Source organism: Massilia sp. Soil_C_3 (assembly GCF_057657035.1).
On record NZ_JBDGJG010000008.1, the window covers coordinates 342735 to 387463 of the forward strand.

The following is a 44729-nucleotide window of genomic DNA, read 5'->3' on the forward strand; positions in this document are numbered from 1 at the left end:
TCCTCACGGTCGACCTGGACGCGGTGCGCGCCAACTACCGCCTGCTGCGCGAACGCGGCGCGGCCAACAAGGCGGCCTGCGGCGCGGTGCTCAAGGCCGACGCCTACGGGCTCGGCATGGACAAGGTCGCGCAAGCGCTGGTGCGCGAAGGCTGCCGCAGCTTCTTCGTGGCCCACCTCGACGAGGGCATCCGCCTGCGCCGGATCGTGCCCTCGGATTGCACCATCCACGTGATGCATGGTGCGATGCCGGGCACGGCGCGCGACTGCGTCGAGCACGACCTGGTGCCGGTGCTGAACGACCCCGGCCAGGTGGCCGAATGGCGCGCGCTGGCAAGCGAGCTTGGGCGCCAGCTGCCGGCCGCGCTCCAGGTCGACACCGGCATGTCGCGCATGGGACTGGCCACGGCCGATCTCGACCGCCTGCGCCAGGATCCGGCCTGGCTGCTGGGCGTCGACCTGCGCCTCGTGATGAGCCACCTGGCCTGCGCCGACGAACCGGCGCATCCGCTCAACGAGCGCCAGCGCCTGCGTTTCGAAGCGGTGCGCGCGCTGTTCCCCGGCGTGCCCGCCAGCCTGGCCAACTCCTCGGGCGTGTTCCTGGGCGGCGCCTGGCACGTCGACCTGCTGCGTCCGGGGTGCGCGCTGTACGGCATCAATCCCCAGCCGGGCCACGCCAATCCGCTGGCGCAGGCGGTGTCGCTGGCGGCGCGCGTGGTGCAGCTGCGCACCGTGGCCGCCGGCGACATCGTCGGCTATGGCGCGCGCTATGTCGCGCCGGGCGAGCGCCGCATCGCCACCATCGCCATCGGCTATGCCGACGGCTGGCTGCGCGCCCTCACCGGCCACTCGCAGGCTTTTGTCGACGGCGTGGCCGTGCCCTTCGCCGGCACCGTGTCGATGGACAGCATCACGCTCGACGTCACCGGCATTCCCGAACCGCGGATCGCGCCGGGCCAGACGGTCGACCTCCTGTGCCCGCAGCAGACGGTGGACGAGGTCGCGGGCCAGGCCGGCACCATCGGCTACGAGGTGCTCACACGCCTGGGGTCGCGTTTCCACCGCCAGTACATCGGCGGCTAGAACAGCTCTCCGTTCAAGGATGGCGGCGGCGTCGCGCGCTTGGGCGCCAGTGGCGCCGGCCACGCTTTCATGGCTTCGGCCGGGTAATGCCGCAGGAAACTGCGCGCGACGTCGGCATCGCGGCAAGCCAGCCAGTCCCCTACGTCTTCCTGCCCCAGCAACACCAGCGAGCGCTTCTCCTCGCCCGGCTTGTGCATGCGCCGCATCAGCGGATGGTCGTCGGCGTTGATGGTGACCTGGGTGAAGGCGGTCGACATCGTCCCGTCGGCCTCCTGCCATTCGCGCCACAGCCCCGCCACCCAGAACATCGCGTCATCGGCCATGCCGATCGCGGTGCGCTCGGCGCGTCCGCTCTCGTAGCACGGCTCGTAGAACCACAGCATCGGCACCGCGCACAGCTGCAGGCGGCGCAAGGCGGGGGCGAAAGAGCGCCGCTCGAGCAGCGATTCGGCGCGCGCATTCATGGTGTCGAAAGGCTTGACCTCGGGCGGGATGTGGCGCCGCGGCACCATGCCATAGCTGGCCACGCACGCTTCCAGCGGCAGGCCGGGCGCAGCGCGCAGGATCGGCGCCGCGTAATCCTTCCAGGTCTCCTCGGGCCAGTGCCAGTCGCGCGGCAGGATGCTGAAGGCTTTGACGCGGCCGTTGAACTGCTCGGGAGTCGGAGGGCGATAATTAACGCACATGGAAAGAGCCCAAAAAGTGTTGCTCAATGATAACAGTGGCAGCCGTCATGAGTCGTACATGGGAGCTCAAGTGTAAAATACCAGGATTCATCCCTTCGCATTCACACTCGATGCCGCCAGCCAGCCTTCCCTTCCTGCCCGCCACCGACGAGACTTCGCGACTCATTCTAGCGTTCCCCTGGAACACCACGAGCCTGGGCCCCATCGAAGACTGGCCGACCGTACTCAAGACCACGGTGGCCCTGATCATGGCCACTCCGGCGCCGATCGTCACCCTGTGGGGCGAGGACGGCTACATGATCTACAACGACGCCTACCGGGTGTTTGCCGGCGGGCGCCACCCGGTGCTGCTCGGCTCGAAGGTGCGCGAGGGCTGGCCCGAGGTGGCCGACTTCAACGACAACGTGATGAAGGTGGGCCTGGCGGGCGGCACCCTCAGCTACCAGGACCAGGAGCTCACCCTGCACCGCAGCGGGCAGCCCGAGCCGGTCTGGATGAACCTCGATTATTCGCCGATCCGCGACCAGGAAGGCGCGATCGCCGGCGTGATGTCGGTGGTGGTCGAGACCTCGGCCAAGGTCAAGGCCGAGCGCCATGTCCTGGCCGAACGCGAGCGGCTGCATACCATGTTCGAGCAGGCGCCCGGCTTCGTCTGCCTGCTCGAAGGCAGCGAGCACCGCTACGCCCTGGCCAACGATGCCTACCGCACGCTGACCGGCCACCGCCCCCTGCTCGGCCTGCCGGTGGCGCAAGCGGTGCCCGAACTGACCGCACATGGGATCGTCGAGGTGCTCGATCGCTGCTTCGCAGACGGCAGCACCTTCCGCGCTGAAGGGGTCGAGCTCACCCTGAGCAATCCCGGTCTGGAGCAACCCGTGCGCACCTTCATCGATTTCGTGTTGCAGCCGCTCAAGGACGCCAACGGCGCCGTGTTCGCCACCTTCGTGGAAGGCAATGACGTCACCGAGCGCATCACGGCCGAGCGCGCGCTACGTTCGAGCGAAATGCGGTTCCGGACCTTCGCCCAGGCCATGCCCAACCACGTGTGGGCCGCGCGCGACGACGGTAGCGTCGAATGGATCAACGACCGAGTGTACGAATACGCCGGCGTCGGTCGCGAAGCCCTGCTTGGGCACGGCTCCGACCAGCTGGTGCATCCGGACGACAAGGCCCGCTACCTCGCTCTGTGGTCCGCCAGCGTTGCCACCGGCGCCCCGCTCGACGCCGAGATCCGCGTGCGCCGCCATGACGGCGAATACCGCTGGCACCTGGTGCGCGCACGGCGCCCGCAGGGCGAGGCCGGTGGCCAGGCCCTGTGGATCGGCAGCAGCATCGACATCGAGGAACCGAAGCGCGCCAGCGAGGCTTTGGCGGCCGTCAACGCGACCCTCGAAGAACGGGTCGCGCGTCGCACGGCCGAGCGCGACCGCATGTGGCGGCTGTCGAAGGACATCATGCTGGTAGCCGACTTGCAGGGCGCGCTGTTCGCGGTGAACCCTGCCTTCACCTCCATCCTCGGCTGGACCGAGGCCGAGGTGCAGGCCACCTCGCTGCTCGAGCTGGTGCATCCGGACGACCGCGCGCCGACCGCGACCCAGATCGAGGCGCTGCGCCTAGGGGGCCAGGTGTTCCGCTTCGAGAACCGCTGGCGCCGCAAGAACGGCAGCTGGTGCCACCTGTCCTGGACCGCCTCGCCCGACGAGCAGTACATCCACGCGGTGGGCCGCGACATCAGCACCGACCTGGCTCAGATGGAGGCCATGCGGCGCACCGAGGCCGCGCTGCAACAGGCACAGAAGATGGAAACCATCGGCAAGCTGACCGGCGGCGTGGCGCACGACTTCAACAACCTGCTGCAGGTCATCGGCGGCAATCTGCAACTGATCGCGCGCCGCGCCGACGGCCTGCCCGAGATCAAAAAGCGCGTCGAGAACGCGATGAACGGCGTCGAGCGCGGCGCCAAGCTGGCCAGCTCCCTCCTGTCGTTCGCGCGCCGCCAGCCTCTCGAGCCGAAGGCGGTCAAGATCGGCCGCCTGCTGGGCAGCATGGAAGACATGATGCGGCGCTCCCTGGGCGAGGAGATCGACGTCGAGATGGTGATGTCGGGCGGCCTGTGGACCACCGAGGTCGACCCGGCCCAGCTCGAGAACGCGATCCTGAACCTGGCGATCAATGCGCGCGACGCCATGGACGGCGCCGGCAAGCTGACCATCGAGGTCGCCAACGCCGCCCTGGACGCCGGCTACTGCGCCGCCCACCCCGAGGTCGCGCCCGGCCAATACGTGCTGCTGGCCGTGTCCGACACCGGCAGCGGCATGCCGCAGGAGGTCATCGACCAGGCCTTCGAGCCCTTCTTCTCGACCAAGCCCGAGGGCAAGGGCACGGGCCTTGGGCTGTCGATGGTGTACGGCCTGGTCAAGCAGTCGGGCGGCCACGTCAAGATCTACAGCGAGGTCGGCGAAGGCACCACGGTCAAGATCTACCTGCCACGTTCGCTGCAGGCCGAGGACCTCGCCGGCGAGCAGCTGGCGCAGCCGGTGACCGGCGGCCACGAGACCGTGCTGGTGGTCGAGGACGACGAGCAGGTGCGCCTGACCGTGGTCGACCTGTTGACCGATCTGGGTTACCGGGTGCTGCGCGCCAACGACGCCGCCTCGGCCCTGACCGTGATCGACAGCGGGATCCACATCGACCTGCTGTTCACCGACGTCGTGATGCCGGGGCCCCTGCGCAGCCCGGAGCTGGCCAGGAAGGCGCGCGAGCGCCTGCCGAACGTCGCGGTGCTGTTCACCTCGGGCTACACCGAGAACGCGATCGTGCACGGCGGGCGCCTTGATCCGGGCGTCGAACTGCTCGGCAAGCCCTATACCCGCGACGCCCTGGCGCGCAAGATCCGCCACGTGCTGGCCAACCAGCAGCAGAAGAACGCAGCCCTGCAGCCGTCGCCCGGCGCCATCGCGCCGGCCGACTCGAAGGCGCGCGTGCTGCTGGTGGAGGACGACGACGACATCCGCGAGAACACCGCGGAACTGATGCGCATCATGGGCTATGAGGTGCTGGAGGCTGCCAGCGCCGAAGCGGCGCTGGCGCTGCTGGACAAGCAGCCGGATATCGTGCTGACCGACCTGCAGCTGCCGGGGATGGGCGGCGAAGCGCTGGCGCGGTTGGTGAGGGAAAAGCTGCCGCGCGCGCGGATTGTCTTCATGAGCGGGGCCAGCCACGCATCGAATGCGGCAGACGCGCTGCTGCCCAAGCCCTACGATGCGGGGCAGCTGGAGGCGCTGCTGGAAAAGCTGGCGTAGGGCCGGCGGCGCAGCCGCAAGACCCTACGCCAGGTGCTGCCTCAGTGTCGCCAGCAAGCGCTCCTTGTCGAGCAGGGTACGCACATCCTCGCGTCCGTCCTCGCCCGGCACTTCCAGCACCTCGGCGGCGTCGCGCCGCATGTCCTCGGGTCCGTTCACGCGCAGCAGCTGCGGCGATGGACGGCGCTGGCTGTCGGGCAGCGACAGGATGGTGTCCACGCGGTCGACCACCAGGCCGAAGCGCTCGCCCTCGTGCTCCAGCACCAGGATGCGGCAGCCGGAGCGGTCCTCGAGCGGCGCCATGCCGTACAGGGTGCGCAGGTCGATCACGCACACCATCTGCTGGCGCACCTGCATCATGCCGTGCACGCAGTCCGGCATGCCGGGCGGACGGGTGACGGGGCCCTCGAAATCGACGATCTCGCGCACCTGGCCGATGTCGGCCGCCCAGCCAGTGTCCAGCGAGAAGGCCAGGTAGACGCGGCGCGCGCCCACCTTCTTCTCGGCCGCGCGGGCGGCGCCGGCTTCGGCCGCATACAGGCGGCGGTGGCCGGCGCAGATCTCGGCCACCTCGGCATCCGAGAACAGCGTCTCGTGCGCCAGGAACAGGCTGTCGCCCAGCTCCGCATTGGGCAGGCAGCCACGGTACATGGCCCCGCGCGCGGTGCCCAGCATCGGGATCGGCAGGATGTCGGTGTCGAAGTAGGGACGGATGTCGTCGACCGCGTCGACCAGCAGCCCGAGCTGCTCGTCGCCGATGCGCACCACCAGCACCCGCGCATCAATCGGGTCGCCCGTGCCGGGCGCGCACTGCAGCAGCGCGCCGAAATCGACCACGCCGACCGGTGCGCCGCGCAGGTTGAGCCAGCCCTTGCACAGGCGCCCAAGCATCACCGACGGCTGCAATGCCGGCACGCGCATGATTTCCTGGATCGCCTCCATCGCCAGCGCGAAGCGCAGGCCGCCCACGGTGAACGAGATGCACTTGCGGCCTTGCGCCTGGCGCAGGAAGCGCATGCGCCAGGCTTCGCGCGCGACGCTGGCGTGGGCCCGCACCTGGGGCACGTTATCGATGCGCACCAGGCGCGCGGCGTCGAGCATCTGAACGATGCGCGCGCCGTCCTCGAGGGTGATCGCACCCGCGATTACGCCGGCGCCCGCGCGCTGGTCTGCGCTCCAGTGCAGGCCGGCGCGCTGCTCGGGACGCACGCGCAGCACTTCGCCGGTGGCGTCGAACACCAGGCCGACCTGGATGTCGTCGACATCGACGATCGTCACCCGCTGCTCGCTCGACGCGGCGGGCGCTGCCGGATCGAAGATGCGGCCCAGGTTCAAGAGCGGTATGGCGGCGCCGCGCAGGGTGAAGATGCCTTCCAGGCAGGCTGGCGACAGCGGGATCGGCGTGATCCGCCCAGGCATGCCCACCACTTCGCGCACGTGATCGGCCGGCACCGCGAATTCCTGGCCGGCCAAATAGAAGGTGCCCACCACTTCCATCCCGGCGGCCTCGCGCAGCACGCGCGCGGCCGCGGCCTGCTGCGCCTCGATGCCGGCGACCGCAGCGCGCGCATCGCCATGCATATCGTCCAGCGCGTTCATGCCGCCACCATCTGCTCGCGCCGGGCCGATTGAATACGCACCACGCTGAAAGTCTGGCGGTCGCAGTCGATCGACAGGCGCCGCCCCTGCGAGCCGCCCACGTCCTGGAACGTCACCTGCAGGCCGCGCAGCGAGATCTGCGAGCGCGCCGCCGCGATATTGCGGGTGCCCACGGCGCCGTCGTGGGTGCGCAGGTTCAGCATGCGCGCGCCGCCGGCGATCACCACGTCCACCTCGTCGTACTGCTCGCGCCGCACGCCCAGCGCCGCCAGCAGGCGCGGCACCGCGGCGCTGACATAGCGCGCCGAATCTTCGCCCGTCTCGACACCCTCGGGCAGGAAGCAGTGCGCCAGGCCGCAGCGGCGCTGGCGGCGCCAGATCATGCCGATCCCGACGCAAGAGCCCAGCAGCGCGGTCAGGACCTGCCCGCCCTGGCCGATCTGCATCTGGCCGGTCAGGACATGGGCGGTGTGGTCAAGGCGATGGTTCAGGTGCGTAGTCATGGTGGTTTAATCCCCGATACGATAGACGTGGGCCTGCTCGAACACGAAGGCCGTGTCCAGGCGGGTGATGGATTCCTGTTCGCCCAGGACCAGGCGCGCCTCGCGCTGCATCGACGCGCGGGCGCCGGCCAGCACCCGCTGCTGGGCCTGCGCATCGAAGTAGATCAGCACATTGCGCAGCATGACCAGGTCGAAGCCGGCCACGCGCGGCGGCCGCTGCAGCAGGTTGTGTTCGCCGAACTCGACGTACTGCGACACCTCGCCGGCGACCTGGTAGGCCTGGCCCACCGGGCGCAGGTATTTGCGGAACAGTTCCGGGTGGTCGCGCTCGAAACGCTCCACGCTGCGCCCGCGGTACATGGCGGCGCGCGCCGTGTCCAGGGCCTCGGTCGAAATGTCGGTGGCCAGGATCTCGAAGCGCAGGCCGGGGAAGTTGCGGCGCGCCTCGAGGCAGGTCATGGCCAGCGAATACGCTTCCTCGCCGGTGGCGGCGGCGGCCGACCAGATGCGCAGCGGCGTAGCTTCGGCGCGCGCGGCCCACTCGGGCAGGAACTCGCGCTCCAGCCAGCGCCACACGGCCGGGGTGCGGAAGAAGGCGGTGTCGTTGGTGGTCACCGAATTGATGAACGACACGACTTCCTGGCGGTCGTGGTCGAGGCGCGCGATGTAGGCGCCGTAGTTGTCGAGCCCCAGCGCGCGCAGGCGCGGCTGCAGGCGCCCCTGCAGCAGCACGCGCTTGTGCCGGCCCATGGCGATGCCGGTGTGCTGGCGCACCAGGCCGATAATGGCGTCCAGCTTGTCGTCGCTCAGTTCCATGTCGCTCAGTCCCATATCGCTCCCTTACACCACGAAGCGGGCCACGGTGGCGTTCAGGTGCCCGGCGTGCTCGTTGAGGCCCTCGGTCGAACGCGCGATGCTGTCGCAGGAACCGGCCGAACGCTCGGTTTCCTGGGCGATGTAAAGAATCGCGGCGCTGACTTCCTTGGCCGTCAGCGACTGCTCGCTGGCGCTGTCCGAGATCTCGGCGATCGCCAACGAGGTCTTGCCCACGCCGGTGGTGATGCGGTCGAACGCTTCGCTGGCCTGGCGCGAGATTTCGCTGCCCTGGGCCACGCGGCGCACCGATTCGTTGATCAGCTTCGAGATTTCCTTGGTCGCCTGCGAGGAACGCTCGGCGAGCTTCCTGACCTCGTCGGCCACGACCGAGAAGCCCAGGCCATGCTCGCCGGCGCGGGCGGCCTCGATCGCGGCGTTAAAGGCCAGCATATTGGTCTGGCCGGCGATCTCGCCGATCACCTTCACGATCTCGCCGATGTCTTCCGACGACTGGTTGATCATGGCCATCGCCTCGATCGAGCGGGCGATCGCCTTGGCGCCGATCTCGGCCTCGTCGCGGGTGTTCTGGGCCAGGGCATTGGCTTCCTGGGTGCTGCGCGCGATGGTGTTGATCGAGGCGGTCAGGCCGTCGACCGAGGCGTTCATCTGCTCCACCGTGGCGCCCAGCGCCTGGGCGCTGGCCGCCACCGTATTGGAGCGGTCGGCAATTGCGCGCGAGGAGTCGTTGAGCTTGCCGGCGGCGTTGACGGCGTCGCCGATCACGGCGCGCAGGTCGCCGATCATCTTCATGACGCCGCGCGCCAGCTGGTCGAGCGGCTCGTCGCCGCTGGTGTCGATGGAACCGGTCAGGTCGCCGCGCGAGGCGCGCGCCACCTGCTCCAGCAGCGCGTCGACCTTCAGGCGTTCGGAGTCGGCGCGCGCGACGGCGGCCTGCTCCAGCATCACCTGTTCGGTGATGTCGGTGGCGAACTTGACCACCTTTACCGGCTTGCCGTCGGCGTCGAAGATCGGGTTGTAGGTGGCCTGGATCCACACCGTCTTGCCGTGATTGCCATGGCGCTTGTAGCGGCCGGCGTCGAACTCGCCGCGATTGAGCTTGCCCCAGAAGCGGCGATAGGCCGCGCTGGCCGCGTATTCGTCGTCGCAGAACACGCGGTGGTGCTCGCCGCGCACGTCTTCCAGCGCGTAGTCGAGCAGGTCGAGGAAGTTGGCGTTGGCGTCGAGCAGCATGCCGTTCATGTCGAATTCGACCACGGCCTGGGCCTTGGCGATCGCGGCCACCAGGCCCGAGGTCTCCGCGACGCGCAGTTTTTCCAGCGTGATGTCGGTGGCGAACTTGATGATCTTGCACACCCGGCCGCTGGCGTCCTTGACCGGATTGTAGGAGGCATTGATCCAGAACTCGCGTCCGCCCTTGGCGATGCGCTTGTACTCGGCGCGGTCGGCCTTGCCGGCGGCCAGGTCTTGCCAGAAGCGGACATAGGCCGGCGAATCGATCAGGTCGCGCTCGCAGAACATCGAATGATGCCGGCCCGTCAACTCATCGTCGGTATAGCCGGTCACGGCCAGGAAGTTGTCGTTGGCGCGCAGGATGTTGCCATTCAAATCGAACTCGATGATGGCTTGGGCGCCGTCGAGCGCCGAATAGATCGCGCGCAGGTCCTGCAGGGCGTCGGGCGATTCCAGGTAGATGGTTTCCATATATCCACAGGTTAGTAGGTCGAGACGACGCAAAGCGCGGCGCCACAGCATGCGTGGAATCAATCATGCGCCAAAATACGCAAACAGTAAATTCAGCAAAGTCAGAGGGTGGAAAAACAGGCCTTATCTTGTCGTTTCCTAACAACAACATCCTCAGATCAGTCGTCGTGTAAGCGATTTATCTAGGAACGGTGGCTGTCGCTTGTTCGTGATGTTTCTCTACAACATTGAAATCTGCAAAAACGAAATATTTTTCTTGAGAAAGTCAGTAAATTCGATAGAATGCAAGACATCAACCAAACCAGTAAATTTGAAACCATGATGACCCCTCCCTCCCACCGCTTGATTCAAAGGAATTCCATGACCATTCGTATCCTGAATATCCTGCTGTTCTGGACCATCGTGCTGGCAGGCACCAAAGTATTCGCGGCCGATACCCAGGCCGTCGACGTGCGTTTGCAAGCCTTCCAGGTCGTCGCCCAGGACAAGGGTGGCGAGAAGCTGGTGCCGGCCCTCGAAGCCGAAGTCGGCGACACCATCGAATACCAGATCACCTACCAGAACAAAGGCATGAACGTGGCACAGGCGGTGGCGGCGACCCTGCCGGTGCCCGAAGGCGCGATGAGCTACCTGGCCGGCAGCGCGGCGCCGAAGGCGGTCCAGGCCAGCCTCGACGGCAAGAACTTCGCTCCCCTGCCCCTCACCCGTGAAGTCGTGCGCAAGGGCCTGCGCGTCGTCGAGCGGGTGCCGGCATCCGAATACCGCTTCCTGCGCTGGAACCTGGGCGACCTCGCGCCCGGCCAGGCCGTCACCGTCAGCTCACGCATGAAGGTGATCTCGATCGGCAGCGCGCCCAAGTTGGCAAGCAAATAAGGGAGGACCGCCCTGACGCCCGAATTCCATCGACTTAGTTGTCATTTTAATAATTTTTACTCGTTTTTACCCAGTTCAATCGCAGTACAAACCTGATTCATTTCCCGTCTGACAGAAGGAAGAAGCCATGAAAACCCGTCTCACGCTCGTCGCCGCAGCCTCGCTGCTGGCCGCCGCCAACGCCAGCGCCGCCCCGACCGCCGCCGGCACCCTGATCACCAACCAGGCCAGCGCCACCTATACCGACTCGACCGGCACCAAGACCGTCCAGTCGAACGTGGTCACCACCACCGTCCAGCAGGTGGCCAGCCTGAACATCAACAATGGCACCGCCAAGAGCGGCGCGGCCGGCACCCAGGTGGTGTTCGCCCACAGCGTGACCAATACCGGTAACGGTCCGGACACCTTCGCGCTCAGCCAGACCAACAGCGGCGCCGTGGCCCTGACCGGCGTGGTGTTCTACCTGGACGCCGACGGCAACGGCGCCGCCGACAACGCCACCCCGGTTACCTCGACCGGCCAGCTGGCCCCGGGCGCCACCTACCGCTTCGTCGCCGTGGCCACCCTGGCGGCAGGCGCCACCACCGGCAACACCAACACCATGCAAGTGAAAGCCACCAGTGGCTTCAACGGCAGCGTCAGCGCCACCAGCACCGACACCACCACCGTCGGCGCCGGCGCCCTCATGGACATCACCGCCAATGCCTTCGGCCCGACCGCGCCGGGCAATGGCCAGGGTCCGGAAGCCGCCGCCATGGAGACCAAGCTCACCACCGCCGGCACCATGACCTCGTTCGTCATCTACCTGAACAACACCGGCGGCAGCCCCGACACCTTCACGCTGGCCGCCAGCACCGACGTCAACTTCGGCGGCACCCCGCTGCCGGCCGGCTGGACCGTCGTGTTCAAGGACGCCAACGGCCAGGTGATCACCAACGCCACCGTCGCCGCCGGCGCCAACGTCAAGGTCACCGCCGAAGTCACCCCGGCTGCCGGCACCACCCCGGGCACCACCGATATCTGGTTCCGCGCCCAGTCGACCACCAACGTCGCCATCTCGGACCGCATCCACGAAGCCGTGACGGTCGTCGCCGGCGACTCGCTGCTGGAACTGGTCAAGACCCAGGCCCTGGACGCCGACTGCAACGGCACCCCGGAAGGCGAGTTCACCAAGGATCCGATCACCGCCGCCCCTGGCGCCTGCATCCGCTACCAGATCGTCGCCACCAACAAGGGCCTGACCACGATCAACGCTGTGGTCATCACCGACAACGTGCCGGCCAACACCACCTACCACGCCGGCGCCGCCGCCCAGACCCTGCTCGGCGCGGTCCTGGCGCCGCTCACTGCGGGCGTCGTCACCACCGTGTCGGCCACCGGCTTCAACCTGGGCCCGACCGAGTCGAACACGCTGAACTTCGGCGTCAAGATCAACCCGTAATCCTCCAGTAACGTCAAGCGCGGCGTCCTCCGGGACGCCGCCCCCGAATTCCTCTTTCGACTCCCGCGCGCCATGATCACTCAGCTCCGACACTTCGTCTTCTCCTGCCTGGTCACCACCCTGCTGCTGTGCAGCCACGCGGGAGCCGCCATCGTCAACAAGGCCAGCGCCAGCTTCGCCCAACCGGGCGGCGGCGCCGGCGCCGTTGAATCGAACACGGTGCGCGCGCAACAGACCGACACCATCACCTATTTCACCTCGGCCGCCTTCTCGACCGTTGCGCGCGCCACCCGCGCCAACGGCCAGCTGTTCGTGCAGATCTCGGCGGCCGACTGCAACGCCGACCCGGCCCGGGTCGACAACATCAGCGTCACCATTTCCTCGAAAAAGACCGGCGACAGCCAGGCATTCATGGCCGCCGAGACCGCGGCCGACAGCGGCCGCTTCCGCATCACCCCCATGGCCATGGACCGCTCCATGGACGCCGACGGTGACGAGAACGACATGAGCGACGGCATGCTCGAAGTCATGGCCGACGACGTCCTCACGGCCAGCATCGCCGGCTGCGGCAACGGCACGATCTCGACCGACATCCTGGTCGACCCGATCGGCGTCGTCTACGACAGCGTCAGCAACGAGCCGGTCCCGGGCGCCACCGTGACCCTGATCGACGTCACCGGCGAAGGCAACGGCGGCAACCCGGGCGCCCCGGCGGTCGTGTTCGACGTCGACGGCGCCACCCGCATGCCGAGCACCGTCGTCACCGACGGCAACGGCATGTACCACTTCCCGCTGGTCGCACCGAGCCTGTACCGCCTGAAGGTCATCGCGCCCAACAACTACGGCTTCCCGTCCAAAACCGCGCCAGGCGAGCTGCCGGGCAACCGCGAGACCAACCTGTACGGCTCGTTTGGCGGCGAGTTCACCGTCAGCGCCGCCCTCGGTGTGGTCACCATCGACGTCCCGCTCGACCCGATCCCGGGCACCCTGTACCTGCAAAAGAACGCCTCGCGCGCCGTGGTTGAAGTCGGCGAAGTGCTGGACTACACAGTGCGCGTGTTCAATACCGCCGACGAGACCCTGACCGGCGTCACCGTCATCGACGACCTGCCGGCCGGTTTCAGCTACGTGCCGGGCTCGATGCGCCTGGATAACGCCCCGTTCGACGGCAAGTTCGCCAACCGCGGCCCGCAACTGGTGATCAATGTGGGCGACGTGCCGCGCCGCTCGAACCGCGTGCTGCGCTACCGCGTGCGCATCGGCGCCGGCGCGCTGCAGGGCGACGGCATCAACCGCGCCCACGCCACCAGCGCCGCGCCCCTGGTCTTCACCAGCACCGTGGCCGCCGCCAAGGTGAAGGTCGAAGCCGGCATCTTCAGCGACAAGGGCCATATCCTGGGCACAGTGTTCGCCGACTGCAACGCCAACGGCCTGCGCGACAAGGACGAGCCGGGCGTGCCCGACGTGCGCATCTGGCTGGAAGACGGCAACTTCGTACAAACCGATGCCGAAGGCCGCTACAGCTTCGCCGGCGTCACCCCGCGAACCCACGTGGCCAAGGTCGATGCCACCAGCCTGCCGGCGGGCAGCCAGCTGGCCATCCTGTCGAACCGCAATGCGGGCGACGCCGGCAGCCGCTTCATCGACCTCAAGGACGGCGAGCTGGCGCGCGCCGATTTCGCCCTGGACGCCTGCAGCGACGAGCTGCGCGCCGCCATTGCCGGCCGCGCCGAGCGCCTGCGCGCCGAGCTGCAGGCCGCCTCCGCACTGACCGTGCCGGAAAAAACCGTCGCGATCACGAAGATCGAAGACCTCGACCTGGCGAAAATGGACAACAAGCTGGCCTTCATCGGCCTGGAAGACGGCGCCGTGCTGCCCTTTGGCCAGGCGATGGTGCGCATCAAGGGCGCCGCCGGTAACAGCTTCACCCTCACCGTCAACGGCGTGGAAGTCGACGACAGCCACGTCGGCCAGCAAAGCACCGTCGCCGACCGGCAGCTCGATGTCTACGAATACGTCGGCGTCGCCCTGCGTCCGGGCCGCAACGATCTGGAAATCGCCCAGAAGGATGCTTTCGGCAATGCCCGCGGCAGCCAGCGCATCGGCGTCGTGGTGCCCGGCAAGCTGGCGCGCCTGCGCATCAAGCCGCAGACCGAAGCCGCCCCGGCCGACGGCCAACGCCTGGTGCTGATCAACGTGACCCTTGAAGACGCCGACGGCGTGCCGGTCGTCGAGCGCACCCCGGTGACCCTGGACGCCAGCGCCGGCCAGTGGGACACGACCGACCTGGACCCGCGCGAGCCGGGCTACCAGGTGTTCGTCGAAGGCGGCAAGGCCGAATTCTCGCTGCGCGCCCCAAAAGAAGCCGGCGAAGCCCGCCTGCTGGCTGCCAGCGGCCTGCTGCAGGCCAAGGGCGCGCTGCGCTTCGTGCCCGACCTGCGTCCGCTGGTCGCGGCCGGCGTGGTCGAAGGCGCCATCAGCCTCAACCGGGTGCGCGGCAACACCGCCAACCCGCTGCGCGACTTCGACGGCTTCGAGGACAAGCTGCGCCACATGGCAGAACGTGGCAATGGCGATGGCGTAGGCGCCGGCGCCCGCGCCGCCATGTTCGCCAAGGGCCAGGTGGGCGAAGACACCCTCTTGACCATGGCCTACGATTCGGACAAGGAAACCGAGCCGAAGCTGTTCCGCGACATCGATCCGCTGGCCTACTATCCGACCTACGGCGACGAGGCGCGCCGCGGCTTCGAGGCGCAGTCGACCAGCCGCCTCTACCTGCGCGCCGACCGCGACCGCTCGTACGTGATGTACGGCGACTACGTGCCGCCAGGCGTGACCCCGGCGCGCAACCTGGGTGCCTACAGCCGCAACCTGACCGGCCTGCGCACCCATTCGGAAATCGGCAACGTGACCTTCGACTCGTTTGCCAGCTACGACACCACCCGCCAGATGGTCGAAGAGATCGCCGCCAACGGCACCTCGGGCCCATTCCTGACCGGCGGCGGCCTGATGGTCATCAACAGCGAGCGCGTCGAGATCGTCGTGCGCGATCGCAACCAGACCGGCCTGATGCTGTCGCGCCGCCTGCTGGCGCGCTACGCCGACTACGACATCGACCCGCTGACCGGCCGCATCCTGCTGCGCGCACCAGTGGCCAGCCTGGACCCGGACATGAACCCGATCAGCCTGCGCATCAGCTATGAAGTCGACCAGGGCCACCCGCGCTTCTGGGTCGGCGGCATCGCCGCCCAGTACAAGATCGGCGAGATGGTCGAAGTCGGCGGCAGCGCCGTGGAAGACCGCAACCCGGCCGCCCCGACCCGCCTGGTGAGCGTCAACGCCAGCGTGACCCCGGACGACAAGACCACGGTCATCGTCGAAGCCGCGCAAATGGAAAAGGCCGACCAGAAGGGCCGCGCCGCCCGCCTGGACGCCACCCGCACCGACGGCAAGCTGGAAAGCCGCCTGTTCGCCGGCCGCGCCGACGCCAACTTCGACAATCCATCGTCGTCGCTGCCGAAGGGCCGCACCGAAGGCGGCGCCACCGTGCGCTACCGCGTCACCGAGCGCGCCAGCGTCGGCATGGAAGCCCTGCACACCGCCGACCTGGAAACCGAGGCCGAGCGCAATGGCGTGCAGCTGTTCGGCGGCTACACCTTCGATAACGGCGTGCAGGTCGAACTGGGCGTGCGCCATGCCCGTGAATCGGCCGGCGAGAGCGTGGTGCTGGCCCAGCCGGACCTGACCAGCGTGCGCGCCAAGATCGCCACCCAGATCCCGGGCCTGCCGCAGGCCGGCGTGTTCCTGGAAGGCGAGCAGGACATCCACGACAACGGCCGCCGCATGGTGGCCCTGGGCGGCGACTACCGCTTCGCCGGCGGGAGCCGCGTCTACGGCCGTCATGAACTGATCAGCAGCCTGGGTTCGACCTATGCGCTGAACCAGGGCCAGCAGCGCAGCGCCACCGTGTTCGGCGTCGACAGCGACTACATGCAGGACGGCCGCGTGTTCACCGAATACCGCGCCGGCGGCACCTCCCCGGCCGGCACCCTCCTCGGCGAGCGCCAGGCCGAGGCAGCCCTTGGCCTGCGCAACCTGTGGACCCTGGGCGAAGGCGTGCGCGCCAACACCAGCGTCGAGCGCGTGAAAGTCATCTCGGGCGCCCGCGACAACGAAGCGATCGCCGTGACCGGCGCCATCGAAGTGAGCCGCCATCCGACCTGGACCGGCAACGCACGCCTCGAACTGCGCCACGGCGAAGACAGCGACGGCCTGCTGTCGACCCTGGGCCTGGCCTACAAGATCGACGAAAGCTGGACCTTCCTGGGCAAGAACACCCTGGCCGCGACCCGCTCGAAAGGCGCCGGCAATACCCTGCGCCTGACCGAGCTGATGCAGAGCGGCGTGGCCTACCGCGCGCTGGAATCGATCGGCGTGACCGGCCTGGCCAAGTACGAGTACAAGCTGGAACGCGACGACGGCCCGGCCAACTTGAAGCGCGCCGTGCACGCGGTGTCGATGAACGCCAACTGGCAGCTGCGCCGCGACACCGTGGTCAGCGCGCGCTACGCCGCCAAGGTCGCACTGGACCGCTCGAACGGCCTGTCGACCCGCACCATCAGCCACCTGGTGGCCGGCCGCGTAACCCACGAGATCAACGAAGACTGGGACGTCGGCGCCACCGCCCAGGTGCTGCTCGACCGCGACACCCGCGGCCGCCAATATGCGGCGGGCCTGGAAGCGGGCTACCAGCTCAAGAAGAATATGTGGGTCTCGGCCGGCTACAACTTCATGGGCTTCGCCGAGCGCGACCTGGCCGGCGCCGACGCCACCGCCAAGGGCGCCTACGTGCGGATGCGCATGAAGTTCGATGAAAACACCCTGCAGGGCCTGCTGTCCGGCGATCTGCTCAAGTAACAAGAACGAGGAAAAAGACATGACTTCGCGATTCGTGAGCTTCACCTGGCTGCGTACCCTGCTGGTAATCCTGTGCCTGGCTTGCGCCCTGCCGGCGCGCGCGGAATGCAACGCCACCGGGGCCTGCATCACCGCCGGCCCGCGCCTGGCCAGCGTCGACACCAATAAAAGCGCCCTGCTCGGCCCACTGCTGGGCGGCCTGCTCGGCACCGGCGTCGCGCTCAATGCGCTCGACTGGAACGCACTGGCCGGCGGCAACCTGAACCTGCTGAACTTCCTGAAGGTGCTGCAGACGCAACTGAACCTGTCGAGCCCCTCGCAAGCGCTGGGCGCCAACATCACGCTGGCCCAGATCGCGACCGCGCTGTCGGTCCAGGCGCAGGCCGAAGCCAAGCCGCAACTGGCGACCGCCCTCTCGGGCCTGGCCTCGCAGCTGAACGGCGCCGGCGCCACCGTGCGCCTGGGCGACCTGCTCAAGATCACGGCCGACACCGGCTCGCTCGGCACCACCACCGTCAATGCGCTCGACATGTTCACCGGTCTGATCCAGCTGTACAACCGCCGCAACGTGCTCACCACGCCGGTCCCGGTCGGCATCTCCGGAGGCGTGCTGGGCTCCCTGGGCATACTCAACAGCCTGCAGCTGTACGCCCAGGTGATCGAGCCGCCGTCCTACGTGTGCGGTCCGACCGGCTCGACCTTCTATTCGGCCGCGGTGCGCATCAAGCTCAAGCTCGACCTGATCACGCTGGCCCCGGTCACCGACACCCTGGTCGGCCTCGGCCTGCTGCAGAGCGCTTCGATCGGCATTGGCAGGTTGGACGTGTATGCCGACGTCGCGCGCGGCCAGGGTAGCCTGGCGGCGGTCAATGCCGCCGCCAAGGCCGTCACCCTGCAGGTCGCGCCAGGCGTAGCTGACCTGTATATCGGCAAGATCGACGACGGCGTCTTCTTCAGCCGCAGCCCCATCCGCGACTCGGACGTCGACTTCGGCGCCATCGGCAACCTGCAGGCGACGCTGGTGCTGGGCCTGGCCTCGGTGAATATTCCGCTCGAGGTCAAGAGCATCGTGCGCGCCCAGGCCCCGTTCTCCACCAGTGTGACGATGTCGGGCAGCTTCCCCCAGACCCGCACCGTCAGCAGCAGCACGATGTTCGTGACCAATGCCGCCAACAGTCTGGTGACCAACCTGAAGTTCCGCGACATGCCGGGCCTGGGGCTGCTGCAGGGCGTGGTCCAGCCGCTGGTGGTGACGCTGGTGACCAAGGTCGTGTCGCCGCTGCTGGCGCCGATCCTGTCTGGCGTGGCCGACCCGCTGCTCAAGCTGCTGGGCATCGGCCTGGGCGAGATGGTGGTGACCGTCGAGGGCATTTGCCAGACCTGCGACGATTTCAAGCTGACCAAGGCGGCCGACAAGTCCGCCGCCCTGCCCGGCGCCACCATCACCTATACGATCACCTTCGAGAACACCGGCACCACCACGCTGGGCAACCTGAAGGTCAGCGACCCGACCCCGGCGTATACCACCTATGTGGACAGCAACTGCGGATCGATGCCGGCGGGCCTGTCATGCATCGTGGCGAGCAAGCCGGAAGTCGGCGCCACCGGCAAAGTCGAATGGGGTGTCACGGGGACGCTGGCACCCGGCGCGACAGGCAGCGTCAGCGTGTCGGTCAAGGTCCAGTAGCGCTAATCACCGGATTCAATCGTGCTGCATAAATCAATCACCGCAAGTTACAATAAGGAAACACATATCGAGTTTCACTATCGTAAATTGTGAGAATTTGATAGATTGTTGACTTGCCCATGCGTATCTGTTGCGCATACGGGCAGCCTGTATCATGCTTCGTCGCACGCCTGTGCCAATCCGGCAAGCGTGCGACGCGCGTTTTTGCCGGCCATGCCGGCGGGCGTTTAACCCTATGCACACTTGAATCCATGAAATCGCACAGCAGTCCATCGCCGGCGCAGCCAGACCCCGCTTCCCAGGAAGTTTGCTCGACCAAGGAGGCCGCGAGCCTGCTCGGCGTCTCCCATCGCACGGTGCAATTGTGGGTAGAGGGCGGCGTGCTGCAGGCGTGGAAGACGGCCGGCGGCCACCGTCGTATCCTGCTCACCTCGGTTCACCGGCTGGTAGCGCAGCGCAATCATGCGGTGGCGGGCGGCTCGCCCCCCAACCGGGCGGCCGAACAGGCAATGCCATCTTCGGCGCGCCGCATCGTGATGGCCGACGACGACGCCACCCTGCTGCGCCTGTACGAGCTGGAAATCTCCGGCTGGGGCCTGGATGCCGAGCTGATCAAGGCACGCGACGGTTTCGACGCCCTGATCCGGATTGGCGAAGCCAGGCCCGACCTGTTGATCAGCGACTTGAACATGCCGGGGATGGATGGTTTCCGCATGGTACGCACGCTACGTGCCGATCCGCGTTATGGCAAGATGGCGATCATCGTCATCAGCGGGCTGGACCGGGCAACGATCGCATCGATGGGCTTGCCGTCCGACATACCGGTGTTCTCCAAGCCGGTGCGTTTCCCCGAACTGCGCGCCAAGGTAGAACAGATGCTGGGCGCGGGCGACGGAGCCATGGAGACTTAACCAGGACTGAGAAGAATGCGACACGAGCCGCACAAGATCGTTCGTACCGCCTTGCCCGATCCCCAGCCCGACGCCGCGCGCGTGCGGGCCCTGCACGAGCTGCTACTGCTCGACACCCCGCCCGAAGAACGCTTCGACCGCATCACCCGCCTCGCCTGCCGCCTGCTCGGCGTGCCGATCTCGCTGGTCGCCCTGGTCGACGCCGAGCGCCAGTGGTTCAAGTCGCGGGTCGGCATCGACCTGCACGAAACGGCGCGCGCGACCTCGTTCTGCACCCATACCATCCAGCACCCCGAAGGCCTGGTGATCGAAGATGCGCGGCACGACCCGCGCTTCGCCGCCAACCCCTTCGTGCTGGGCGAGCCGCGCGTGCGCTTCTATGCCGGCATTCCGCTGGCCGCGCCCGACGGCAGCCGGGTCGGCGCCCTGTGCGTGATCGACAGCCAGGTGCGCCAGTTCGACCAGGACCAGATGGCTACGCTGCGCGACCTGGCGGCGATCGCCGGCGACGAGCTGCGCGCGCGGCCGGCCGGCCGCCCCGCGCCCGAAGGCTGGGAAAAGGCCCTGGTGGCCCACCTGCCGGACGGCATCCTGATGCTCAATGTGCATGGCGTGATCGTCGCCGCCAATCCGGCCGCCGAGAAGATCTTCGGCGCCAGTGGCGCCTTGCTGGCCGGCCGCGCGCTGGCCGAGCTGCTCGACGAAGACCTGGTCGCCCGGCGCCGCGCTGGCCTGCTGGTCGAGGGGACGCCCTACGAGACGGGCGCGCGGCGCCTGGACGGCAGCCGCTTCCCGGTCGAGTTCTCGTACTGCCGCATGGCCTGGGCCGCGCGCCCGAAGTTCGCCGTCACCGTGCGCGACATCACCCAGCGCCGCGCCCAGGAAGAACGCGCGCGCGCCACCGACGAGCGGCGGCGCCACCACTTCGCTACCGCCACCCATGAGCTGCGCACGCCGATGTCGAGCGTGCTGGGCTTTTCCGAGCTGCTGCTCAAGCGCGACTTCGATCCGGCCACCCAGCGCGAGCTGGTCGAGATCATCCACCGCGAATCGGCCCGCCTGGTCGACCTGGTCAACCAGCTGCTCGATCTGGCGCGCATCGAGGCCGGCGGCGCCTCCCAACTCAGGCTCGCGGCGGTCGCGCTGCCGGCGCTGGTAGAACAAACCCTGGCAAGCCTGGAGGGCCTGGGCCAGGCCCACCGCGTGCGCACCGATCTCGCGCCCGACCTGCCGCCGCTGGCGGCCGACGCGCAAAAGATGCAGCAGGCGCTGACCAATATCGTCAGCAACAGCATCAAGTATTCGGCGCCCGGCACGCCGATCACGGTGGAGGCGCGCCTGGAACGGCGCGACGGGCGGCCCCTGGTCGCGGTCCGGGTGCGCGACCGGGGCCTGGGCATGACGCCGCAGCAGCAGGCCCAGGTGTTCGACGCCTTCTACCGCGTCGACCGCGATTCCAGCGTGCCCGGCAGCGGCCTGGGCATGACCATCCTCAAGGAAATCGTCGACCTGCACGGCGGCCAGATCACGCTCGAATCGCAGCTGGGGGTGGGCACGGAAGTCACACTTTACCTGCCCCCCGCCATCACTGACGACGGGGTGGGGTAAGGCATGCTGGCCCGTCCCGGCGGGGCCGGTGTACCGCTTGCACCACACCAGCCCCGTCCGCCATCGATTTGCTCTGCGGTAATTTGATCTACCTGTGGTTTGCCCTTGACAGGCAAATGTGAAACAGTAAAATCAGTAAATATGAAAATCGCCGATCAGCAAGTCACCGAGGGACCTTCATTCGACCGGGCCGCCTTTTGCACCACCAGGCAGGCCGCCGAGCGGATCGGCGTATCGCACCGCACGGTGCAGATGTGGGTCGAGAACGGCACACTGCAGGCCTGGAAGACGGCGGGCGGCCACCGCCGCATCGCGGTCGAGTCGGTCGAGCGCCTGCTGTCCGAACGCCGCACCGCCATGGGCGGCGCGCCCCGCCCGCTGCCCGCAGCGCGCCCGATCGCGCCGACCGCCTGCGCGCGCAGCGTCCTGATCGTCGACGACGACGCCATGCTGCTGCGCCTGTACGAGCTGGAGATCTCGACCTGGGGCCTGGACCTCGCGGTGCGCAAGGCCAGCAACGGCATCGAGGCGCTGATACGGATCGGCGAAGCGCGGCCCGACATCCTGGTCAGCGACCTGCACATGCCGGGCCTGGACGGCTTCGGCATGATCCGCACCCTGCGCAACAACCCGGCCACCGCCAGCCTGCCGCTGGTCGTCGTCAGCGGCATGGACAAGCCGATGGTGCTGGCCATGGGCCTGCCGGCGGACGTCGCCTATCTGACCAAGCCGGCCCCGCTCGCGGCCCTGCGCGCGGCGGTCACCGCGCGGCTGCCGGCGACATCCTGAGCAGGCCAGAATAGCCAACGCACGCCAAAGCACACCAATGATAATGAACGAGACACTCCACACTTCCGCTCCGCTGCCCGCCGACGAGGCGCGCCGCCTGCAGGTACTGATCGACCTCGAGCTCCTGGATTCGCCGCCGGACGAACGCTTCGACCGCATCACGCGGCTGGCGGCGCGCCTGTTCGACGTGCCGACCGCCCTGGTCAGCCTGATCGACGCCGACCGCCAGTGGTTCAAGTCGCGGGTCGGCCTGCCGCTGCCGGAAACGCCGCGCTCGGCCTCATTCTGCGCCCATGCGATCCTGCAGGACGATGTAATGGTGGTGCGCGACGCCTGCGAAGACGCCCGTTTCGCGAACAGTCCGCTGGTCCTGGGCGATGCCGGCATCCGCTTCTACGCCGGCTCGCCGATCGAGATCGGCGACGGCGCACGCATCGGCACCCTGTGCATCATCGACCGCGTCCCGCGCGAATTCGGCCCCGAAGAACGCACCCTGCTGCGCGACCTGGCCGGCATCGTCGCCAACGAGGTCGCCGCCCTCGAGCTCAAGGCCGTGGCCGAGCGCGAGCGGCGCAGCGCGGCGACCGTGCGCGCCCTGCTCGACCACCTGCCGGACGGCGTGCTGCTGTTCGACGCAGCCGGCACGATCCAGTCCTGCAACCCGGCCGCCGAGCGCATGTTCGGCGCCCCCTGCGAGGCGCTGGCCGGCCAGGCGTCGGGCGCCCTGATCGGGATCCAGCCGAAGGCGGTGGACCGCCACGAGGGCACGGGCCGGCGCGTGGATGGCAGCGCTTTCGCGGCCGAGGTCTCGATCGCAGAAATGACGCTCGACGGCCGCGCCTACCTGGTGGCGACGGTGCGCGACGTGGCCTGGCATCGCGCCGAGCAGGAACGGGTGCGCGCCGCCAACCGGCGCCGCCACGATTACTTCCGCACCGCCAGCCACGAGCTGCGCACCCCGATGGCCAGCATCCTGGGCTTTTCCGAACTGCTGCTCAAGCGCGACTTCGACGCCGCCACCGGGCGCGAGCTGATCGACATCATCCACCGCCAGGCCAATCGTTTGATCGGCCTGGTGAACCAGATGCTCGACCTGGCGCGCATCGATTCGGGCGGCTCGGACCAGCTGCATCCGGCGCCGCTCGACCTGGCCCAGGTGATGGAGAAGGTGCAGGCCGGGATCGAGGACGCGGCGCAGTCGGCCCGCATCGTGCTGCACCCGTCACCGGACCTGCCGCAGGTCCAGGCCGACCCACAGCGCGTGCAGCAGGCGCTGGCCAATATCGTGGCCAACGCCCTGGCCTATTCGGCGCCGGACAGCCAGGTCGAGATCGGCATCGCGGCCCAGGCACGCGACGGCCGGCCGGGCGCCGCCGTGACCGTCAGCGACCGCGGCGTCGGCCTGACGCCCGACCAGCAAAACCAGGTGTATGACGCCTTCTGGCGCGCCGGCGCCCTGCCCGACGTGCCGGGCAACGGCCTGGGCATGACCATCGTGCGCGAAATCGTGGACGTCCACTGCGGCCTGGTGGAGATCGCCTCGACGCCGGGCGACGGCACCCGGGTGACGATCTGGCTGCCGCGCGACGGCGCGCCCACCGATCCGGAGGCCTCTTGACGACACGCCGCATCCTCGTCGTCGACGACCAGCCCGACCTGCGCCTGCTGATCCGCCTGACCCTGCGTTCGCTGGGCGAGGTGGCCCAGGCGTCCAGCGCCGAGGCCGCGCTGGCCCAGCTGGCGCAATCCGTGCCCGACCTCCTAATCCTGGACGTCTGGCTGGGCGAAGGCATCAGCGGCCTGGAACTGTGCCGCAAGCTGAAGGACGCGCCGGCGACTGCCGGCATGAAGATCATGCTGCTGTCGGCCTGCGGCCAGCAGAGCGACGTCGCGGCCGGCCTGGCCGCCGGGGCCGATCATTACATGGTCAAGCCTTTCAGTCCCGAGGCGCTGGTGGAGGCGGCGGCGGGATTGCTGGACGGTTGACCGACGGGTTGGCGTAAGATCACGTGTCCACCTCACTTCCGGAGACGTCCATGGGCACGCAAGGCAACCACCACCAGATCGACAACATCGAATTGAACGTCGCCGACATCGCGCGCAGCAAGGCTTTCTATGGCCAGGTGTTTGGCTGGACCTTCATCGACTACGGTCCCGGCTATACCGAGTTCCGCGACGGCCGCCTGGCCGGCGGCTTCACGACCGACGGCCCGGTGCGCGCCGGCGGCCCGCTGGTGATCCTGTATTCGAACGAGCTGGAAGCGACCCTGCGCCGCGTCGTCGACGCCGGCGCCCGCATCAGCAAGGAGACTTTCTCCTTCCCCGGCGGACGGCGCTTCCATTTCGTCGATCCCGACGGCTACGAACTGGCCGTGTGGACGGCCGACCAGGAAGCCGGCTGAAACCCTGGCCGAGACGCTCAGGCCGCGAGTGCGCGCTGCGATGCCGCCGTCAGCGGCAGGTCGACGTAAAAGCAGGTGCCGCCACCCGCGCGGTCCTCGAACGACAGCTCCCCGCCATGCTCGACCATGATCTGGCGGCTGATCGCCAGCCCCAGTCCGGAACTGGTCTTGCGGTCCGCGCCCGCATCGGCCTGGGCGAAGCGCTGGAAGATGCGCGCGCGGAACGCGGGCGGGATGCCCGGCCCGCGGTCGGCCACGCTGATGCGCAGGCCGCGGCTGCTGCGCGCCAGCATTACCTCGACCGCGGCCTGCGGCGGCGAATACTTGAGCGCATTCGACAGCAGGTTCATCAGGACCTGGGTGATGCGGTCGCGGTCGACCTCGGCCGGTAGCCATTCCAGGCCCGCTGCGCAGGCGCTACGCAGCTCGACCTGCGTATCATGGGCCTGGACCCGCATCGCGCCCAGCGCGTCCTCGACGATCGGCATCAGGGGCTGCGGCTTGGGATGCGCCGACAGGCGTCCCGATTCGATCTTTTCCACGTCCAGCATATCGCTCACCAGGCGCACCAGGCGCTCGCAATGGCGATGCGCGATCTCGACCAGTTCCCCGACTTCGCCGTCGATCGGCCCGGCCGCGCCGCTCTTCAATAGCGACAGCGAGGCGCGCATCGAGGTCAGGGGCGTGCGCAGCTCGTGCGACACGGTCGCCACCAGCTCGTTCTTCATCTGGTCGACGCGCTTCCTGAGCGAGATATCGTGCAGGAAGATGGAAAAGAAGCTGCGCTCGCCAATGCCGGCGATGCCGGCCGTCATCTCGATGGCGAACTCCTCGCCCTGGCGCGTTCGCACGATACGCTCGACGCGGCGGTTCAGGGCATCGGTGTGGCCGGTGGTGCGGAACTCGACGATGGCGCGCCGCAGCGAGTCGTGGTAGCGCGGCGGCAAGGTCAGCTCGGCCAGCGGACGGCCGATCGCCTCGTGGCGGCGCCAGCCGAACATGCGCTCGGCCTGGGTATTCCAGTCGGTGACGACGCCGTCCAGGTCCATGCCGATGAAGGCGTCGTGGGCGGTCTCGATGATGGTGTTGATGTGCTGCGCGTTCTGCTGGACGATGGCCAGCGCGCTCGCCAGTTCCTGGGTGCGTTCGCTCACCCGCTGCTCCAGCGTCCGGTTGAGCTCTTCCAGCTCGTGCCCGCGCCGCACGAGGTCCTCCAGCAGCGTATTCAGGGCGCTGGCCAGGCTGCGCACCTCGTCATACGAACGCGCGTCGGGCACCAGCGGCGCCACCACGCCGCGCCGGATGCGGTCCGCGTACACCTGCAGGTTCTTGATCGGATGGGTGATCCAGTTCGCCACCAGCGCGCCGGCGATCGAGAACAGCACCGCCAGGCCCACGCCGGTCCACAGCGCATACTGGCCGAGCTTGTGCACCGGCGCATAGGCATTGCCCGCCTCCTGGCGCAGCAGCACGGTCCAGCCCAGGCCGGGATAATCGGCGTAGCCGTCGGTCTTGCGGTAGCCGACCAGGTATTCCCTGCCGTCGCTCCAGCGCTCCAGCACATAGCCGATGCCGCGCTCGCCCCGCGCGCGGCGCAGGCTGGCGGTATCGATGGTGGTGCCCTGCAGGCCGGGCGGTCCGAGCAGGACCAGGCCTTTGGTATCGACGATCAGGGCATCCACCCGGCGTCCCTCCTGGATCGGCTCGATCACCGAACGCTCGACGTCGCGCGCCCACTGCCACGACAGGTGGGCGCCCAGCACCGCGCGCGGCCGGCCGTCGGGGTCCTCGATCGGAAACGCGACGTCGACGAAGCGCTGCGGCTGGCCATTCACCGATGGCAGGAGCTTGGCCAGCAGCAGCGCTTCGTGCAAGTCGCCGATGTGGATGCCGGCCAGGGCGTTCGTGAACCACGGCCGGGCCGCCACATTGGCGCCTTCGAGCAGGCCGCGCGCCGCCACCTTGACCTCGCCGTCCACGGTCGCGATGCCCATCCAGCTGTAGTAGCCATAGCTGCGGTGGGCGTCGTCGAGCAGGCGGCGCTGCGATTCCAGGGTCGCGAGCGGACCCAGGTCGCCGATGCGGCGCGCCAGCAGATTGACTTCCCGGTAGCGTTCGTACATGCCGCGGTCGAGCTTGTCCGCGGCCTGCTGGGCCAGCTCGCCCAGGCCGAAGCCGATGCTTTCGCGCACGTGGTCGCGCGCCTGGTTCTGGACCAGGGCGACCAGGATGATGGTGAGGACGGCGCACAGGATGGAAGTTGCGAGCGCCATATAGCCTGCCAGTCCACGGGGAAGCAGGATGCGCGGCAGATTCCGGACAGTTGGCATACGCATCAATGAGCGTTCATATGAAGGACGTAACTGACCGATTTTACGTGAATAGTTGCCCTGCCGGAACTGAAGAGCGGGCTGTTCAAGATCTTGCGTGGCCTCCCCACCACAAGCGAAGCCCGTTGATTTCATTCTGGCTAGCAAAAATATATAAACCCTTCCACGCACCCTGGTTTATACTGCAAGCCCTTTTTGTCGCATCCTGTTTGCGACCACCTTTCAAGGGCTTTACGCCAAGGCTGATCCGGACCGTGCGTCGACCGCTGTCACTATTGCTGATGCTGTTCCTGCTGCTCACCCAGCAGGCGTCGCTGTCGCACGCGGTCAGCCACCTGGCGCCGGCCGCGACGATCGCGGCGACAGCAGCCCAGGAACTGAGCAGCGACACCCAGGAATTCGCGGCCCACGCCTGCGAACTGTGCGTCGCCGCGGCCCAGTTCGCGGCCGCCCTGCCCGCGTCCACCTTCCATCTTCAACCGGCCGATCCGGCCGTCGTCGTTCACCACGCCGTCCCCACGCGCGGCATCCAGGCCGCGCCCGCGCTGGCCTTCCGCTCGCGCGCCCCGCCCCTCGCCTGATCCGTCGCTGCACCTGAAGTCCGCCCGGCGCCCTGGATTGTCCAGACGCGCGTCCGTGCGTCCTCTCGTTTCGGCCTGACCCGTCGCTGACGGGCCACGGCCATGCACCGGGTCCTCGCCGCACCATGAACATCGTCATCCATCCGCACGCCGGCATCGGCCGTGCGCGTCCGCGCTCGGCCGTCCGGCCGGCGCGCGCCTGAATTCGCAACGCCGTTGCATCAACCAGCGGCGTTGCCGCGTTCCGCCCAAGGCGGGACGCGGCCGCCGCACGCCTCGAGGAAGAAGAATGAAGAAGCCTTTCGATACCGCACCCCGTCCTGTGCCGCGCCGCACGCTCATGGGCCTGTGCCTTGGCGCCGCCCTCGCCGGCCACGCAGCCAGCCACGCCGCCGCGCAGCAAGTGCCACAGGTCGTGGTCAACGCCAGCCTGGAAGAGCCGTATGCGCCGTCGCAGGCCACGGTCGGCGGCAAGATGCCGCAGCGCCTGATCGACATCCCGCAATCGGCCACCGTGTTCAGTGCCGAACGGATCCGCGACCAGAACCTGTTCACCCTGGGCGACCTGATGCAGCAGGCGCCGGGCGTGAGCGTGATGCCCTTCGACGGCGCCAATCCTGACTTCCGCGCACGCGGCTATGCCATGGAACTGAGCTATGACGGCATTCCCGCCAGCCAGGCCGGCAGCGGCCAGCAGGAATTCGAACTGGCGGTCTACGAGCGGGTCGAGGTGCTGCGCGGACCGTCGGGCGTGACCGCCGGCGCCGGCCAGCCGGGCGGCGTGATCAACTTCGTGCGCAAGCGCGGCAGCCGCGCGCCCCTGTTCTCGGGCGCCGTCAGCCTTGGCTCCTACGACAACCGCCGGGTCGAGATCGACGCCGGCGGGCCGCTGAACGCCGCCGGCACACTGCGCGCCCGTGCGGTCGCGACCTTCCAGGACCGCGACTATTTCCACGACATCACCCACGACCGCAAATGGCTCGGCTACCTGGCGCTGGACGCTGACGTGGCGCGGCGCACGACCCTGTCGCTTGCCTTCACGCGCCAGGTCGACGACCTCGACTCAACCACCATGGGCCTGCCGGCATGGAGCGACGGCGCCTTCATCGAGGCGCCGCGCGAGACCCATGTGTATCCGTCCTGGAACCGCATGGCATGGGCCACCAGCCAGGCGGAAGCCGAGCTGGCGCACAAGCTGGCGGCGGGCTGGGAGGTGCGGGCGCGCGCCGTACGCCGCAACGTCGACAAGTTCTACAAGGACGGCTACCCAAGCACCGGCGTGAACCGCGCCAACAATACCGCCACCTACGCGCGCCGCAAGGCCGGGCTGGATTTCGAGCGCGAGGCGGCCGACCTGTTCGCCAGCGGCCCGTTCTCCCTGTTCGGGCGCCGCCACGGCCTGACGGTCGGCTACAACTTCGACCGGCGCGTGGCAGACAACCAGTCGGTCACCTATGCGGCGGTGCCGAACGTCGATATTTTCAACCCCAACAGTGTGCCGGAACCAAGCGGCGACTTCGCCCGTGGCAACGCCAACCGTGTCAACCAGAGCGGCGCCTATGCCCAGGCCTTCCTCTCGCTCGCCGACCCGTTCACCCTGGCGCTGGGCGCGCGCAGCTCCAACTACCGCAACGAGACCCGCAATATCGCGCCGACGCCGGAGACGGCCTTCGTCGCCACCACCCGTGAACGCGGCGAAGTCACGCCGTCGGCGGCCCTGCTGTGGCATATCGCGCCCGAGGTCAATGCCTACGTCTCCTACGCCGACATCTTCTTCCCGCAATCGCAGATGGACGCCCAGCGCCGCACGCTCGATCCGCGCGTGGGCAGCCAGGTGGAGATCGGCGCCAAGGGCGTGTTCCTGGACGGCCGCCTGAACGCCTCGGCCGCCGTGTTCAATGCGCGCGACCGCAACCGCGCGCTGGCCACCGACGTCATCGACGTCTACGTTCCCGCCGGCGACGTCAAGGTGCGCGGGGTCGAGTTCGAGATCGGCGGCCGTCCGCTGCCAGATCTGAACCTGACTGCCGGCTACACCTTCCTGCGCACCGAATACGGCGTCCACCCGACGCTGGAAGGCGCCGAATGGTCGACCTTCGAGCCCAAGCACAGCCTGAAACTGTATGCACGCTGGCAGCCGGCCTGGATGCGCGGCCTGTTCCTCGGCGGCGGCATGACCGCCAGCAGCGCACTGCTGGGCACCGGCGTGCCTGGTGTGCGCGAACAGGGCGGCTACGCGGTCGCGAACGCCCAGCTGGGCTATGCACTGGACCGCCGCCTGGCCGTCACGCTCGCCGTCAACAACGTGTTCGACCGTACCTACTGGGCGCGCGTGGGGGGCCTCAACACCTATAACATCTATGGCGACCCGCGCAGCGTGCTGCTGAGCATACGCGGGAGCTATTAATGGCATTCACCATGTCACCCGTGCGCCTGATCGTGCGCCAGCAGTGGACCTCGCTGGCGCGCGAGCGCCGCCTGCGTCTGCTCGGCCTGCTGGTGCTGGCCCTCTGCGCGCTCGCCCTGTTCGACGCTGCGCTGGACAACCGGCGCCTGGAGACCGCGCGCGTCCACGACACCTTGGCCGAGGAAGCGGTGTGGGAGGCCCAGGGCGCGGCCAACCCGCACGGCGCGGCCCACTTCGGGCGCTATGTCTATAAGCCGGCGGCGCCGCTGGCGGTGCTCGATCCAGGCGTGACGGCCCACCTGGGTTCCACCGTCAAGCTCGAGGGCCACGTCCAGAACGCCAGCCGTTTCAGGGCGACCGACGGCGGCGCGGCCCTGAGCCGCTTTGGTGGCTTCAGCCCGGCCTTCGCCCTGCAAGTGCTGGTGCCTTTGATCATCGTGTTCGCCGCCTTCGGCGTCTTTTCCGGCGAGCGGGCGCGCCAGCTGGCCTGGCAGGAAATCGGCGCCGGCGCCACGCCCTGGCAACTGATGCTGGGCCGCTTCGCCGCCTGCGCGGCCGCCCTGCTGCTGCTCCTGGCGCTGGTGGGCGTGCTGGCGGCCCTGGCCACCATCCCGGCCTGGAGCGCCGCCCACTTCGCGGCCCTTGGCCTGATTCTGGCCGCCCATGGCTTGTACTGGACCGCCTTCCTCGGCGTCACGCTGGCCATCTCGGCCTGGAGCGCGAGCAGCCGCGCGGCACTGTTCGGCGCACTGGCGTTCTGGATCGTGACGGCGGTGCTGGCGCCCATGCTGGCGCCCATGCTGGCCGAGGCGCGCCATCCGACGCCGAGCGCCGAAGCCTTCGAGGCCGCCGTGACCGAGGAAGTGATGAAGGGGCCGGACGGCCACAGCCCGCGCGACGTGCGCTTCGCCGCATTCGAGAAGGCCACGCTGGCCCGCTACGGCGTCAGGCACATCGACGAGCTGCCGATCAACTACGCCGGCCTGCTGTTCGAGCATGGCGAGAAGGCGACCGCCGACATCTACAACCGCCACGTCGCCCGGCTGTACGACGGTTACGCGGCGCAAGCGCGCCTGGCGCTGGCCAGCAGCGCGCTCTCGCCACTGCTGGCCCTGCGCGCGCTGTCGTCCAGCCTGGCCCGCACCGATATGGAAGCGCACCGCCACTTTCTGGCCCAGGCCGAGCGCTACCGCTACGAGACGGTGCAGGCGCTCAACCGCGACATCAAGCTCAATCGCAAGCCGCAGATGCGCGAGTACGCCAGCGACGTGGCGGCGATCACGCGCGGCATCGCGTTCGCGCCGCAGCTGCTGCCCCTGGGCGAGCTGCTGCCGCGCACGGCCGTACCGTTTGCCGCGCTGGCGGCCTGGGTGGGCGGCGCGCTGCTGCTGATGCGCCTGGCCGTGCGCCGGCTGGAGGGCGGGGCATGAATGCGACCTTGACCATCATCCGCATGGAAGGACGGCGCCTGCTGCGCGGGCGCTGGCTGCTGCCGCTGTGGCTCCTGTTCGGCGTGCTGTGCGCCTGTGCCGCGTGGAACGGCGCAGCCTGGGTCGAGGGGCGCCAGGCCACGCTCGCGCTCATCCTCGAGGACGAACGCGCAACGCACGCCATGCGCCGCACCCAGCTCGCCGAACAGGTCACGCCGGACAACAAGTCGCGCTACGGCGGCGCGCTGTACGCCACCGCGATGTCGCTGCGCGCCACCCTGCCTCCGGGCGAACTGGCGCTGCTGACGGTCGGCCAGGCCGAGGGTTATCCGATGGCGGCGACTATCTTTCCGTTTGTCGCCAGCAACACGATCTTCGACCGCCATACGGCCGGAATGGAAAACCCGGCGGTGCTCGCGGCCGGCCGGTTCGACCTGGCCTTCGCGATCGTGTGGCTGCTGCCCCTGCTGGTGCTGGCAGGGAGTTTCGATCTGTTCGCGTTTGAACGCGAGCGCGGGATGGCGCCATGGCTGCTGTCGCAACCGGTCACGCCGACGCGCCTGCTGGCGGGGAAGGCGGCGGCGCGCGCGCTGCTGCTGGCGCTGCCGCTGGCGGTGACCGTCGTGGCGACCCTTGCCTTCGCGAGCAAGGCCGGGCCGGTGGCGCTGCTGCAGGCCGGCGGCCTGGTCCTGTTGTACGCGCTGTTCTGGCTCGTGCTTGCCTTGCTCTTCAACCTGGTCGCCCGCAACGCCGCCCAGGCGGCGCTGGGCTGCCTGGCCGCCTGGCTGGGCCTGGTCGTGCTGTTGCCGGCGCTGGCCCTGGGCGTGGCCGACCTGGCCGCGCCGCCGGTCAGCCAGGCCGAGCGCGCGAACGCGCTGCGCGCCATGGCGATGCAGGCGCGCGCCGAACTGCGTACCGCGGTCGCGCCCGACCGCGTGCCCGCGCCCAACATCCCCGACAGCCTGCGCCGCCGCGCGCTCGAAGTCGAGCGCGGCGAACTGCTGATCCAGGAGGCACTCCGGCCCTACCGCGCGCAGCAGGCGCAGCGTCTGGCCTGGCTCGACGGCCTGCGCGTGGTCTCGCCCGCGATCGCGCTGCAGGACGCGCTGGAACAGCTGGCCGGGAGCGACGCCGGGCGCGCCCTGCACTTCCAGGACCAGGCCCACGGTTTCCTGCTCGAGGTGCGCCAGCTCGTGCGGCGCCACCTGGACGAGGACCGCCTGCTCACCGTCGCCGACTACGACCGCGGCCTGCCCCGCTTCCTGCTGCGCGAGGCGCCGCCCGTCGAGCGTTTTGGCGCCCTGCTGTTCGACGCCGCCGTCATCGTCCTCGGTATGACCGCTCTGCTGCTGGCCGCCGGCCGCCGTCTACGCCGCCACGCCACCTTCACCGAATGAGGTCCACCATGCTGCACGCACAAGCGCTATCCAAATCCTTCGGGGGCCAGCGCGCCCTCGACAACCTCGACCTGCGCATCGCGCCGGGCGAGATTTTCTGCATGCTCGGCGCCAATGGCGCCGGCAAGACCACCACCATCAAGCTGCTGCTGGGTTTCCTGGCGCCGACCTCGGGCCTGGCCCTGGTCGATGGCATCGACGTCCAGAAGGATCCCCTGGCCGCGCGCCGGCGCCTGCTCTACCTGCCGGAGCAGGTGGCGCTGTACGGGGAACTCACCGGCCTGGAAAACCTGGATTACTTCGCCGGGCTGGCCGGTGTGCCTGACCGTACCCCGGCGCGCCTGCGCGACTGGCTCGAGCAGGCCGGGGTGCCGGCCGCCGCAGTCGAGCGCCGCGCCGCCGGCTATTCGAAAGGCATGCGCCAGAAGGTCGCGATCGCGCTGGCCATCGCGCGCCAGGCGCGCGGCCTGTTGCTGGACGAGCCGACCTCGGGACTCGACCCGCAGGCCAGTGCCGAGTTCCACCGCCTGTTGCTAGGCCAGCGCGACGCCGGCGCGGCGGTGCTGATGGCCACCCACGACCTGTTCCGCGCGCGTGAAGTGGCCACCACCATCGGCCTGATGCGCGACGGCCGCCTGCTGCGCACCCTGCGCGCGAACGAGGTCTCGGCGCTCGAGCTCGAGCAACTGTATCTGGATGAGATGGCCCACGCCGTCTCGTCAGCAACAACTGTTTGATCACCCTGAAAGGACTACCATGAAACGCCTTCCCATCCTGGGCGCCTGCCTTGTACTGGCGCCCGCCCTGCCGCTGGCCGCCGAGCAAGAAGCGGAGCCCGACAGCACCGTCGTCGTCACCGCCCGCCGCGCCGACGACGCCCCATTGACCGTCACGCCAGTGCAGACGCTGTCGGGCCAGGATCTCGTGCGGCGCCGCATGGGCACCCTGGGCGAAACGCTGGCCGGCCTGCCTGGCGTGCACCTCGACAATTTCGGCGCCGGCGCCGCCAGGCCGGTGATCCGCGGCCAGACCCTGCCGCGCATCGAAGTGCTCAGCGATGGCGCCAACCTGTTCGACGTGTCGTCGGTCTCCCCCGACCATGGCATCGCCACCGATCCGCTGCTGCTCGACGCCATCGAGGTCCAGCGCGGGCCGGCTGCCGTGCGCTACGGCGGCAACGCGACCGGTGGCGCGATCAACCTGATCGACAGCAAGGTGCCCAAGCTGGTCCCCGAGGGCGGCGTCACTGGCGCCACCGAAGTGCGCTACGGCACTGGCGACAATGAGAAAACCGTGGTCGGCCGCGTCACCGCCGGCAGCGGCAACTTCGCCGTGCATGCCGAAGGCGCCAAGCGCCAGGCCGGCGAATACGCGGTGCCGTCCGCCTTCGGCGCCGACAAGCTGCGCGACTCCTTCGCCGACAGCGAGAGCTATAGCGTGGGCGGTTCGTGGATCACCAAAAAAGGCTATATCGGCGCGGCCTATACGCGCGTGCGCAACGAATATGGCCTGCCGGGACACAGCCATGCGAATGGCGTGTGCCACCTGCACGGTTATTTCAATCCTGTGCGGGTCGACCTGCATTGCGTGGGGCATGGGAGTTACCAGAATCCGCTGGACAATCCCGACTCCGACACGGCCTGGATCGACTTGCGCAGCGACCGCGTGGATGTCCGGGCCGACTATGCCGATCCGCTGCCCGGCTTTTCCGGCCTCAGGTTCCGCGCTTCGCACACCGACTACCAGCACGACGAGATCGATGGCCCGATCCTGTACAGCCGCTATAGCAACAAGGTCAAGGATGGCCGCCTCGAACTCACCCACAGGCCCTTGCTCGGATTCACCGGTACGCTCGGCCTGCAGTACACGGACGGCACCTTCGGCGGGCTGAATCTCATCGACCTGCACGTGCCCTCGACCAACTTTTACGGGTTCGAAGGGCAGACGCGCTACGTGACCGAAAACACCGGGCTCTTCCTCAGCGAACGGCGCGCGTTCGGCGCCGTCGACGTCGAGCTCGCCGTGCGTAAGGACTGGCGCACGGTCAGCGTGCCGATTCCCGGGGAGTTTTTCATCCGGGTACCGGAGGAATATATTCCCTCTTATGAACAGATGGACGGCCCGAACTGGCGCCAGGTCCTCGAAGCGAGCATGCGAGAGGGCCATGTCAGCAGAAACCCCGAGCGCAAGCATCGTCCGCTCTCCGCGTCGATCGGCGCGACCTGGAATCTTGGCGGCGGCTACTCGGCCGCCCTGGCGCTGGCGCGCACCGAGCGGGCGCCGAATATGCGTGAGCTATTCGCCTTCGGCAACAATCTCGCCACCAATAGCTATGAACTGGGCTTGCTGGCCGACTGGGAGTTCATCGATCCCATTCTTGGGGAAGCCGGCATTTTCCGTGGCGACGTCCTGGAAAAATCGGACGCGCTGAACCTGACCTTGCGCAAGACCGGGGGGCCGTTCGAGTTCGAAGTCGGGCTATTCCACCAGGACGTCGATGACTATGTGTACGCCCACGCGCTGGAAACCGAAACCCGCAACGGCCTCGCCCACCACTTCCTGATCTATACGGCCGGCAAGGCGCGTTTCAAGGGCATCGACGGCCAGGCCAGCTACCGCCTCACGCCAGCCTCGCGCGTGACCGTCTTCGGCGACTATGTGCATGCCGAGCTCGGCGATGAAAAAGGTTATCTGCCGCGCATCCCGCCGGCACGGCTGGGCGCCCGCTACCAGGGCGACTGGGGGCCGCTGTCGGCGGGACTGGAAGTCTACCGCCACTTCACGCAAGACCGGCTGGCGCCGCTGGAGACGCGCACCGATGCCTACAATATGCTTAACGCCACCCTGGCTTACCGTTTCCAGCACGCTCCCAGGCGCTGGACCGAGCTCTACCTTAGCGGCACGAATTTGACGGATGAGCTGGCCTATAGCCACGCGTCCTTCGTGAAGGCCCAGGCGCCGCTGCGGGGACGCAATATCGTGTTCGGACTCCGTAACCAGTTCTAATCATTGATCCGGTCGGCAACGCCTTGCCGCCGATCCGGAACAATCGACGAACCCCGGCATCTGATCCATGCCGGGCCACCTCCACCACGTCGAAAGGAAACACGATGGCCTATTTCTCGACCCGCGACGGCGTCGACATCTATTACAAGGACTGGGGCCGTGGCCGGCCGGTCGTGTTCTGCCACGGCTGGCCGCTGGGCGCCGACAGCTGGGAAGCGCAGATGCTGCATCTGTCGAACAACGGCTTCCGCACCATCGCCCACGACCGGCGCGGGCATATGCGCTCGAGCCAGCCCTGGGATGGTAACGATATGGACCATTACGCCGACGACCTGGCCCAGCTGCTCGAATTGCTCGACCTTAATGATGTGTGCCTGGTCGGCTTCTCGACCGGCGGCGGCGAGGTGGCGCGCTACGTCGGCCGCCATGGCACCGCCCGCATCGCCAGGCTGGTCCTGATCGGGGCGGTGCCGCCGCTGATGCTGCAGCGCCCCGACAACCCGGACGGCGTGCCGCGCGACGTGTTCGACGGCATCCGCGCCGGCCAGCTCGAGAACCGGGCCCAGCTCTACCTCGACATCCCCTCCGGCCCCTTCTATGGATTCAACCGGCCGGGCGCGACACCGTCGCCGGGGCTGATCCAGTCGTGGTTCTTGCAGGGAATGTTAGGCGGACACAAGAATACCTACGACTCGATCGCAGCGTTTTCCGAAACCGATTTTCGCGATGACCTCAGGAAATTCGACAAGCCGACGCTGATCATCCATGGCGACGACGACCAGGTGGTGCCGATCGACGTCGGCGGCCGGGCCTCGGCGCGCCTGGTGCCGCACGCGACCTTCATCGCCTATGCCGGGGCGCCGCATGGCTTGACCGACACGCACAAGGACAGGGTGAACGCCGACCTGCTGGCCTTCGCGCGCGGCGAAACCGTCGGACATTAGACGCGGATACTTCCCGTCCCAGGCCATGGCGGCGGGCATACTCCCCCCGCCCGCGGCCGGGAGCGCCGAGTTGCACTTTTCCACTCTGCGGTAACAGGCTATCGCTCATCCATTGACTATTCTGGCACAGCTGAAGGACAACATTAACGAAAATTAATAATTCGCACACCCCCGCTTAAGCCGGCGCCGGGCATGATCGAAGGTAGGGAAAATATCGCTCTCAACCTTGTAATCCGGATCCAACCACATGCCCTCGACCACTTCCTTGCGCCGCCAGCCGGCCCTCGGCGCCGCCTTGCTGGCGGCGCTGCTGCTGTCCGCCTGCGCCAAAGACCCGAAACCCGTCGCGCCCACCGTTCCGGAGGTGGCCGTATTGACGATGAACACCTCCAACGTGGCGCTGAACATCGCCCTGCCGGGTCGCACGGCGCCCTTCCTGCTGGCCGAGGTCCGGGCCCGGGTCGACGGCATCGTGCAGGAGCGCCGCTTCAGGGAAGGGGCCGACGTCAAGAAAGGCGATCCGCTCTACCTGATCGACCCGGCGCCCTACCGCGCCGCGCTGGCCAGCGCCGAGGCCGAGCTGCAGCGGGCCCAGGCCACGCTGGCCAGCAACGCCTCCCAGCTCAAGCGCAACCAGGTGCTGGTGAAGGAAAACGCGGTCAGCAAGCAGGAATTCGAGAACGCCGAAGCGGCCCAGCTGGAAGCCGCGGCTGACGTCGCCGCCGCCAAGGCGGCCGTCGAGACCGCCCGCATCAATCTCGGCTACACCAGCGTCGACGCGCCGATCACCGGCCGCAGCAGCGTGTCGGCGGTGACGCAAGGCGCCTATGTCCAGGGCGGCGCCGCGACCCTGATGACCACCGTCCAGCAGATCGACCCGATGTACGTCGACCTGCAGCAGTCGAGCGTCGACGGCCTGGCCCTGCGCCGCGAGATCGCCGCCGGCCGGGTGCGCATGGACGGCGCCAACGCCGCCAAGGTCAGCCTGACCCTGGAAGACGGCACGACTTACAGCCGCAGCGGCACGCTCGAGTTTTCCGGCGTGACGGTCGACCAGGCCACCGGCGCGGTCACCCTGCGCGCGCGCTTCCCGAATCCCGACAAGCTGCTGCTGCCCGGCATGTTCGTGCGCGCCAGCGTCAGCCAGGGCGTGCGCCAGGCCGTGATGCGGGTGCCGGCGCCGGCCGTCTCGCGCACCCCGCAAGGCACCGCGACCGTCATGGTCGTCGACCGCGAAAACAAGGCCCAGCTGCGCACCGTGCGCACCGGCGCCCTGGTCGACGGTTACTGGCTGATCGACGAAGGCCTGAGGGAAGGCGAGCGTGTGATCGTCAGCGGCACCCAGAAGCTGCGTCCCGGCACCGTGGTCCGGATCGGCGCACCGTCGGCGCCGGCCAGCCAGGCGCAGGCGGCGCCGGCCAATCCGCCAGCGCCGGCCCCGGCGCGCCAGGGATAAGCGACGATGCCAAAGTTCTTCATCCAGCGCCCGATCTTCGCGATCGTCATTTCTCTGCTCATCATGCTGGCGGGCGGCATCGCCCTGTACAGCATGCCGATCGAGCAGTATCCGCCGGTGTCGCCGCCGTCGGTGCAGATCCAGGCCGACTTCCCGGGCGCCTCGGCCGAGACCATGCAGAACACCGTGATCCAGGTGATCGAACAGCAGCTGACCGCGATCGACAACCTGCTGTACATTGATTCCTCGAGCGACGATTCGGGCCGTTCGACCACCACCCTGACCTTCGCCGCCGGCACCGATCCCGACATCGCCCAGGTGCAGGTGCAGAACCAGCTCCAGGCGGCCGTGCCGCGCCTGCCGGCCGAGGTGCAGCAGACCGGCCTGCGGGTGACCAAGTCGACCAGCGACTTCCTGATGGTGGCCGCCTTCGTGTCGGACGACGACAGCATGACCAAATTCGACATCGCCAACTACGTGTCGTCGAACATCCAGGATCCGCTCAGCCGCATCTCGGGCGTGGGCAGCATGAACGTGTTCGGCACCCAGTACGCGATGCGGATCTGGCTCGACCCGGTCAAGCTGACCGCCTATGCGCTGACGCCGCTGGACGTGACGGCGGCGATCCGGGCCCAGAACGTGCAGGTCTCGGGCGGCCAGCTGGGCGGCACGCCGGCGGTGCAGGGACAATCGATCAACGCCACCATCACCCAGGCGACGCTGCTGCGCACACCGGAGGAATTCCAGCGCATCCTGGTCAAGGTCCAGCCTGACGGATCGAGCGTACGCATCGGGGACGTGGCGCGGGTGGCGCTCGGCTCCGAGAACTACCATGTCGACGTGCGCTACAACGGCAAGCCGGCATCGGGCCTGGGCATCCAGCTGGCGCCGGGCGCAAACGCGCTCGACACCGCGGTCGCGGTGCGCGCCCGCCTGGCCGAGCTGGGCGAATTCTTCCCGCCGGGCCTGCGCACCGTGTACCCGAACGACGTCACGCCCTTCATCGAGCAATCGATCAGCGGCGTGGTGCACACCCTGATCGAGGGCATCGTGCTGGTGTTCCTGGTCATGTACCTGTTCCTGCAAAACTTCCGCGCCACCCTGATCCCATCGATCACGGTACCTGTCGTGCTGCTGGGGACCTTCGGCATCATGGCGGCGCTGGGCTTCACCGTCAATACGCTGTCGATGTTCGGTCTGGTGCTGTCGATCGGCCTCTTGGTCGACGACGCCATCGTGGTGGTCGAGAACGTCGAGCGCGTGATGCACGAGGACGGCCTGCCGCCGAAGGAAGCGACCGTCAAGGCCATGGGCCAGATCACCAGCGCGCTGATCGGCGTGGCCCTGGTGCTGTCGGCGGTGTTCGTGCCGGTGGCCTTCTCGAGCGGCACGGTGGGCGCGATCTACCGCGAGTTCTCGCTGACGGTTGTAGCCTCGATGCTACTGTCGGCCTTTATCGCGCTGACCCTGACCCCGGCGCTGTGCGCGACCATGCTCAAGCCGGTCGACCCCAATCACCACGAAAAAAAGGGTTTCTTCGGCTGGTTCAACCGCTCCTTCGACAAGAGCCGCGACCGCTACCTGGGCGCGGTGAGCAGCATCCTGGGCCGCCGCACGCTGTGGATGGTGGTGTACCTGTTCATCATCGGCGTCGTTGCAGCGCTGTTCCTGCGCCTGCCGGGCGGCTTCCTGCCGAAGGAAGACCAGGGCTATATGATTGTGCAGGTCCAGACCGCGGCCGGCACCACCCAGGAAGTGACCGGCAAGGTGCTCGACGAGATCAGCAACTACCTGCTGAACGACGAAAAGGCGATGGTCGAGGCGACCATGGTCATCAACGGCTCGGCCCAGGGCCAGCGCGGCCAGAACGTGGGCCGCATGTTCGTGCGCCTGCGTAACTGGTCCGAGCGCAAGGACGACGCCCTGCACGTGTCGGCGCTCTCCAACCGGATCGCCGCGCGCTATAAGGACTTGCAAAACGCCCAGGTGGTGCCGATCGAGCCGCCGTCGATCCGCGGCCTGGGCTCGGCCACCGGCTTCACGATGCAGCTGCAGGACCGCGGCGGCCTGGGCCGCGACGCGCTGGCCAAGGCGCGCGACCAGTTGCTGGAACTGGCGGCGAAGGAACCGGCCCTGACCCGGGTGCGCTTCACCGGCCAGGCCGACAACCCGACCTACAAGATCGACATCGATCGCGAGAAGGCGGCCGCGCTGGGCATCGACCTGACCCTGGTCGACCAGACCTTCTCGACCGCCTGGGGCTCGCGCTACATCAACAACTTCCTCGACACCGACAACCGCATCAAGCGCGTCTACGTCCAGGCCGACGCCCAGTTCCGCATGAACCCGGACGATATCAAGCTCCTGCACGTCAGGAACGGCCAGGGCGATATGGTGCCGTTCTCGAGCTTCGCCAGCGCGCGCTGGTCGTGGGGTTCGCCGTCGATGCAGCGCTATAACGGCATCACCTCGGCCGAGATCGTGGGCCAGCCGACCGCCGGCCACAGCACCGGCGAGGCGATGGCCATCATGACCCGCCTGGCGGCCCAGCTGCCGCAGGGCATCGGCTTCGAATGGAGCGGCATCTCGCTGCAGGAATCCCAGGCCGGCGCCCAGGCGCCGCTGCTGTACGCGCTGTCGATCCTGGTCGTGTTCCTGTGCCTGGCGGCGCTGTACGAGAGCTGGGCGATCCCGATCTCGGTGATCATGGTGGTGCCGATCGGCGTGCTCGGTGCGCTCGGCGCCGCCACCGCCTTCGGCATGGAAAACGACGTGTTCTTCCAGGTCGGCCTGCTGACCACCATCGGCCTGTCGGCCAAGAACGCGATCCTGATTGCGGAATTCGCACGCGAGCTGCAGATGCAGGGCATGGAGCTGGTCGAGGCGGTCATGGAAGCGTCGAAAGTGCGCCTGCGCCCGATCATCATGACCTCGATGGCTTTCATCCTGGGCGTGCTGCCGCTGGCGATCTCCAGCGGGGCCGGCTCGGGCAGCCAGAACGCGCTGGGCATCGGCGTGATCGGCGGGATGCTGACGGCGACCTTCCTGGCGACCTTCCTGATTCCGCTGTTCTACGTGATCGTCGCAGGCCGCGCCAAGCCGCCGGCGATCCACGCACCACCGCCGCCATCGCCGGGGGCCCACGCGCCCAAGGCCGAGGCCGAGACACCGGATACAATGCCAGCTTCCCACTGAGACCGCCGTGAAACTGTTACTCGTCGAAGACAATGAACGCGTGGCCCGCTTCGTCAAGAAGGGGCTGACCGAGGCCGGCCATACGGTCGACCACGCCGACAACGGCCGCGACGGCATGTACCACGCCGTCAGCGAGCCTTACGACGCGATCGTCATGGACCGCATGCTGCCGGGCGGGATCGACGGCCTCGGCATCATCGAAGCGCTGCGCCAGCAGGGCAACCGGGTGCCGATCCTGATCCTCTCCGCGCTGGACGGCGTGGACGACCGCATCCGCGGCCTGCGGTCCGGCGGCGACGATTACCTGACCAAGCCGTTCGCCTTCGGCGAGCTGCTGGCGCGGCTCGACGCCCTGCTGCGTCGCTCGCAGAGCCAGGCGGTGGAAACCGTGATGAGCCTGGGCGACCTGTCGGTCGACATGCTGTCGCACCGCGTCACGCGCGCCGGCAAACCGGTGGCGCTGCAGCCGCGCGAATTCAAGCTGCTCACTTACCTGCTGCGCCACGCGAACCAGGTGGTGACGCGCACCATGCTGCTTGAGAACGTGTGGGATTACCACTTCGACCCGCAAACCAACGTCATCGACGTCCACATCAGCAAGCTGCGCCAGAAGATCGACGCGGGTTTTGCCACGCCGCTGCTGCGCACCGTGCGCAATGCCGGCTATATGCTGACCGACCAGCCGTGAGGCATCCGTCTTGAACCTCTGCCTGCCCAGTTTTTCCGCCCGCACCATCGCGATCGGCTACGCCGTCGTCACCCTGGTGGTGCTGGCGATGTTCGCCGCGCCGCTGTGGTTCGCCTGGCACAAGAACATCGGCGAGGTGCGCACCCAGCTGCTCAAGACCGACGCCCGGCATCTGCGCAATCTGTTCGAGCGCCAGGGGCCGCCGGCGCTGGCGGCGGCGATCGACAGCCAGGTCCATGGCGTCAACGACGGCGTGCGCAAGATCATGCTGTTCGTGGCGCCCGACGGCGCCAAGCTGGCCGGCAACCTGCCGGAGTGGCCCGAGGGCGTGCCCGAGCGCGACGGCCTGTGCCAGGTGACGATCCGGGTCGACGACAAGCCGCGCAACGTGGAGCTGGTGCGGGTGACGCTCGAAGACGGCTATATGCTGCTGGTGGCCAGCAACCTGGATCGCTTCCAGCAGCTCGAGCGCCTGTTCGCCTATGGCCTGCTGGGCTGCGCGCTGGCGGTGCTGGTGGGCGCCGCGCTGGGCGGCGTGTTGATCCGGCGCGCGCTCCTGGGACGGGTACAGCGCATCAGCCAGACCACGGCCTCGATCATCGAGGGCAAGCTGTCGCACCGCCTGGTGGAGCCGCGCGACGGCGACGAGCTGCAGCAGCTGACCCGTACCGTGAATCGCATGCTGGACCAGATCGAGCATCTGGTGACGGGGGTGCAGGACGTGTCGAACGCGATCGCGCACGACCTGCGTACGCCGCTGTCGGAGCTGCGCGCGCGGCTCGAGGAACTGTCGGTGGCGCGCCCGCCGAGCGAAGAAACCTTCGCCGAAATCGACGACGCCATCGACGACGTCGATCGCGTGATGGGCATCTTCAACGCGCTGCTGCGCCTGGCGGAGATCGACAGCGGCAGCCGGCGCGGCGGCTTCGTCGAGGTCGACCTGGCCGCGCTGGGCGCCGAGGTCACCGAATTCTATGGCCCGGTGGCCGAACTGAAGGACATCGACCTCGGCTTCGACGCGCCCGAGGATCTGCGGGTGGTGGGCGACCCGGTGCTGCTGGCCCAGGCGCTGGGCAATATGGCCGACAACGCCCTGAAATACGCGCCGGTGCGCGGCGCGATCGCGATCACCGCGCGCCGCCTCGACGCCGACCGGGTGGCGGTGGTGGTGGCCGACAACGGCCCGGGCATTCCAGAGCACGAGTGCACGCGCGTGATCGAGCGCTTCTACCGGGTCGACGCCAGCCGCGGCACGCCGGGCGTGGGCCTGGGCCTGAGCGTGGTCTCGGCCGTGGCGCGCCTGCATGGCGGCAGCCTGACGCTGGAAGACAACCATCCGGGCCTGCGCGCCACGCTGCTATTGCACGCCAATCCGGCGGCGCAAACCTATTGAGGTTTCAGCCCTGGGCGTTCGAGGATTGCGTCGATCGAGGCGCGCGCCTCTTTCATCACCTGGGGAACGTCGACGCCGAGCAGGCGCCCGCCGCGCTTTAGCACGACGCCATCGACGATCACCGTATCGACGTTGGCCGGCGTGGCCGAGTACACGATCAGGGCATAGGGATCGCTATCCTCGGCCAGGGCCATGTTCAGGGCGCCAGGGTCGAGCAGGATCAGGTCGGCGCGCTTGCCGGGCGTGATCGAACCGATCTGGTCGTCCATGCCGATCGAGCGCGCCGCCTCGATCGTCGCCAGTTCGAGGATGCGGCGCGGCGCGATTGCCGTTTCCTTTTTCCCGGCGCCGGATGCGGTGAGCGCGAGCAGGCGCATATTGGCGAACAGGTCGGCGCTGCCGGCCAGCGCCGTGCCGTCGATGCCCAGGCCGATGCGCCCGACGGCCGCGTAGTCGTCCAGCACGGTCAGGCCATAGCCGACCCGCTGCTCGGTGACCGGCGTGAGCGACAGTGCGCTGCCGGCCTTTCGAAACGCCGCCAGCTCGGCGGGCGTGGCGCCGGTGGCATGCACGATCTGCACATCCTCGCCTAACAGTCCACTGGCGGCCAGTGCGCCGTTGCGCTTGCCGCCGGAATGCACCGAGACCGGCAAGCCGAGCTTGCGCGCGGCCGCGATCTCGCGGCGGCCTGTGGCGGCCACGTCGGCCTTGCCCTCCCCCACGCCGCGCCAGCCCAGCCCCAGCGTGACCCGCCCCGGCCGCGCCCGCGCCGCCGCGGCGGCGAGCAGCTCGAGATCGACGCTCTCGGCCGCGCCAAGATCGTCATGCGCACCCGCCAGCAACCGCGCGCGGATGCCGCTTCGCAGCAGCGCCTGTTCAGCCGCATCGAGGTGCGCCGGACTGCGCAGGTTATGGAAGAAATCGACGGTGGTCGTGACGCCCGACGCCAGGGTCTCGACCGCGCCGAAATAGGTGCCGATGCGAACGTCATCCGGCGTATAGTGCCGCCCCAGCCGCTTCTTGAGCGCGAAATAGTCGGTATCAAGCGTATTGCGAAACTGCCCGCGCGCCGCACTGAGCCACAAATGGTTATGCGTATCGACCAGCCCCGGCAGCAAGATCATCCCACGCGCATCGATCCGCTCCGCCCCCGCCGCCTCGAGCTCGCGCCCAACAGCAACGATTCGCCCATCCCGAACCAGCACATCCGCATCGCGCCGCTCGCCCTGCTGCGGATCGAGGCTGACGACGTAGGCATTCTGGATCAACAAGCCACGCGGCTGCCCAAAAACCGCCTGACACGACGCAAACAACAAGCCGAACACAACACAATGCAAAAGACGCGGCATGGCAAGTTCCAGACAATAAAATTGCCACCAATTCTACAACCTACCCCACCGAGCCGTGCGCGCTTACCGCCCCAGCCCAATCCATAATTAGGGTCGGAGTAAAATTGTTTGACAACTTCAGTAACTCAATTGGCCAATAATTCGACTCTGAGATAGCCCGGGTTTGGTGGACATCCAAAATAGGAGACAATACGTCCTATGGATGACACTACAAC

At 68.1% G+C, this 44729-nt stretch carries 30 protein-coding genes (1 of these 30 only partly in view); 23 read left to right on the forward strand and 7 right to left on the reverse strand.

The genetic code is table 11. The features are described from left to right. Positions 1-1082, forward strand: the 3' portion of a protein-coding gene (gene alr, locus AC3A6F_RS18690; RefSeq protein WP_487683342.1) for an alanine racemase. Its footprint begins 37 nt before the window's first position; 1082 of the gene's 1119 nt are visible here — the last part of the coding sequence; its start codon lies beyond the left edge, outside the window; its stop codon occupies positions 1080-1082. Here alr and AC3A6F_RS18695 read toward each other — a convergent pair. Continuing rightward, positions 1079-1768, reverse strand: coding sequence for an SOS response-associated peptidase family protein (locus AC3A6F_RS18695; protein ID WP_487683344.1), 690 nt, complete (start codon positions 1766-1768; stop codon positions 1079-1081). The two genes, alr and AC3A6F_RS18695, sit on opposite strands and share 4 nt — an antisense overlap. Before the next feature lie 110 nt (positions 1769-1878). Between AC3A6F_RS18695 and AC3A6F_RS18700 the strand changes: the two genes are divergently transcribed. Then, positions 1879-5070 (forward strand): hybrid sensor histidine kinase/response regulator, encoded by a 3192-nt coding sequence (locus AC3A6F_RS18700; RefSeq protein ID WP_487683346.1) that lies wholly within the window; start codon positions 1879-1881, stop codon positions 5068-5070. A 24-nt stretch (positions 5071-5094) separates the two neighbouring features. On the opposite strand, the gene AC3A6F_RS18705 is transcribed toward AC3A6F_RS18700, so the two are convergent. Genes AC3A6F_RS18705 through AC3A6F_RS18720 form a run of 4 tightly spaced genes read right to left on the reverse strand, consistent with a single transcriptional unit; the run spans position 5095 to position 9710 of the window. Beyond that, on the reverse strand, positions 5095-6669 hold the full coding sequence (locus AC3A6F_RS18705; protein ID WP_487683348.1) for a chemotaxis protein CheW: 1575 nt from the start codon (positions 6667-6669) through the stop codon (positions 5095-5097). Next, entirely contained in the window at positions 6666-7172 is a 507-nt protein-coding gene (locus AC3A6F_RS18710) for a chemotaxis protein CheD (RefSeq protein WP_487683350.1), read from the reverse strand. The genes AC3A6F_RS18705 and AC3A6F_RS18710 overlap by 4 nt, the downstream gene beginning before the upstream one ends. Before the next feature lie 6 nt (positions 7173-7178). Beyond that, entirely contained in the window at positions 7179-8003 is an 825-nt protein-coding gene (locus AC3A6F_RS18715; RefSeq protein WP_487683352.1) for a CheR family methyltransferase, read from the reverse strand. A 9-nt stretch (positions 8004-8012) separates the two neighbouring features. Continuing rightward, the gene (locus AC3A6F_RS18720) at positions 8013-9710 is read right to left on the reverse strand and encodes a methyl-accepting chemotaxis protein (protein WP_487683354.1); all 1698 of its coding nucleotides are present in this window, start codon (positions 9708-9710) and stop codon (positions 8013-8015) included. A 360-nt stretch (positions 9711-10070) separates the two neighbouring features. Here AC3A6F_RS18720 and AC3A6F_RS18725 point away from each other — a divergent pair, with 360 nt between their 5' ends. From AC3A6F_RS18725 to AC3A6F_RS18770, 10 genes are all read left to right on the forward strand, one after another. After that, positions 10071-10583, forward strand: coding sequence for a hypothetical protein (locus AC3A6F_RS18725; RefSeq protein ID WP_487683356.1), 513 nt, complete (start codon positions 10071-10073; stop codon positions 10581-10583). Positions 10584-10710: 127 nt separating this feature from the next. Beyond that, positions 10711-12024 (forward strand): hypothetical protein, encoded by a 1314-nt coding sequence (locus AC3A6F_RS18730; RefSeq protein ID WP_487683358.1) that lies wholly within the window; start codon positions 10711-10713, stop codon positions 12022-12024. 72 nt (positions 12025-12096) lie between these two features. Then, a complete protein-coding gene (locus tag AC3A6F_RS18735) occupies positions 12097-16941 on the forward strand; it encodes an SdrD B-like domain-containing protein (RefSeq protein ID WP_487683360.1) in 4845 nt (1614 codons plus the stop codon). A 19-nt stretch (positions 16942-16960) separates the two neighbouring features. Further along, positions 16961-18628, forward strand: a complete 1668-nt coding sequence (locus AC3A6F_RS18740) for a DUF7507 domain-containing protein (protein WP_487683362.1) — start codon at positions 16961-16963, stop codon at positions 18626-18628. A 251-nt stretch (positions 18629-18879) separates the two neighbouring features. After that, the gene (locus AC3A6F_RS18745; RefSeq protein WP_487683364.1) at positions 18880-19539 is read left to right on the forward strand and encodes a response regulator; all 660 of its coding nucleotides are present in this window, start codon (positions 18880-18882) and stop codon (positions 19537-19539) included. 15 nt (positions 19540-19554) lie between these two features. Beyond that, positions 19555-21147 carry a sensor histidine kinase gene (locus AC3A6F_RS18750; protein WP_487683366.1) on the forward strand — a complete coding sequence of 531 codons (1593 nt, stop codon included), beginning with the start codon at positions 19555-19557 and terminating at the stop codon, positions 21145-21147. A gap of 141 nt (positions 21148-21288) precedes the next feature. Then, complete coding sequence (locus AC3A6F_RS18755; protein WP_487683368.1) at positions 21289-21936, forward strand: response regulator; 648 nt, start codon at positions 21289-21291, stop codon at positions 21934-21936. A gap of 43 nt (positions 21937-21979) precedes the next feature. After that, positions 21980-23554, forward strand: coding sequence for a sensor histidine kinase (locus AC3A6F_RS18760; protein WP_487683370.1), 1575 nt, complete (start codon positions 21980-21982; stop codon positions 23552-23554). Next, positions 23551-23922 carry a response regulator transcription factor gene (locus tag AC3A6F_RS18765; RefSeq protein ID WP_487683372.1) on the forward strand — a complete coding sequence of 124 codons (372 nt, stop codon included), beginning with the start codon at positions 23551-23553 and terminating at the stop codon, positions 23920-23922. Before AC3A6F_RS18760 ends, AC3A6F_RS18765 begins: the two co-directional genes overlap by 4 nt. A gap of 50 nt (positions 23923-23972) precedes the next feature. Then, entirely contained in the window at positions 23973-24338 is a 366-nt protein-coding gene (locus AC3A6F_RS18770) for a VOC family protein (protein ID WP_487683374.1), read from the forward strand. 17 nt (positions 24339-24355) lie between these two features. Here AC3A6F_RS18770 and AC3A6F_RS18775 read toward each other — a convergent pair whose 3' ends face one another. Next, on the reverse strand, positions 24356-26611 hold the full coding sequence (locus AC3A6F_RS18775) for an ATP-binding protein (protein WP_487683376.1): 2256 nt from the start codon (positions 26609-26611) through the stop codon (positions 24356-24358). A gap of 311 nt (positions 26612-26922) precedes the next feature. On the opposite strand from AC3A6F_RS18775, the gene AC3A6F_RS18780 reads away from it, so the two are divergent. The 11 genes from AC3A6F_RS18780 (at position 26923) to AC3A6F_RS18830 (ending at position 43165) form a co-directional block, all read left to right on the forward strand. Continuing rightward, positions 26923-27249 carry a hypothetical protein gene (locus tag AC3A6F_RS18780; protein WP_487683378.1) on the forward strand — a complete coding sequence of 109 codons (327 nt, stop codon included), beginning with the start codon at positions 26923-26925 and terminating at the stop codon, positions 27247-27249. Between the two features lie 289 nt (positions 27250-27538). After that, the gene (locus AC3A6F_RS18785) at positions 27539-29656 is read left to right on the forward strand and encodes a TonB-dependent siderophore receptor (RefSeq protein WP_487683380.1); all 2118 of its coding nucleotides are present in this window, start codon (positions 27539-27541) and stop codon (positions 29654-29656) included. Then, positions 29656-31086 carry a DUF3526 domain-containing protein gene (locus tag AC3A6F_RS18790; protein WP_487683383.1) on the forward strand — a complete coding sequence of 477 codons (1431 nt, stop codon included), beginning with the start codon at positions 29656-29658 and terminating at the stop codon, positions 31084-31086. The genes AC3A6F_RS18785 and AC3A6F_RS18790 overlap by 1 nt, the downstream gene beginning before the upstream one ends. Beyond that, positions 31083-32483, forward strand: a complete 1401-nt coding sequence (locus AC3A6F_RS18795) for an ABC transporter permease subunit (RefSeq protein ID WP_487683385.1) — start codon at positions 31083-31085, stop codon at positions 32481-32483. Before AC3A6F_RS18790 ends, AC3A6F_RS18795 begins: the two co-directional genes overlap by 4 nt. An 8-nt stretch (positions 32484-32491) precedes the next feature. After that, on the forward strand, positions 32492-33220 hold the full coding sequence (locus tag AC3A6F_RS18800; RefSeq protein ID WP_487683387.1) for an ABC transporter ATP-binding protein: 729 nt from the start codon (positions 32492-32494) through the stop codon (positions 33218-33220). A 19-nt stretch (positions 33221-33239) separates the two neighbouring features. Beyond that, positions 33240-35489, forward strand: a complete 2250-nt coding sequence (locus AC3A6F_RS18805; protein WP_487683389.1) for a TonB-dependent receptor domain-containing protein — start codon at positions 33240-33242, stop codon at positions 35487-35489. Between the two features lie 104 nt (positions 35490-35593). Continuing rightward, positions 35594-36433: an alpha/beta fold hydrolase gene (locus AC3A6F_RS18810; protein WP_487683391.1), complete on the forward strand. Its 840-nt coding sequence runs from the start codon at positions 35594-35596 to the stop codon at positions 36431-36433. A gap of 247 nt (positions 36434-36680) precedes the next feature. Continuing rightward, positions 36681-37889, forward strand: coding sequence for an efflux RND transporter periplasmic adaptor subunit (locus AC3A6F_RS18815; RefSeq protein WP_487683393.1), 1209 nt, complete (start codon positions 36681-36683; stop codon positions 37887-37889). Positions 37890-37895: 6 nt separating this feature from the next. Then, entirely contained in the window at positions 37896-41084 is a 3189-nt protein-coding gene (locus tag AC3A6F_RS18820; RefSeq protein ID WP_487683395.1) for an efflux RND transporter permease subunit, read from the forward strand. A 7-nt stretch (positions 41085-41091) separates the two neighbouring features. After that, the gene (locus tag AC3A6F_RS18825) at positions 41092-41772 is read left to right on the forward strand and encodes a winged helix-turn-helix domain-containing protein (protein WP_123067707.1); all 681 of its coding nucleotides are present in this window, start codon (positions 41092-41094) and stop codon (positions 41770-41772) included. 10 nt (positions 41773-41782) lie between these two features. After that, positions 41783-43165, forward strand: coding sequence for a sensor histidine kinase (locus AC3A6F_RS18830; protein WP_487683397.1), 1383 nt, complete (start codon positions 41783-41785; stop codon positions 43163-43165). Here the strand turns inward: AC3A6F_RS18830 and AC3A6F_RS18835 are convergent. Continuing rightward, positions 43159-44436 (reverse strand): amidohydrolase family protein, encoded by a 1278-nt coding sequence (locus AC3A6F_RS18835; RefSeq protein WP_487683399.1) that lies wholly within the window; start codon positions 44434-44436, stop codon positions 43159-43161. The two genes, AC3A6F_RS18830 and AC3A6F_RS18835, sit on opposite strands and share 7 nt — an antisense overlap. Positions 44437-44729: the final 293 nt, after the last annotated feature.

Coding starts and splice junctions, on each gene's coding strand:
- AC3A6F_RS18760 (WP_487683370.1), top strand. CDS start 21,980: ATGAACGAGACACTCCACACTTCCGCTCCGCTGCCCGCCGACGAGGCG.
- AC3A6F_RS18755 (WP_487683368.1), top strand. CDS start 21,289: ATGAAAATCGCCGATCAGCAAGTCACCGAGGGACCTTCATTCGACCGG.
- AC3A6F_RS18750 (WP_487683366.1), top strand. CDS start 19,555: ATGCGACACGAGCCGCACAAGATCGTTCGTACCGCCTTGCCCGATCCC.
- AC3A6F_RS18795 (WP_487683385.1), top strand. CDS start 31,083: ATGAATGCGACCTTGACCATCATCCGCATGGAAGGACGGCGCCTGCTG.
- AC3A6F_RS18815 (WP_487683393.1), top strand. CDS start 36,681: ATGCCCTCGACCACTTCCTTGCGCCGCCAGCCGGCCCTCGGCGCCGCC.
- AC3A6F_RS18800 (WP_487683387.1), top strand. CDS start 32,492: ATGCTGCACGCACAAGCGCTATCCAAATCCTTCGGGGGCCAGCGCGCC.
- AC3A6F_RS18700 (WP_487683346.1), top strand. CDS start 1,879: ATGCCGCCAGCCAGCCTTCCCTTCCTGCCCGCCACCGACGAGACTTCG.
- AC3A6F_RS18770 (WP_487683374.1), top strand. CDS start 23,973: ATGGGCACGCAAGGCAACCACCACCAGATCGACAACATCGAATTGAAC.
- AC3A6F_RS18785 (WP_487683380.1), top strand. CDS start 27,539: ATGAAGAAGCCTTTCGATACCGCACCCCGTCCTGTGCCGCGCCGCACG.
- AC3A6F_RS18805 (WP_487683389.1), top strand. CDS start 33,240: ATGAAACGCCTTCCCATCCTGGGCGCCTGCCTTGTACTGGCGCCCGCC.
- AC3A6F_RS18810 (WP_487683391.1), top strand. CDS start 35,594: ATGGCCTATTTCTCGACCCGCGACGGCGTCGACATCTATTACAAGGAC.
- AC3A6F_RS18695 (WP_487683344.1), bottom strand. CDS start 1,768: ATGTGCGTTAATTATCGCCCTCCGACTCCCGAGCAGTTCAACGGCCGC.
- AC3A6F_RS18735 (WP_487683360.1), top strand. CDS start 12,097: ATGATCACTCAGCTCCGACACTTCGTCTTCTCCTGCCTGGTCACCACC.
- AC3A6F_RS18745 (WP_487683364.1), top strand. CDS start 18,880: ATGAAATCGCACAGCAGTCCATCGCCGGCGCAGCCAGACCCCGCTTCC.
- AC3A6F_RS18820 (WP_487683395.1), top strand. CDS start 37,896: ATGCCAAAGTTCTTCATCCAGCGCCCGATCTTCGCGATCGTCATTTCT.
- AC3A6F_RS18730 (WP_487683358.1), top strand. CDS start 10,711: ATGAAAACCCGTCTCACGCTCGTCGCCGCAGCCTCGCTGCTGGCCGCC.
- AC3A6F_RS18705 (WP_487683348.1), bottom strand. CDS start 6,669: ATGAACGCGCTGGACGATATGCATGGCGATGCGCGCGCTGCGGTCGCC.
- AC3A6F_RS18720 (WP_487683354.1), bottom strand. CDS start 9,710: ATGGAAACCATCTACCTGGAATCGCCCGACGCCCTGCAGGACCTGCGC.
- AC3A6F_RS18740 (WP_487683362.1), top strand. CDS start 16,961: ATGACTTCGCGATTCGTGAGCTTCACCTGGCTGCGTACCCTGCTGGTA.
- AC3A6F_RS18715 (WP_487683352.1), bottom strand. CDS start 8,003: ATGGGACTGAGCGACATGGAACTGAGCGACGACAAGCTGGACGCCATT.
- AC3A6F_RS18790 (WP_487683383.1), top strand. CDS start 29,656: ATGGCATTCACCATGTCACCCGTGCGCCTGATCGTGCGCCAGCAGTGG.
- AC3A6F_RS18725 (WP_487683356.1), top strand. CDS start 10,071: ATGACCATTCGTATCCTGAATATCCTGCTGTTCTGGACCATCGTGCTG.
- AC3A6F_RS18710 (WP_487683350.1), bottom strand. CDS start 7,172: ATGACTACGCACCTGAACCATCGCCTTGACCACACCGCCCATGTCCTG.
- AC3A6F_RS18775 (WP_487683376.1), bottom strand. CDS start 26,611: ATGGCGCTCGCAACTTCCATCCTGTGCGCCGTCCTCACCATCATCCTG.